Annotated in this window: 59 protein-coding genes (1 of these 59 only partly in view); 28 read left to right on the top strand and 31 right to left on the bottom strand. The window is 59.4% G+C overall.

Annotation, left to right across the window (positions count from 1 at the left end; translation table 11 throughout):
* The 4 genes in view from ACT3TP_RS02500 to ACT3TP_RS02485 are tightly spaced (at most 52 nt apart) and all read left to right on the top strand, a layout consistent with a single transcriptional unit that may run on beyond the window.
* A protein-coding gene (locus ACT3TP_RS02500) for a hypothetical protein (RefSeq protein ID WP_444619129.1) crosses the window boundary here: on the top strand, window positions 1-34 show its end. 437 nt of this gene lie to the left of the window's left edge; 34 of the gene's 471 nt are visible here — the last part of the coding sequence; the start codon falls outside the window, past its left edge; its stop codon occupies window positions 32-34.
* A 2-nt stretch (window positions 35-36) separates the two neighbouring features.
* Complete coding sequence (locus ACT3TP_RS02495; protein ID WP_444619127.1) at window positions 37-684, top strand: hypothetical protein; 648 nt, start codon at window positions 37-39, stop codon at window positions 682-684.
* A 52-nt stretch (window positions 685-736) separates the two neighbouring features.
* The gene (locus ACT3TP_RS02490; RefSeq protein WP_444619125.1) at window positions 737-1,513 is read left to right on the top strand and encodes a TM2 domain-containing protein; all 777 of its coding nucleotides are present in this window, start codon (window positions 737-739) and stop codon (window positions 1,511-1,513) included.
* Window positions 1,514-1,525: 12 nt separating this feature from the next.
* Window positions 1,526-1,804, top strand: coding sequence for a hypothetical protein (locus ACT3TP_RS02485; protein WP_096287545.1), 279 nt, complete (start codon window positions 1,526-1,528; stop codon window positions 1,802-1,804).
* 109 nt (window positions 1,805-1,913) lie between these two features.
* On the opposite strand, the gene ACT3TP_RS02480 is transcribed toward ACT3TP_RS02485, so the two are convergent.
* The 5 genes from ACT3TP_RS02480 to ACT3TP_RS02460 form a co-directional block, all read right to left on the bottom strand.
* Complete coding sequence (locus ACT3TP_RS02480) at window positions 1,914-3,686, bottom strand: acetyl/propionyl/methylcrotonyl-CoA carboxylase subunit alpha (RefSeq protein WP_105569877.1); 1,773 nt, start codon at window positions 3,684-3,686, stop codon at window positions 1,914-1,916.
* A 320-nt stretch (window positions 3,687-4,006) separates the two neighbouring features.
* Complete coding sequence (locus tag ACT3TP_RS02475) at window positions 4,007-4,645, bottom strand: Maf family protein (RefSeq protein ID WP_444619122.1); 639 nt, start codon at window positions 4,643-4,645, stop codon at window positions 4,007-4,009.
* Complete coding sequence (locus ACT3TP_RS02470) at window positions 4,642-8,082, bottom strand: MMPL family transporter (RefSeq protein WP_444619120.1); 3,441 nt, start codon at window positions 8,080-8,082, stop codon at window positions 4,642-4,644. The genes ACT3TP_RS02475 and ACT3TP_RS02470 overlap by 4 nt, the downstream gene beginning before the upstream one ends.
* 3 nt (window positions 8,083-8,085) lie before the next feature.
* Entirely contained in the window at window positions 8,086-8,757 is a 672-nt protein-coding gene (locus tag ACT3TP_RS02465; RefSeq protein ID WP_096287537.1) for a TetR family transcriptional regulator, read from the bottom strand.
* A gap of 139 nt (window positions 8,758-8,896) precedes the next feature.
* Window positions 8,897-10,279: a dicarboxylate/amino acid:cation symporter gene (locus ACT3TP_RS02460; protein WP_176484225.1), complete on the bottom strand. Its 1,383-nt coding sequence runs from the start codon at window positions 10,277-10,279 to the stop codon at window positions 8,897-8,899.
* A 596-nt stretch (window positions 10,280-10,875) separates the two neighbouring features.
* On the opposite strand from ACT3TP_RS02460, the gene ACT3TP_RS02455 reads away from it, so the two are divergent.
* Complete coding sequence (locus ACT3TP_RS02455) at window positions 10,876-11,187, top strand: VOC family protein (RefSeq protein WP_444619118.1); 312 nt, start codon at window positions 10,876-10,878, stop codon at window positions 11,185-11,187.
* Between the two features lie 61 nt (window positions 11,188-11,248).
* Here ACT3TP_RS02455 and ACT3TP_RS02450 read toward each other — a convergent pair whose 3' ends face one another.
* From ACT3TP_RS02450 to ACT3TP_RS02440, 3 genes are all read right to left on the bottom strand, one after another.
* Complete coding sequence (locus ACT3TP_RS02450; protein ID WP_444619116.1) at window positions 11,249-12,916, bottom strand: DUF885 domain-containing protein; 1,668 nt, start codon at window positions 12,914-12,916, stop codon at window positions 11,249-11,251.
* A 131-nt stretch (window positions 12,917-13,047) separates the two neighbouring features.
* Complete coding sequence (locus tag ACT3TP_RS02445; protein WP_096287529.1) at window positions 13,048-13,266, bottom strand: acyl-CoA carboxylase epsilon subunit; 219 nt, start codon at window positions 13,264-13,266, stop codon at window positions 13,048-13,050.
* A gap of 46 nt (window positions 13,267-13,312) precedes the next feature.
* A complete protein-coding gene (locus tag ACT3TP_RS02440; RefSeq protein WP_444619114.1) occupies window positions 13,313-14,923 on the bottom strand; it encodes an acyl-CoA carboxylase subunit beta in 1,611 nt (536 codons plus the stop codon).
* 195 nt (window positions 14,924-15,118) lie between these two features.
* On the opposite strand from ACT3TP_RS02440, the gene ACT3TP_RS02435 reads away from it, so the two are divergent.
* The 7 genes from ACT3TP_RS02435 (at window position 15,119) to ACT3TP_RS02405 (ending at window position 22,787) form a co-directional block, all read left to right on the top strand.
* The gene (locus ACT3TP_RS02435) at window positions 15,119-15,976 is read left to right on the top strand and encodes an SDR family oxidoreductase (RefSeq protein WP_444619112.1); all 858 of its coding nucleotides are present in this window, start codon (window positions 15,119-15,121) and stop codon (window positions 15,974-15,976) included.
* A gap of 39 nt (window positions 15,977-16,015) precedes the next feature.
* Window positions 16,016-16,882, top strand: a complete 867-nt coding sequence (locus ACT3TP_RS02430; protein WP_444619110.1) for a biotin--[acetyl-CoA-carboxylase] ligase — start codon at window positions 16,016-16,018, stop codon at window positions 16,880-16,882.
* Between the two features lie 86 nt (window positions 16,883-16,968).
* Window positions 16,969-17,520 carry a hypothetical protein gene (locus tag ACT3TP_RS02425; RefSeq protein ID WP_444619108.1) on the top strand — a complete coding sequence of 184 codons (552 nt, stop codon included), beginning with the start codon at window positions 16,969-16,971 and terminating at the stop codon, window positions 17,518-17,520.
* The gene (locus tag ACT3TP_RS02420; RefSeq protein ID WP_096287519.1) at window positions 17,517-18,728 is read left to right on the top strand and encodes an adenylate/guanylate cyclase domain-containing protein; all 1,212 of its coding nucleotides are present in this window, start codon (window positions 17,517-17,519) and stop codon (window positions 18,726-18,728) included. The genes ACT3TP_RS02425 and ACT3TP_RS02420 overlap by 4 nt, the downstream gene beginning before the upstream one ends.
* Window positions 18,729-19,658 carry a PP2C family protein-serine/threonine phosphatase gene (locus tag ACT3TP_RS02415; RefSeq protein WP_096287517.1) on the top strand — a complete coding sequence of 310 codons (930 nt, stop codon included), beginning with the start codon at window positions 18,729-18,731 and terminating at the stop codon, window positions 19,656-19,658.
* A gap of 87 nt (window positions 19,659-19,745) precedes the next feature.
* The gene (gene ligA / locus ACT3TP_RS02410; RefSeq protein WP_444619320.1) at window positions 19,746-21,989 is read left to right on the top strand and encodes an NAD-dependent DNA ligase LigA; all 2,244 of its coding nucleotides are present in this window, start codon (window positions 19,746-19,748) and stop codon (window positions 21,987-21,989) included.
* Window positions 21,990-22,787, top strand: a complete 798-nt coding sequence (locus tag ACT3TP_RS02405) for an inositol monophosphatase family protein (RefSeq protein ID WP_096287513.1) — start codon at window positions 21,990-21,992, stop codon at window positions 22,785-22,787.
* A 106-nt stretch (window positions 22,788-22,893) separates the two neighbouring features.
* Here the strand turns inward: ACT3TP_RS02405 and ACT3TP_RS02400 are convergent, their stop codons facing one another.
* The 4 genes from ACT3TP_RS02400 to ACT3TP_RS02385 form a co-directional block, all read right to left on the bottom strand.
* Window positions 22,894-23,283 (bottom strand): hypothetical protein, encoded by a 390-nt coding sequence (locus tag ACT3TP_RS02400; RefSeq protein WP_141393566.1) that lies wholly within the window; start codon window positions 23,281-23,283, stop codon window positions 22,894-22,896.
* A gap of 453 nt (window positions 23,284-23,736) precedes the next feature.
* Complete coding sequence (locus ACT3TP_RS02395; protein ID WP_444619105.1) at window positions 23,737-24,087, bottom strand: SRPBCC family protein; 351 nt, start codon at window positions 24,085-24,087, stop codon at window positions 23,737-23,739.
* 141 nt (window positions 24,088-24,228) lie between these two features.
* The gene (locus tag ACT3TP_RS02390; RefSeq protein WP_444619103.1) at window positions 24,229-25,044 is read right to left on the bottom strand and encodes a glucosamine-6-phosphate deaminase; all 816 of its coding nucleotides are present in this window, start codon (window positions 25,042-25,044) and stop codon (window positions 24,229-24,231) included.
* A gap of 11 nt (window positions 25,045-25,055) precedes the next feature.
* The gene (locus ACT3TP_RS02385; protein WP_444619101.1) at window positions 25,056-25,448 is read right to left on the bottom strand and encodes a hypothetical protein; all 393 of its coding nucleotides are present in this window, start codon (window positions 25,446-25,448) and stop codon (window positions 25,056-25,058) included.
* A gap of 114 nt (window positions 25,449-25,562) precedes the next feature.
* Between ACT3TP_RS02385 and ACT3TP_RS02380 the strand changes: the two genes are divergently transcribed.
* Complete coding sequence (locus tag ACT3TP_RS02380) at window positions 25,563-26,099, top strand: GNAT family N-acetyltransferase (protein WP_444619099.1); 537 nt, start codon at window positions 25,563-25,565, stop codon at window positions 26,097-26,099.
* Between the two features lie 72 nt (window positions 26,100-26,171).
* A complete protein-coding gene (locus ACT3TP_RS02375; protein WP_444619097.1) occupies window positions 26,172-28,085 on the top strand; it encodes a penicillin-binding transpeptidase domain-containing protein in 1,914 nt (637 codons plus the stop codon).
* Window positions 28,086-28,098: 13 nt separating this feature from the next.
* On the opposite strand, the gene ACT3TP_RS02370 is transcribed toward ACT3TP_RS02375, so the two are convergent.
* Entirely contained in the window at window positions 28,099-28,701 is a 603-nt protein-coding gene (locus tag ACT3TP_RS02370) for a GNAT family N-acetyltransferase (protein ID WP_444619095.1), read from the bottom strand.
* A gap of 129 nt (window positions 28,702-28,830) precedes the next feature.
* Between ACT3TP_RS02370 and ACT3TP_RS02365 the strand changes: the two genes are divergently transcribed.
* The 4 genes from ACT3TP_RS02365 (at window position 28,831) to gatB (ending at window position 32,826) form a co-directional block, all read left to right on the top strand.
* Window positions 28,831-29,382 carry a maltokinase N-terminal cap-like domain-containing protein gene (locus ACT3TP_RS02365; RefSeq protein ID WP_444619093.1) on the top strand — a complete coding sequence of 184 codons (552 nt, stop codon included), beginning with the start codon at window positions 28,831-28,833 and terminating at the stop codon, window positions 29,380-29,382.
* An 86-nt stretch (window positions 29,383-29,468) separates the two neighbouring features.
* On the top strand, window positions 29,469-29,765 hold the full coding sequence (gene gatC, locus ACT3TP_RS02360) for an Asp-tRNA(Asn)/Glu-tRNA(Gln) amidotransferase subunit GatC (RefSeq protein ID WP_096287501.1): 297 nt from the start codon (window positions 29,469-29,471) through the stop codon (window positions 29,763-29,765).
* Window positions 29,755-31,308 (top strand): Asp-tRNA(Asn)/Glu-tRNA(Gln) amidotransferase subunit GatA, encoded by a 1,554-nt coding sequence (gene gatA, locus ACT3TP_RS02355; RefSeq protein ID WP_444619091.1) that lies wholly within the window; start codon window positions 29,755-29,757, stop codon window positions 31,306-31,308. Before gatC ends, gatA begins: the two co-directional genes overlap by 11 nt.
* Before the next feature lie 9 nt (window positions 31,309-31,317).
* A complete protein-coding gene (gatB, locus tag ACT3TP_RS02350) occupies window positions 31,318-32,826 on the top strand; it encodes an Asp-tRNA(Asn)/Glu-tRNA(Gln) amidotransferase subunit GatB (protein ID WP_444619089.1) in 1,509 nt (502 codons plus the stop codon).
* A gap of 215 nt (window positions 32,827-33,041) precedes the next feature.
* Here gatB and ACT3TP_RS02345 read toward each other — a convergent pair whose 3' ends face one another.
* The 4 genes from ACT3TP_RS02345 to ACT3TP_RS02330 all read right to left on the bottom strand — a co-directional run bounded on the left by ACT3TP_RS02345 (window position 33,042) and on the right by ACT3TP_RS02330 (window position 35,423).
* Window positions 33,042-33,167, bottom strand: coding sequence for a hypothetical protein (locus tag ACT3TP_RS02345; RefSeq protein ID WP_444619087.1), 126 nt, complete (start codon window positions 33,165-33,167; stop codon window positions 33,042-33,044).
* Window positions 33,168-33,549: 382 nt separating this feature from the next.
* On the bottom strand, window positions 33,550-33,828 hold the full coding sequence (locus ACT3TP_RS02340; protein WP_444619085.1) for a hypothetical protein: 279 nt from the start codon (window positions 33,826-33,828) through the stop codon (window positions 33,550-33,552).
* A 208-nt stretch (window positions 33,829-34,036) separates the two neighbouring features.
* Window positions 34,037-34,375, bottom strand: a complete 339-nt coding sequence (locus tag ACT3TP_RS02335) for a hypothetical protein (RefSeq protein ID WP_444619083.1) — start codon at window positions 34,373-34,375, stop codon at window positions 34,037-34,039.
* A 97-nt stretch (window positions 34,376-34,472) separates the two neighbouring features.
* A complete protein-coding gene (locus tag ACT3TP_RS02330) occupies window positions 34,473-35,423 on the bottom strand; it encodes a GlxA family transcriptional regulator (protein ID WP_134780838.1) in 951 nt (316 codons plus the stop codon).
* 70 nt (window positions 35,424-35,493) lie between these two features.
* Between ACT3TP_RS02330 and ACT3TP_RS02325 the strand changes: the two genes are divergently transcribed.
* The 3 genes from ACT3TP_RS02325 to ACT3TP_RS02315 all read left to right on the top strand — a co-directional run bounded on the left by ACT3TP_RS02325 (window position 35,494) and on the right by ACT3TP_RS02315 (window position 38,345).
* Window positions 35,494-36,069 carry a cysteine hydrolase family protein gene (locus ACT3TP_RS02325; RefSeq protein ID WP_444619081.1) on the top strand — a complete coding sequence of 192 codons (576 nt, stop codon included), beginning with the start codon at window positions 35,494-35,496 and terminating at the stop codon, window positions 36,067-36,069.
* Between the two features lie 797 nt (window positions 36,070-36,866).
* Window positions 36,867-37,352, top strand: coding sequence for a GNAT family N-acetyltransferase (locus ACT3TP_RS02320; protein WP_444619079.1), 486 nt, complete (start codon window positions 36,867-36,869; stop codon window positions 37,350-37,352).
* A gap of 60 nt (window positions 37,353-37,412) precedes the next feature.
* Window positions 37,413-38,345 (top strand): aminoglycoside phosphotransferase family protein, encoded by a 933-nt coding sequence (locus ACT3TP_RS02315; protein WP_444619077.1) that lies wholly within the window; start codon window positions 37,413-37,415, stop codon window positions 38,343-38,345.
* A 137-nt stretch (window positions 38,346-38,482) separates the two neighbouring features.
* Here the strand turns inward: ACT3TP_RS02315 and ACT3TP_RS02310 are convergent, their stop codons facing one another.
* Entirely contained in the window at window positions 38,483-38,686 is a 204-nt protein-coding gene (locus tag ACT3TP_RS02310) for a hypothetical protein (protein WP_444619075.1), read from the bottom strand.
* A gap of 213 nt (window positions 38,687-38,899) precedes the next feature.
* Between ACT3TP_RS02310 and ACT3TP_RS02305 the strand changes: the two genes are divergently transcribed.
* Window positions 38,900-40,234 (top strand): DDE-type integrase/transposase/recombinase, encoded by a 1,335-nt coding sequence (locus ACT3TP_RS02305; protein WP_444619073.1) that lies wholly within the window; start codon window positions 38,900-38,902, stop codon window positions 40,232-40,234.
* Between the two features lie 121 nt (window positions 40,235-40,355).
* Here ACT3TP_RS02305 and ACT3TP_RS02300 read toward each other — a convergent pair whose 3' ends face one another.
* Window positions 40,356-40,700: an SdpI family protein gene (locus ACT3TP_RS02300; RefSeq protein ID WP_102598178.1), complete on the bottom strand. Its 345-nt coding sequence runs from the start codon at window positions 40,698-40,700 to the stop codon at window positions 40,356-40,358.
* 108 nt (window positions 40,701-40,808) lie between these two features.
* Between ACT3TP_RS02300 and ACT3TP_RS02295 the strand changes: the two genes are divergently transcribed.
* On the top strand, window positions 40,809-41,408 hold the full coding sequence (locus ACT3TP_RS02295) for a maleylpyruvate isomerase N-terminal domain-containing protein (RefSeq protein ID WP_444619070.1): 600 nt from the start codon (window positions 40,809-40,811) through the stop codon (window positions 41,406-41,408).
* On the opposite strand, the gene ACT3TP_RS02290 is transcribed toward ACT3TP_RS02295, so the two are convergent.
* Window positions 41,378-42,055 carry an HAD family hydrolase gene (locus ACT3TP_RS02290; RefSeq protein WP_226910937.1) on the bottom strand — a complete coding sequence of 226 codons (678 nt, stop codon included), beginning with the start codon at window positions 42,053-42,055 and terminating at the stop codon, window positions 41,378-41,380. The genes ACT3TP_RS02295 and ACT3TP_RS02290 overlap by 31 nt on opposite strands.
* 31 nt (window positions 42,056-42,086) lie before the next feature.
* On the bottom strand, window positions 42,087-42,533 hold the full coding sequence (locus ACT3TP_RS02285) for a MarR family winged helix-turn-helix transcriptional regulator (RefSeq protein WP_013348249.1): 447 nt from the start codon (window positions 42,531-42,533) through the stop codon (window positions 42,087-42,089).
* Window positions 42,534-42,648: 115 nt separating this feature from the next.
* Between ACT3TP_RS02285 and ACT3TP_RS02280 the strand changes: the two genes are divergently transcribed.
* Window positions 42,649-43,827, top strand: coding sequence for an MFS transporter (locus tag ACT3TP_RS02280; RefSeq protein ID WP_444619067.1), 1,179 nt, complete (start codon window positions 42,649-42,651; stop codon window positions 43,825-43,827).
* 44 nt (window positions 43,828-43,871) lie between these two features.
* On the top strand, window positions 43,872-44,702 hold the full coding sequence (locus ACT3TP_RS02275) for an aldo/keto reductase (RefSeq protein ID WP_444619065.1): 831 nt from the start codon (window positions 43,872-43,874) through the stop codon (window positions 44,700-44,702).
* 389 nt (window positions 44,703-45,091) lie between these two features.
* Here the strand turns inward: ACT3TP_RS02275 and ACT3TP_RS02270 are convergent, their stop codons facing one another.
* The 10 genes from ACT3TP_RS02270 to ACT3TP_RS02225 all read right to left on the bottom strand — a co-directional run bounded on the left by ACT3TP_RS02270 (window position 45,092) and on the right by ACT3TP_RS02225 (window position 52,713).
* On the bottom strand, window positions 45,092-45,394 hold the full coding sequence (locus ACT3TP_RS02270; protein ID WP_013348252.1) for a hypothetical protein: 303 nt from the start codon (window positions 45,392-45,394) through the stop codon (window positions 45,092-45,094).
* A 118-nt stretch (window positions 45,395-45,512) separates the two neighbouring features.
* Complete coding sequence (locus ACT3TP_RS02265) at window positions 45,513-46,259, bottom strand: formylglycine-generating enzyme family protein (protein WP_444619063.1); 747 nt, start codon at window positions 46,257-46,259, stop codon at window positions 45,513-45,515.
* 58 nt (window positions 46,260-46,317) lie between these two features.
* On the bottom strand, window positions 46,318-46,719 hold the full coding sequence (locus tag ACT3TP_RS02260) for a nuclear transport factor 2 family protein (protein ID WP_443439216.1): 402 nt from the start codon (window positions 46,717-46,719) through the stop codon (window positions 46,318-46,320).
* Window positions 46,720-46,969: 250 nt separating this feature from the next.
* Window positions 46,970-47,320 carry a GNAT family N-acetyltransferase gene (locus tag ACT3TP_RS02255; protein ID WP_444619060.1) on the bottom strand — a complete coding sequence of 117 codons (351 nt, stop codon included), beginning with the start codon at window positions 47,318-47,320 and terminating at the stop codon, window positions 46,970-46,972.
* Window positions 47,321-47,532: 212 nt separating this feature from the next.
* Window positions 47,533-48,075 carry a hypothetical protein gene (locus ACT3TP_RS02250; protein ID WP_444619058.1) on the bottom strand — a complete coding sequence of 181 codons (543 nt, stop codon included), beginning with the start codon at window positions 48,073-48,075 and terminating at the stop codon, window positions 47,533-47,535.
* 524 nt (window positions 48,076-48,599) lie between these two features.
* Window positions 48,600-49,175, bottom strand: coding sequence for a GNAT family N-acetyltransferase (locus ACT3TP_RS02245; RefSeq protein WP_217990326.1), 576 nt, complete (start codon window positions 49,173-49,175; stop codon window positions 48,600-48,602).
* 54 nt (window positions 49,176-49,229) lie between these two features.
* A complete protein-coding gene (locus ACT3TP_RS02240; protein ID WP_096283055.1) occupies window positions 49,230-49,640 on the bottom strand; it encodes a RidA family protein in 411 nt (136 codons plus the stop codon).
* A 287-nt stretch (window positions 49,641-49,927) separates the two neighbouring features.
* Window positions 49,928-50,617 (bottom strand): M24 family metallopeptidase, encoded by a 690-nt coding sequence (locus tag ACT3TP_RS02235; RefSeq protein WP_444619055.1) that lies wholly within the window; start codon window positions 50,615-50,617, stop codon window positions 49,928-49,930.
* Window positions 50,618-50,803: 186 nt separating this feature from the next.
* Window positions 50,804-51,985, bottom strand: coding sequence for an MFS transporter (locus tag ACT3TP_RS02230; RefSeq protein ID WP_444619053.1), 1,182 nt, complete (start codon window positions 51,983-51,985; stop codon window positions 50,804-50,806).
* A gap of 359 nt (window positions 51,986-52,344) precedes the next feature.
* Window positions 52,345-52,713: a MerR family transcriptional regulator gene (locus ACT3TP_RS02225; RefSeq protein WP_096179046.1), complete on the bottom strand. Its 369-nt coding sequence runs from the start codon at window positions 52,711-52,713 to the stop codon at window positions 52,345-52,347.
* Window positions 52,714-52,771: 58 nt separating this feature from the next.
* On the opposite strand from ACT3TP_RS02225, the gene ACT3TP_RS02220 reads away from it, so the two are divergent.
* The 3 genes from ACT3TP_RS02220 to ACT3TP_RS02210 are packed head-to-tail and all read left to right on the top strand — an operon-like array spanning window position 52,772 to window position 55,212.
* A complete protein-coding gene (locus ACT3TP_RS02220; RefSeq protein WP_443439221.1) occupies window positions 52,772-53,998 on the top strand; it encodes an MFS transporter in 1,227 nt (408 codons plus the stop codon).
* Complete coding sequence (locus ACT3TP_RS02215; protein WP_443439222.1) at window positions 53,995-54,588, top strand: DsbA family protein; 594 nt, start codon at window positions 53,995-53,997, stop codon at window positions 54,586-54,588. Before ACT3TP_RS02220 ends, ACT3TP_RS02215 begins: the two co-directional genes overlap by 4 nt.
* 33 nt (window positions 54,589-54,621) lie before the next feature.
* Window positions 54,622-55,212, top strand: a complete 591-nt coding sequence (locus ACT3TP_RS02210) for an NADPH-dependent FMN reductase (protein WP_096179050.1) — start codon at window positions 54,622-54,624, stop codon at window positions 55,210-55,212.
* Window positions 55,213-55,299: the final 87 nt, after the last annotated feature.

The raw sequence follows: 55,299 nt of genomic DNA, 5'->3' as shown, positions 1-55,299 counted from the left end.
CGGGGTGGACATTCTTCTAGAAAAGGAGCGGTAACCATGAATTCCACCGAGCAATCCTCCACAGCTGATTCTTCGCACGTCAACCGAAAGCGCCGCGGATGGTTCAAACCTTTGCTGGCGCTCGTGGTCCTGCTGGGAACGCTGGCCGTCGGTTTCCTTGTCGGAACCGACAGCATGGATCCGACCCAGAGCGAGGAATACGCCGCTCTGGGGGCCGAGAAGTCCGCCGTGGAAGGCGAACGGGATGCCTTCGAGGAGGCGCGCGACGAGGTGCGGCAAGAACTCGACGAGTACCGGGACGAAACCGAAACCCGGGAAGCCGAGCTGGCTGAGCGCAGCGACGAGCTGGATTCCAGATCCAAGGGGCTCGACGAGCGCAAGGAGGAGCTGGATGAAATCGACGTTGCGCTGGCCGAACGCGAGAAAGCCGTCGGCAAGGCCGAGGACGAGAAAGAAGCCAATACCGTCAGCAACGGCGTGTGGACCATTGGCGTGGATATCAAGGCCGGAACCTACAGGTCTGACGCGCCAGTCTCCAGCGACTGCTATTGGGCAGTGCTCAAAACAGGGACCAATGGGGACATCATCGACAATGACATCCCGGGCGGCGGACGTCCTTCGGTCACCGTGGGCAAAGGCCAAGACCTCGAGCTGAGCCGTTGCGGTACCTGGACCAAGCAATAACTGATCATCACTACCTATGACGCAGCTTCTAGCTGCGAGATTGAGGAATATCATGTCCAACCATATTCAGCAGGCTTATGGGGCTCCGGGTTATCCCGGTGACCAGGCGCCAGCAAAATCATTTGTCGCCACCTGGCTCTTGTCCTTGTTCTTCGGGTTCCTCGGAGTGGACCGGTTCTATCTCGGCAAGATCGGTACCGGAGTGCTGAAGCTCTTGACCTTCGGTGGTCTGGGAGTGTGGGTGCTGATCGACTGGATCATCATCCTGACCGGCTCGATGCGCGACAAGTCCGGCAGGTTGCTGGAGGGCTACGCTAAATACCGGCTCGTTGCGTGGATTGTCACCGCCGCGTTGCTGGTCGTGGGGATGGTGTCGGGCGGCAGCAGTGCCGCAATGCTTGCCAAGACGGCCGCAGACGTGCCGGCGGTGTCGCAGCAGGCAGATCCCAGCTCCGCGGCAGCAGCCCCGGCTGAAACAGAAGAAGAAGCCGAAGACCCGGTCGGCGAAGCCGTCGAAGAGGCTGCAACCTGGCAAGAAGTGGTCACGATGGAAGGCGGAACCGACAAATCCAGCTCCACCTTCGAGCTGACTGGCGCGGAAGCCCGCATGACGTACTCGTTCGCCGGCGGCGAGGATTTCGCCATCGGTGCCATCTACGTCTTGGAAGAAGGGATCGTGCTGCTCGAAGACGGAGGTCTTCCCGAGGTCATGCTTGATGGCCCTGCAGAGGATGAAACTGCCCTCCATAAGAGCGCGGGCACTTACTACCTGGACGTCAATGCGGCGAACTTCAGCGGGTGGACCGTCACCATCGAAGAGCTGCGGTAGGGCCGGGGGACAATGAAATATCTGCTGTCCAAAAAGGCGGAAGTCCTTGTATCTGCTATGTTCCTCACCGGTTGCCTGGCCATTGCCGCCTCCAACATTCTGGACAACATTGACGAAGCCACACGCGGGGCGGAGCCCAACTACCTGATCACCGGAGTCTGGGTACTGGTCGCATTAGTGCAGATAGTGCTCTTCTTCATGCACTTGAGCGCCTTGCGCACCTACAAGCGGTACGTTGCACAAACCGGAAAAGCGCAGGAAGCCAAAGCCGGACCGGAGAACCTGGAGTAGCCACCTCCAAGATTCCGGCAGGGAAGGGCCGGGGCAGAAAGCAAAAGCCGGGCTTGTTTGACCTAGGATTCCAAGGTCAAACAAGCCCGGCTTTGTGCTGCCTGTTAGACTAGTCGGCGTCGACGATCGAAGCGATCACGGCACCGGAGGACAATGATTCACCGGGGCTGACTTCCAAGCCCTCGATCTTGCCAGCGCGGTGCGCGGTGATTGGCTGCTCCATCTTCATCGCTTCGAGCACCACGATCAAGTCGCCTTCGGCTACGGTGTCACCGCTTTCAACGGCTACCTTCACGATGGTTCCCTGCATGGGCGAGCGCAGCTCGGCACTGTTTCCAGCGGCGGCCCCGGCCTTGCGGCCCGGCTTGCGCTTCTTCTTGGCAGCCTTGTCATTCGCGGCGGCAGATGCCGCGCCCAGCGAGGAGGGCAAGGTGACTTCCAAGCGCTTGCCGGCAACCTCAACGGTGACCGAGGTGCGTTCTGCAGCTTCTTCCGCCTCGACCTGTGGCATCGGGTGCGGCTCGATGACGGTGGCGAATTCGGTTTCGATCCACCGGGTATGCACCGTAAAAGGCCCGGATTCGGGCACGAAGGCCGCATCGCTCATCACCGCGCGGTGGAATGGCAGCACCGTGGCCATGCCTTCGAGCTGGAATTCTTCCAGCGCGCGGCGGGCGCGGGCCGCGGCGATCTCACGGGTGGAACCGGTGACGATCAGCTTCGAGATCATCGAGTCAAAGTTGCCCGAGACGCTCTCGCCAGCTTCGACGCCGGAATCCACGCGCACTCCGGGGCCGGTAGGCAGAGTCATCTTGGTGATGGTGCCAGGGGTGGGGACGAATCCACGTCCGGCGTCTTCGCCGTTGATGCGGAACTCGAAGGAGTGGCCGCGGACCTCGGGGTCCGTGTAGCCGAGCTCTTCTCCACGGGCGATGCGGAACTGCTCGCGGACCAGATCCAGCCCGGTGACCTCTTCGGAGACGGTGTGCTCCACCTGCAGGCGGGTGTTGACCTCGAGGAAGGAAATGACGCCATCCTGTCCCACGAGGAATTCGCAGGTGCCGGCACCGGTGTACTTCGCCTCGCGCAGGATCGCCTTGGAGGATTCGTAGAGCCGGGTGATCTGCGCTTCGCTCAGGAACGGCGCCGGGGCCTCCTCGACAAGCTTCTGATTGCGGCGCTGCAAGGAGCAGTCGCGAGTGGAGACCACCACGACGTTGCCCTGGATGTCGGCCAGGCACTGGGTTTCCACGTGGCGCGGGGCATCCAGGAAGCGCTCGACGAAGCATTCGCCGCGGCCGAAGGCCGCGATGGCTTCACGCACGGCGGACTCGTAGAGCTCGCCGATGTCTTCGCGGTTGCGTACCACCTTGATGCCGCGTCCGCCGCCGCCGTAGGCGGCCTTGATGGCCAGCGGCAAGCCGAACTCGTCGGCGAATGCGTAGACCTCTTCGGCCGAAGCGACCGGATCCTTGGTTCCCGGAACCAGGGGAGCGCCCACCTTCTCGGCGATATGGCGCGCCTTGACCTTGTCGCCCAGCTGGTCGATAGAATCCGGGCTGGGGCCAATCCAGGTCAGGCCAGCGTCGATAACGGCCTGGGCGAAATCGGCGTTCTCGGCCAGGAAGCCGTAGCCGGGGTGGATCGCGTCGGCGCCGGAACGCTGTGCGATATCCAGAATCTTCTCGATACGAAGGTAGGATTCGGCGGCGGTGGTGCCGCCCAGTGCGTAGGCTTCATCTGCCAGGCGCACGTGCAGCGCATCGCGGTCCGAGTCGGAGTAGATCGCAACCGATTCGATTCCTTCATCGCGTGCTGCACGGATAATTCGCACTGCAATCTCGCCGCGGTTGGCGATTAGCACCTTCGTCAATGGATTCATGGGTGAACCTTGTCTATAAAAAATTAGGGTTTCTCACCTAGGAGCCTATCGGCTTTGTGGGAAGTATATGTACTTATCCGGAAAATCTGGGGTGTTAGGCCGATATTTTTGGAGGGTTCCTACAAAATGTGCTGTCGTTTGGTCCAAAGACAAAACTCCTGATGTCCTGAGGCCTAACAGGCACCGTATTCCACGCTTCGTTTCATCCTCTTTCGCGGGGCAAACCGGTGAACCGGGGGCCAACGGATTCGAGGGGGGATAGTTAAACACCGCGTCCCTGTCCGAGAATAAATCTTGGACAGGGACGCGGCGGGAGATGGCTACTTCCAGAGGCTTACAATCGGGATTCCGGCTTCCGCCAGCAGCTCGCGCAGCACGAAGATATCCAGACCCACCACGTTTTGGAAGTTCCCTTCGATGGACTCGATGAAGGCCGAGGCCAAGCCATCGATGGTGAATGCGCCGGCACAGGGCAGCGGTTCACCGCTGGCCACGTAGGCTTCGATTTCCTCGTCGCTGACCTCGGCGAAGTGCACGGTGGTCGAGGAGACACGTCCCCTCGCGCCTTGCGGGGCGTCGGTGTCGACCAGCCAATGCCCGGAATGCAGGATGCCGGTGGCTCCACTGAGCTGCTGCCAGCGTTCGCGGGCCACCTCGGCGGTATAGGGCTTGCCATAGGCCACGCCATCGAGCTCGAAGACGGAGTCGCACCCCAGCACCACTGTGCCCTCGGGGTGCTCACCTGCGGCGACGTTCTCGGCCTTGGCCCGGGCCAGGAGCAGCGCGGTTGCTTCCGGGCTTTGCGGACCGCTGGCGCTCACGGCGGCTGCCAACACTGCATCCTCGTCAACGCGCGAGACTTGGGTTCCGAAGGCCAGCCCGGCATCGGACAATAACTTCTGCCGCCCCGCGGAGGCGGAGGCCAGCAGCAGCCGGGCGCTCTTTTTGCTAGCGGTCATACGGTTACCTCTTCCTTGGCCGAAGCTTCGCCGAGCGGCCGCTCGGCCTTGCGGTCCAGCATCTCATTGAGCTTTGCGCCCTCGACATCCACGTCTGGAAGGATCTTATCCAGCCATTTCGGCAGGTACCAAGCCTTGTCGCCCAGCAGGTGCATAATCGCTGGAATCAGCGTCATGCGTACCACGAAGGCATCAAAGAGCACCCCGGTGGCCAAGGCGAAGCCCAACGGCCGAATCATTGACAGGTGGGAGAAGATGAATCCGGCAAATACCGCGATCATGATCAACGCGGCCGCGGTCACCACCGGGGCGGCCATGGAGAAGCCCGAGCGCACCGCGTCCCTGGCCGACAATCCGTGGGCGTAGTGCTCACGCATCGCCGAGACCAGGAATACCTGATAGTCCATGGCCAAACCGAAGAGGATGCCGGTGAGCAGGATCGGCAGGAAGCTCAGCAGCGGGCCGGGGACATTGACGTCGAAGACCGAACCCATCCAGCCGAACTGGTACACCATGACGCTGGCCCCGAAGGCCGCAGCCAGCGAAAGCAGGAAGCCACCGGTTGCCAACAGCGGAACCACTACCGATCGGAAGACCAGCAGGAGGAGGATCAGCGAGAGCCCCACCACGATGGCCAGGTACGGAGGCAAGGCGGAGGTCACCTTCTCCGAGACATCGATCTGCGCTGCGACCTGGCCGGTCACCGCGATCTTGGCGCCCGTGGCGTCGTTGATCCTCTGGGCGTCGTCGCGCAGCTCGTGCACCAGCGCTTCGGTGGCGGCGGAGGCGGGGCCATCTGCCGGGATCACCTGGATCGCGGACAGCGACCTGTCTTCGGTCATGGTCACCGGGATGGCGGCGACCACGCCGTCGTATTCACGGAGCATGTCTGCGATATCCAATGACTTGGATTCGGCCTGCCGCTCGGATAGGTCTGCGGGAAGGTCCGCGAGGACCAGCAGCGGGCCGTTGTAGCCGGCGCCGAACTTGTCGCTGGTCTGCTGATAGGCCTGGAAGGCCTGTGAGTCGGCGGCTTCGGCGCTGCCATCGGGCAAGGCGGTACGCATCTGCGATACCGGGATCGAAATGGCGCCGAGCACCACGACCACCAGCAGCGACACGGGAATCGCGATCTTGGTGACCAGGCGGACCCAGCGCGCCGAGACAGGTTCCTTGGCCACCGGCTTGTCCGCCTTTTTCCGGGCACGCTTGGACACCAGCTTGGAGCCGGCCATGGCCAGCAGCGCGGGGAGCAGCGTGATGTTCAGCAACACCGAGCAGAGCACGGTAAAGGCCGCGGAGAGTCCGAGCACCGTCAAGAACGGCAGACCCGGAACCGCGAGGGCGGACAGCGCGATGATGACCGTCAGCCCGGCGAAGACTACGGCATTGCCGCTGGTACCCACCGCGCGGGCGATCGATTCACCGACCTCCATGCCGGAGAGCAACTGCGTGCGGTGGCGGTGAATGATGAACAGCGCGTAGTCGATTCCCACCGCGAGTCCCAGCATCAAAGCCAATGCGGGGGTAATCGAGGCCATGGTGAACATCGAGGAGAAGGCAAGCGTGGTGCCCACCCCGGCGCCAACACCCAGCAGGGCGAGCAAGAGCGGCAAGCCGGCGGCGATCAGGGTGCCGAGCATGACCAGCAGGACTACGGCGGCGATCACCACGCCGATGATTTCGGCGGTGCCGAAGACCTCCGAAATGTCCTGCAGGATTTCCTTGGAGAAGAGCACCTCGACACCGGTGGACTGCGGCCCGCTGGCGATTGCGGTGATGGCTTCACGATCCGACGCGGTCAATGCGTCGGTCGCGATGCGGAAACTGACTTGGGAGACGGCGGTGGAGCCATCTTCGGAGACGAAACGCATGTCCCCGCTGGCGCCTACCTGGCGGGAGGCGAACTCAAGTTCGGCTCGTCCACTCTCGAGGTCTTTTTCTCCCTTGGCGATGTCTTTTTCGCCCTCTTCGAGCTCTTTGGTCTTTTCCTTGATCGTCGTTTCGGACTCGCGCAGCTGTTTCTCTGCGTCCGCCAGCTGCGCTTTGCCGGCTACGAAGGCAGCCTTTTGCTTGTCGAATTCTGCCTGTCCGGCGTTGAGCTCGGCGCGGCCGGATTCAACTTCGGCACGCGCCTGCGCCAGCTTTGACTTGTTCGCATCGATTTCTTGCTTGCCCGAGGCAAGCTGTGCCTTGGCCTGGTCAAGCTGCTTTTTGGCGGAGGCCAGTTCGCCGCGGCTAGCCTCGAGCTCCTGGCGGCCTTCGGCGGCCTGGGTGGCCCCGGCATCCAATTCCTTGCGCGCGGCATCCAGCTGCTTCAGGCCCGCCTCGGCCTGGTCGATCTGCTTCAGCGCGGCGCTGGCCTGAGCTTTGCCCTCGGTGGCCTGCAGCTTGGCGGCGTTCAGTTCGGCGAGGCCGCCCTGCAGTGCCGTCAGCTTTTCGGTGTACTCGCGAATCAGGGCTTCGTCACCCTCGGCTTCGGCCTGTTTGAGCGCCTGTTCGACTCCGGGGATCTGGGATTCCAGTTCCGAGATTTGCGGTTCAATGGTCTTCAGGCCCTCTTCGGCCTTCGCCAGGCCCTCGGTGGCCTGCTCTTTGCCGGCAACTAGTTCCTTGTCAAATTGGCTGCGGGACTTGCCGTCCAGAAGCTTGTCCAGCCCCGCCCGGTATTCTTCCTCGCCTGCGTTCAGCTGCGCCTCTGCCTGATCGAGCTGCTTTTCTCCGGCCTCGAACTGGCTCCGCCCGGACTGGTACTTTTCGAATCCCGCATTGTATTCGGCGAGGCCCGCCTTGTATTTCTTTTCGCCGTCGTTCAGCTGCGCCTGCCCGCTGTTCAGCTGGGTTTCACCGGCGCGTAGCTCATTCCAACCGGCGGCCAGCTTCTTTTCGGCCGCGGCGATCTGCGGCTCGGCGTCCTCGATTTCCTTGGTGCCATCGAAAAGTTCGGACCAGCCCTCGGTGATCTTCTTTTGGCCGTCCGCGAGCTGTACCTTGCCGTTAGCTACCTGTTCCTTGGCATCGTCGAGTTCTTTCTGCCCGTCCACCAGTTCTTGTTGGGCGTTGTCCAGCTCGGGCTTGGCGTCATCAAGCTGTTTCTGCAGTTCGAAGGGGCTCATGGCCTCGACGACCTGCGGATGCAAGGCCAGCTGATCCAGGGAGTCCTGGATCGCCGATTTCTGGTCCGCGTTCAACTCGCGGTTTGAACCTTCACGGAAGACGATGGTGCCCTGTCCGCCGGCAAGATCGGGGAGTTCTTCCTTCATCCGGTCCATGGTGCGCTGGGTTTCGGTGCCCGGCAGGGTGAAGGTGTTCGACAGCTGCCCCATGAACAGGCTGGCACAGACGCCGATGGCGATAAACGCCGCAATCCACATGGAGAGCATGCGGAAACGGTGCCTGTGGGCCCACGAGGCGAGGCGGTAAAGGAACGTAGCCATGGCTTAGTCTTCCTTGAGCGAGTTTGGTGCGGTCAATGGCAGCGAGTTGAAACCCGCATCGAGTGTTTCCATGGCCCGGGTGATGAGCCGATGGAAGGAAGAGATGAGTTCGTCGGAAACGTGCAGCCCGGTCGCATCCGGCTCGGGCAGCTGGTCGATCCACGTATCGAAGGCCGCTTGCCCGGCCCCGAGGATGGCATGCGTGAACACGCGGATGGAGTAGGCATCGGTATGCGGGTACCGGGCGGCTATTTTGGCGATGACGTCGCCGGTGGCGCTTTGCCAGGCAATGAAATTCGGCGGGTAGCAGGTTCCGTTTTCCTGCCGGCGCAGATAGGCGCCGAATTGCGCGACCTGCCCCAAAAGCTCGGTGGCCCGCTCGGATTCCAAGGCGCGGACCACTGCTTGCATCAGTGGCAGCTGGTCGGTCAGGGGAGTTAATGTCTCGACCATGTGTTCGAGCACCGCGTGCAGGGGGTAGGACAAGATTGCATCTACGGAGGGGAAATAATTGAACAGGGTGCGCCGGGAAATGCCGGCAATTTCGGCGATTTGGGTGGCGGTGATCGCCGTGCCGTGCCCCTCGCGCAGCAGTCGAAGGGCGGCGTCGACGATCGCCTGATGCGTCGCCTGCCTATTGAGTTCGCGGCGCGTGCCGGTGCCATTGGAAGTCACGTAATTACACTACGTGCAAACTTGCACGCTGTGCAAAGTGGGGAGTTGTGTTCTGCCCCACGAAAAAGCGGTCGGCATCCTCCTGATGGGAGGATGCCGACCGCTGGGTGCTGCTCAGGCCGCTCGGACCTGAGGGGAACTAGGCATTTGCCGACGTTGCCGCCGACTGATCCTGGGTGGCCGCGATGCTGTCGTCGGCGAATGGATTGCCATTGCGTGGGGCGTTGTACAGCTCCGCATCCAAGATGCCTTCGCGCTTGGCGACAATCGTTGGGACCAAGGCCTGGCCGGCCACGTTGACCGCGGTGCGGCCCATGTCAACAATCGGATCAACCGCGAGCAGCAGGCCAACGCCGGCCAGCGGAAGTCCAAGGGTGGAGAGGGTCAATGTCAGCATCACTACCGCTCCGGTCGTGCCGGCAGTAGCAGCCGAGCCCAGAACCGAAACCAGGGCAATTAGCAGGTAGTCGGTCACGCCGAGGTCAATTCCGAAGAACTGCGCCACGAAGGTGGCGGCAATCGCCGGATAGATGGCTGCGCAACCATCCATCTTGGTGGTTGCACCCAAGGGGACGGCGAAGGATGCGTAGCCCGAGGGCACGCCGAGGTTGCGTTCGGTCACGCGCTGAGTCAGCGGCAGCGTGCCGATGGAGGAGCGGGAGACGAAACCGAGCTGCACCGCGGGCCACACCCCGGAGAAGTACTGCTTGATGGAAAGGCCGTGGGAGCGAACCAGGATGGGGTAGAGGGCGAAGAGCACCAGGGCCAGACCGATGTAGATGGCGAGGGTGAACTTGCCCAGCGCCCCAATGGTGTCCCAGCCGTAGCTTGCGACGGCGTTGCCGATCAGGCCAACGGTGCCGAGCGGGGCGATGCGAATAATCCACCACAGCACCTTTTGGATGATCGCGAGGATCGAGGCGGAGAAGGCCAGGAATGGTTCGGCCGCCTTGCCGACCTTCAGCGCGGCAATGCCCACGGCGATGGCGATCACCAGGATCTGCAGCACATTGAAGCTGATCGAGGTGGTGGCCGCATCCTCGGCGAGCTTGGTGCTTGCGCCCAGGCCCAGGAAGTTCGAAGGGATCAGCCCGGTCAGGAATCCGAGCCAGTCGCCGGTCTTGCCGTCGTACTCGGCCGGTGCGCTTTGGCCGGTATTGGCGCCGGGCTGCATCAGCACGCCCAGTCCCATGCCGATGGTCACGGAGATCAGCGCGGTGATGCCGAACCACAGCAGGGTCTGCCAGGCCAGGCGTGCAGCATTTGTCACCTGTGCCAGATTGGCAATGGAAGCAACCACTGCGAAGAAAATGAGCGGGATGACGGCCGTGCGCAGCAGGGCAACGTAGCTGGAGCCGATGATCTGCAGGGCTTCACCGAGCGCGTTGGGTTCCTCGGAAGTGCTGCCGGTGTACTTGGCGACCAGGCCGAGGATCAGACCGACGATCAACGCAGCGATAATCTGCGGACCGAAACTGGTCATCCAACGAGGCAGTCGGGATGAAGGTGCGGTGTTAGACATGACTAAAACGGTATGCCGGAAAACGCCAACCATCGCAGTTAAAGTTACGCAACATTACGATTCTGGATTATTCCGTTATTGACAGCTCAATTACTGTGCGACCGGTCACCGATCTGGGCTGAAATCCAGAGGTGTTTTGCGGATTACTCCGAGTGCCCCGGCATTCGGAGGGGCCCTGCGCGGCATGCCGGAAGTCTCCGCCAGCGGTGTTCGGATGGATTTTCGTAGGCAATTATGCTTCCAAGGATTTGGTTATTGCCGGTGAAATACAAGATGGCAGTACGAACGGTCGGCGCCAGACGAAAACGCGCAACGAACGGTCTCAGCAGTTCTTGGGCTCCGGGCTGCACGCAATGGAATGGCACCGCGTACTGGCCAACCGCACCGCCTGCGCAGGGGTCGGTCCGCCGGCTATTGACGATGACCAATTGGCTTTGAAAGTCGGTAGATTGGATGCCGCTAGGGGATTCGCCTTAGGCGTGCGACGACGAACATCGGAGAAATCATGCGGGTATATATCACTAGCGTCATGGTTGATGACCAGGCGAAGGCCGAAATTTCTACACCGAAATTTCTACACCGAAATTCTCGGATTTGTGAAGAAGCACGATGTGCCGGTGGGTGAATTCAAATGGCTGACACTTGTCTCGCCAGAAGATGAGGCAGGCGTCGAGGTCCTGCTGGAACCTGCCGAGCATCCGGCGGCGCGACCATTCCAGGCGGCTCTTTTCGCCGATGGCATTCCGCTGACCTCATTCGCGGTTGACGATGTCCAGTCCGAGTATGAGCGTTTGCGCGCCCTGGGCGTGCGGTTCACCCAGGAACCCACAGAGATGGGCCCGGTGACCACTGCCGTATTGGATGACACCTGCGGAAATCTGATCCAGCTGTCCAACTACCGCGGTTAATGACGCGGCAGGAGCCGTTGGCTGCCGGGAATCCCCGGCAGCCAACGGCTTGGCTAGCTGCCTAGCTCAGCAGGGCGCGGTTGAGCGTATCAAGTCCCACCGAGCCGAGTTTCAGCGCCTTGGTGTGGAAGTCCTTGAGCTCGAATTGCCCGCCATCGCGGGCGGCAACCTCGTCGCGGGCCTGCTCCCAGAGCCGCTGGCCGATTTTATAGCTGGGGGCCTGGCCCGGCCAACCGAGGTAGCGGTTGTATTCGAAGTCCAGCTGGCCCTCAGTGAGATCAAGATTCTTCTGCAAGAACTCATACCCGTTATCGGCGTCCCAGGTTCCGGTGCCCCACTGGGGAGGAACCGCCAGGCCCAGATGCACGCCAATGTCGAAGACCACGCGGGCCGCACGAATGCGTTGGGCATCAAGCATGCCCAGATAGTCGCCCGGATCATCGAGGTAACCCAGCTTGTGCATCAGCCTCTCGGAATACAGCGCCCACCCCTCGCCGTGTCCGGAAACCCAGCAGAGCAGCCGGCGCCAGCTATTGAGCGTGTTCGCCTGCATTTGCGCGGTACCTATCTGCAGGTGATGGCCCGGTACCCCTTCGTGGTACACGGTGGTCAGCTCCGACCAGGTGGAGAACTGGTCTTCGCCCGGCGGCACCGACCACCACATGCGTCCGGGGCGGGTGAAATCTTCCGAGGGCCCGGTGTAGTAGATTCCCCCGTCTTCTGTCGGGGCGATCAGGCACTCGATTCGATCCATCGGGGCTGGAATATCGAAGTGCCTGTCGCGCAGCTCGGCAATCGCCTTGTCGGCTTTGTCCTGCATCCAGCTCTTCAGGGCCTCGGTGCCGTCCAGCTTGCGCGCCGCATCAGCGTTGAGGATCGCCTTGGCTTCCTCGATGGAGGCGCCGGGCTTGATCAGTTCGGCCACGCGCTGCTGCTCCGCGATGATCGCATCTAGCTCGCCGACTCCCCAGGCGTAGGTCTCGTCCAAATCAACCGATGCACCCAGAAAGCGGCGGGACATCAACGCGTAGTATTCACGGCCTGCCGCATCCTCCTCGGGGGCCTGCGCCAGCAGTTCTTCCCGAAGCATTTGCGCAAGCTTCAGGTAGGCGTTCTTCGCCAGGGACGCTCCGGCGTTCAGCGACTCGGCGAGCTCGGGGTCTTGCTCGGCACCGGAGGTGGCTAGCCGATCGAAGAACCCACCGTCTTTTGCATAATCCCGGCACTGGCCGGCGACGATATTCACCTGACGCTTAGCCGACACCAACCCCTTGGAGGCCGAATCGCGCAATGAGGCGATGTAGCCGTCAATCGCCTGCGGGACGTTGGCAAGCCGGGCGGCCACAAATGCGAAGTCCGCTGCGCTCTGCTGCGGCATGAGGTCGAAGACCGAACGGATTTCCTGCGCCGCGCAGGCGATATTGTTCAGCTCGGTGCGTCCGGTCAGCTGGATTTCCAGATCCAGGCCGAGCCGCTCCTGCATCGCATCGAGGGTGACCGAGTCGATGTCATCTTGTGGCTTCGCCGCCTCAAGTTCCGCGAGAGTCTCCCGCAATAGCTCGATCTGCTGATCGGTGCCCCTGGGCGAGTAGTCGGAATAGGCCGACTCGTAACCGGGGAGTCCGAATGAAACGCCGTACTCCGGAACTAATTCGAGAGTCTTGGCAAAGAAATTTTCCGCAATGGCGTCGATGCCCGTCGGCACGCGCTGCGTAGCAGTGGATGTCATGGAGCTAACACTAATAGATATGAAAGATTTGTTGAAGAGTATTGGGTAATTGCCGGCACACTTGTTTGGAATGCGATAAACCCCGGAGCCCTGTCTTTCGACAGAACGCCGGGGTGCAATACCAGCTGCCTCTAACGTCGGCCTAAGCTCCAGCCGAGGCGGGGAGTCAGCGCGCGGCGCTTGCGAATGCGTGCCACGCGCTGTGGTTCGGCTGGGGTTTCGCTTGCTGCCGGTGCGGCGGTGCCCATCGCCGCGAGCAGCGCGGTGACCGCCGCGAGTTCCTCGGCGCTGGGCTTGCCCTTGGTCACGGTAATGAGGGCGGCCGCATTGGCGGTGCTTTGCTCGGGCACAGGCTACTCCTTGAGAAAATTAGTTGCTGGTCAATGAGTCCGCCGCTTACAGCGGGATATTGCCGTGCTTCTTTGGAGGCAGGGTCACATGCTTATCGCGCAGCGCGCGCAGCCCGCGCACTAGCTGCAGGCGGGTCTCGCTCGGGGCGATCACCGCATCGATGTAGCCAAGCTCGGCGGCCTGATACGGGTTGAGCAGTTCCGCTTCGTAGTCTTCGATAATTTGCTTGCGGCGCGCCTCGACGTCGCCGCCTTCGGCTTCTACCGCGGCCAGATCGCGGCGATAGAGAATATTCACCGCGCCCTGGGCACCCATCACGCCAATCTGCGCCGTGGGCCACGCCAGGTTGAGGTCTGCGCCAAGCTTCTTGGAGCCCATCACGATGTACGCTCCGCCGTAGGCCTTGCGGGTGATGACGGTCAGCTTCGGCACGGTGGCCTCGGCGTAGGCATAGAGCAGCTTCGCGCCGCGGCGGATGATGCCCTGGAATTCCTGGTCCTTGCCGGGCAGGAAGCCCGGGACGTCCACAAAGGTCAGGATCGGGATATTAAAGGCATCGCAATTGCGCACGAAGCGGGCTGCCTTCTCCGAGGCGGCGATATCCAAGGTGCCGGCAAACTGCATTGGCTGGTTGGCCACCACGCCTACGGTGCGCCCCTCGACGCGGGCGTAGCCGATCATGACGTTTGGCGCGTAGAGCGCCTGCATCTCGAAGAAGTGAGCGTCATCGACAACCGACTCGATCACCTTGCGCATGTCATATGGCTGGTTCGCGGAATCAGGAATTAATGTGTCCAGGGACAGATCATCGTCGTTGAGTTCCAGGTCCTCGTCGAATTCGGCGACAATCCCGTCGGCGAGGTTCGAGGAAGGCAGGAAGTCCAGCAGTTCCTTGCAGAACTCCACGGCGTCTTCCTCGTCGGTGGCCAAATAGGTGGAGGTGCCGGTGTTCGCGTTGTGCTGGCGTGCACCGCCAAGGGACTCCATATCGATCTCTTCGCCGGTGACGGTCTTGATGACGTCGGGGCCGGTGATGAACATGTGGCTGGTCTTGTCGACCATGATCACGTAGTCGGTCAGTGCGGGGGAGTAGGCCGCGCCGCCGGCGCTTGGGCCCATGATCAGGGAAATCTGCGGGACGACGCCGGAGGCGTGGACGTTGTTGCGGAAGATGTCCGCGAACATGGCCAGCGAGGCGACACCTTCCTGGATGCGTGCTCCGCCGCCGTCGAGGATGCCGACGACCGGGCAGCCGTTGCGCAGCGCGAATTCTTGGACCTTGACGATTTTCTCGCCATTGACCTTGGAGAGGGAGCCGCCGTAGACGGTGAAGTCCTGCGAGTACACGGCGACAAGGCGGCCATCTACGGTGCCGTAGCCGGAAACGAGCCCATCGCCCAGAGGTTTCTTCTTTTCCATGCCGAAGGCGGTGGAGCGGTGCACTGCAAGGGCATCAAATTCGACGAAGGAGTCTTCGTCCATCAGCAGCTCAATGCGTTCGCGTGCGGTGTGCTTGCCGCGAGCGTGCTGCTTTTCGATGGCGGCTTCACCCGAAGGCGCCTGTGCCAGATTCTGGCGGCGGCGGAATTCGGCAAGCTTGCCGGCGGTGGTGGACAGATCGATTGATTCTTCCGTCTCGGTACGGCCCTGCGTCATGCCTTCGACTCCCTCGGGTTTTGTCTTATGTGTAGGAATGGCACAAGAAAAATGCCAACTAAGTCAGTCTAACCGGGAAAATTTCGGTTTTTGTTGTAGGAAACTTACAAATTGGCCCCGAGGAGAACGTGGAGCACGCCAGAATAAGTTACTCATGAGTAGCTTAGTGTGCCAGGATCGCGTAATCTAGGTCACATGACTAATGAATCGCGAGACGACATCGCCCCTGACATTTCACAACTTAGCGGCCGAACCATCGTGATGAGCGGTGGAAGCCGCGGCATCGGATTGGCCATCGCCGAAGCTGCGGCAAAAGCCGGAGCAAATATTGTCTTGCTCTCCAAGACAGACACGCCACACCCCACCCTGGAAGGCACCATCCATTCTGCGGTAGCGAAGATCAACGCCGCCGGAGGCCAGGGGCTGGCGGTAGTCGGAGACGTGCGTGAAGATTCCGACGTCCAGCGCGTGGTTGATGCGGCGGTCGAAGCATTCGGCGGCATCGACATCGTCATTAACAACGCCTCCGCTATCAACCTGGCCAAAACGGATGACCTGGATATGAAGCGCTACGACCTGATGCAGGACATCAACGTGCGCGGGACCTTCCTGCTGTCCAAAACCGCACTTCCCTACCTGCGTCAATCGAAGCACGCGCATATTCTCACCTTGTCGCCGCCGCTGAACCTCGACCCGCATTGGGCGGGCCTGCACCTGGGCTACACGATGGCCAAATACGGCATGTCATTGACCACCCTCGGGCTGGCCGAAGAGCTCAAGGAAGATGGCGTCGGGGTGAATTCCCTGTGGCCGGCGACCCTCATCGATACCGCGGCCATCCGTAGCTTGCCAGGCGGAATGAAAATGATTCAGGCAGCCCGCACCACGGACATCGTAGCGGACGCGGCGCTGTGCATCTTGGCCAGCAATCCGTCCTCGGTGAGCGGGAATTTCTTCACCGACACCCAGGTGCTAGAGCTTTCCGGGGTAACCGACCTGGAAAAGTACTCGGTGAATCCCCAGGCCCAACTCATCGAGGACATTTTCCTTTAGAACCGAAGTTCGACGCCGCGCGTGTCATAGAGTTGAAGGATGAATCCTGAATCATCCCCGGCACGCGCGGCACTGGACCCGGTGCCGCTTCATGAATTGGCCGCGCAACTGCGGCTGGGATTTATCAAGGTCCTCGCTACCTCGGGTTCCACCAACACCGAGCTTGCCCAGCTGGCAAGCTCCGGCGCCGCCGGGCACCTGAGCGTCCTATTCAGTGAGCATCAGCAGCAGGGCAAAGGGCGGTTGGGCCGCGAATGGGTGACGCCGGCCGGGTCGGCTATCACGCTCAGCGTCCTTGCCTCACCGGGCAGCACGATGGAGCCAGAGTCCTTATCCTGGTACACCATGCTGGCGGCACTGGCCTGGTCGCAGGCCGTAGAGGAACTGGCGCCGGTGCAGGCGCGCATCAAATGGCCTAATGATCTGCTTGCCGGAGACCGGAAAATCTGTGGAATTCTGGCCCAGCTAGTGCAGACGCCGCAAGGATTCGCGGTAGTCGTTGGAACCGGGATCAATGTCGACCAAGAAGCCTCGGAGCTTCCCGTCGCCACGGCAACCTCGCTGCGTCTAGCCAGCGGCACCCGGGTAGACCGCGGCGAGCTGCTCGCCGAGTATCTGCGCCGCTTCACCGCACTGGATGCCGCTTTTCGCGCGGTGGGAGGGCAGAGCACAGCGTCGCTCGGAGAATATTCCGGCCGGTCCTTGCGCGACCTCGTCGCGGCTCGCCTAGCCACCCTGGAGCAGGATGTCCGGGTCGAATTCCCTGATGGCTCGCAGCTGCTCGGACGTGCGGTGCAGCTGGCCGCGGATGGAGCGCTAGTGGTGGAAAATGCTTCGGGGCAAAGCCAGCGAATCTTGGCAGGCGACGTGCACCACGTGCGGCGCGCCGACGGCAAATACGCGTAACAGGCGAAGCACAGAATACGCGGACTAGTATTAGAGGAGAAGACTGTACAGAAGAACCTACGGTAGGAGGGGCGAGGAACTAGACGATGAAGGTGCCGTTACATGACAGGGAGCGCGTGGTCGTCAAGACCCGAGAACATTCCCGAGTGCTACGCCAACCTTTTGCCGTCTTTTTATTCCTCACCGCCGGGTGCGCGTTCCTGCTGGGCTACCTTTCACGCAATGACCTCTCGGACTGGCTTGCGAGCGAATCCGATCTATGGATGGTTCTCACCTTGGTGCTCTGGTTCATTCTGGTACTGATTTGGTGCGTGACGCCGTGGGTGCGTTGGCTTCGCAGCTGCATCATTTTAACCACCGAACGAATCTTGTTCCGGACCTCTTTTGGGCGTGCGGACCTTGAATCTGTTGGACTTTATTCCGTGCGTGACGTAATTGCGCACACCAAACAACAAGCTGCGATCACGAAACCCGGGGCCTTGGACGTTGTCTTAAGCCATGGACATGTGCGTATTATGCATGTGCCCGCAGTATCTTATTTCCGCACGTTGGCTATCGAAATGATGAGCAACTTGCATAATCAGCAGTCATCGAACTCCCAGGTAGATGCATCGAACAGTGAGGGCATTGGACAATGAGCACCGACAACTCCAATCCATCACGCCCAGATACCCCATTGGCGGCCTCCGAAGCCGTACGCGAGGCTCGGGGACATACGGCAAACCATGAGATCCCGGCGGAGCTGGATCCTATTGCGGAACTTGCGCAGGCGATGGAGAGCCCCCTGCAGGTCCCGGACCATGCTTCGGACGCGGTCAAGAACCACATGGCCGAATTGGAAAAACGGCTCATCGGTGGACAACGCGAATTCAAGCGACGAGAAGTCGCCGCCGACGCGGGGGTCTCGCTGCTTTCGGCGCGCAAACTTTGGCGCGCCATGGGCTTCCCCGAACTCGGCGACGATGAGGTCTTCTTCAGCGGCCGAGACACCGAAGCGCTGAAGACCATGGTCGACCTGGTCCGCGAAGGCAAGCTCACCGACGAAACCGCGATCTCGCTGATGCGCTCGGTCGGCCAGATGACCGACCGGATGGTCGTCTGGCAGGTCGAGGCGATCGTCGAGGATATGGTCGCCAACCAGAATATGAGCGACCGGCAAGCTCGCCGTCAACTGCTCGAGAGCCTGCCCGAACTCATCGGCCCGCTGGAAGAACTGCTGGTTTATTCATGGCGCCGACAGCTCAATGCCGGCATCCACCGGCTGGCCCTGCGCGCCGAGGCCGGGGTGGCAGCCTACAACCAGGACTCCAGCGACAGCGATGGCACCCCGTTGCCGCTTGCCCGCGCGGTAGGTTTTGCCGATTTGGTTTCCTACACCTCGCTCTCTCGCCGGATGAATGAGCGCACCTTGGCGCAAATGGTGCAGCGCTTCGAGTCCAAGAGCGCCGAAATCATTTCGGTCGGCGGCGGTCGCTTGGTTAAAACCATTGGCGACGAAGTCCTATACGTTGCCGAAACCCCGCAGGCCGGTGCCCAGATCTCCTTGGCCCTGTCGCGCGAGTTCGAAGCGGATGAGCTCTTGCCACGCACTCGCGTGGCCGTGGTGTGGGGACGATTGCTTTCCCGCCTGGGAGATATCTACGGTCCAACGGTGAACCTCGCCGCTCGGCTGACTTCCCTTGCCGAGCCCGGCATGGTGCTGACCGATGCGGTGACCGCCAATACCCTGAAACAAGATGCCCGATTCATCCTGACCGCGCAAGAAGTTACCTCGGTGCGTGGTTTTGGCGATATTCAACCCTATGAACTCTCCGCTGGCGAGGGTGGCAGGCTGGTGCTGGACTAAATGGAAACCGAACAGCACGCAGAAAGCTTCCGCCTCGCGGTGAGCGGGCAGACCCACGTGGGCCTGAAACGACAGGACAATCAGGACCGTATCCTGATCACCGACGTGATCCAGGCGGTAGCCGACGGCATGGGCGGACACGAGGCCGGCGAGGTCGCGAGCCAGCTGGCGGTGGAGACCCTCGAAGAGCTCAATACCTTCAGCTTCAAGACCGTCGTGCCGCGTCTTCCCACCGTGGAACAGATCCAACGCCAGATCCAACTGATCGATGACCGCATTCGAGATGCCCTGGAGTCCCGCGGCGGCACGACCCTCTGCGCCTTGGCGCTGGTGCGCAGCTCCGGCCCGGGGCAAGACCAGATCAGCCAGCCAATGGTGGTTCCCCCATGGACCGGCAGCTTCAAAATGAGCCAGAACACCGACGTGCTCAGCAAGATCACCCCCGAGATGCTGGCCGAACACCGCGCCCGGACCGAGAAGGTCAGCGCGGAAACCCAGAGCACTGGCGAATACACGAGCCTGCTATTGGTGAATGTCGGGGACTCGCGAGGGTATCGCCTGCGTGGGCAGGAATTGCGACAGCTCACCCGGGATCATTCGGCCGTACAGGAAATGGTTGATGCCGGGCAGATCACCGAAGCCGAGGCACGCAGCCATCCGCACCGGAACCTCATCACCCGGGCGCTGGGGGCCGGTGCCGATAGCCAGCCCGATCTCACGGTGCTCCAGCCACGCATCGGCGACCGCTACCTGCTGTGCAGCGATGGGCTGAGCGGGGAGCTGACGGAGATGAACATCCAAGAACTCCTGATCAACCACCCCGACCGCCAAGAGGCTACCCAGGTTCTGACCCAAGCGGCATTGGAAGCCGGAGGCCGTGACAACATCGCGGTGGTAGTCATCGATGTGTTGCCTGACACCGGTTCCTGAATACCGGGCGCGCTAGAGGCCAAAGCGTAGGACCGGTGGGGCACAATTGGATACGTGAGTGAAAATCCAGTAACACCAGCAGACTCAATGAGGACCCCACCGGATAGCGTTCGAGAACGCTATGAGACGCTGGTGGAACAGATCCGCGCACATCGCGAGGCTTACTACCAGCAGGACGCTCCGCTGGTTCCCGACGCGGACTACGACGCGCTATTCCACGAACTCCAGCTGGTGGAGAGCCAATACCCAATACTCATGGGGCAGGATTCACCCACACTCGAGGTGGGCGGCGAAGTCAGCAGCGCCTTTGCGCCGGTCAAGCACGCAAGCCGCATGTACTCACTGGAAGATGTTTTCACGCTTGAAGAGCTCGATGTCTGGCTCGAACGAGCCCAAGCGAATGCCACGAAGCTACGTCCCGAATTTCCGGTTAGCTGGCTGTGCGAAGTCAAAATCGATGGATTGGCGCTGAACCTGACCTATCGGGACGGGAAACTGGTGCGCGCGGTGACCCGCGGAGATGGAACCACCGGTGAAGACGTCACGCACAACGCGCTGACCATCTCCGATATCCCGCAAGAACTCACCGGGTCCGGCTACCCGCAAGAATTCGAGGTGCGCGGTGAGGTTTACATTGCCACCAAGGACTTCAACGCCTACAACGAGATGCTGATCGCCGAAGGCAAAGCACCGTTGGCGAACCCACGCAATGCCGCCGCGGGCTCGCTTCGGCAAAAAGACCCGCAGCAGACCGCCAAGCGCCCGTTGCGGATGTTCGTGCATGGGCTCGGACGCAGCCGGGACTTCGCAATGACCCACCAGTCCGAGGCCTATGAACTGATGCGCGATTGGGGCCTTCCGGTCTCGCCCTATGGCCGCGTCGTCAGCTCGCGTGCCGAGGTTACGGACTATATTGCCGAGAATGGCGAAAAGCGCCATGAACTGATCCATGATATTGACGGTATTGTCATCAAGGTCGATGACCTGGCTACTCAGGAACAGCTCGGTTATACCTCCCGCGTCCCACGCTGGGCTGTGGCCTATAAATACCCGCCCGAAGAGGTCCACACCAAACTGCTCGACATCCAGGTGCAGGTCGGACGCACCGGACGGGTGACCCCCTTCGGGGTCATGGAACCGGTACTCGTGGCCGGATCCACGGTTGCCCGGGCAACCTTGCACAACCAGGAAGTGGTCAAGGCAAAAAATGTGCAGATCGGTGACACGGTCATCTTGCGCAAAGCCGGAGACGTGATCCCGGAAATCGTCGGCCCGGTCCTCGCCTTGCGTGAAGGCAATGAGGGCCTGCGGGACTTCGTGATGCCCACCGAATGCCCATCCTGTGGCCAGCCGCTGGCTCCGGCCAAGGAGGGTGACGTCGATATCCGTTGCCTCAACGCCGAATCTTGCCCGGCTCAGCTCACCGAACGCGTGGCCTATCTAGGCGGGCGCAGCGCCCTGGACATCGAGGCTCTGGGCTACGAGGCAGCCGCGGCCTTGACCAGCGGCCCCGGAGAAGACCCAGCCACCCAGGGCGGTGTCATCCTCCCGGCGGGCCCCGGCCCGCTGCGCAATGAAGCCGAGCTTTTTGACCTGAAGGACAAGCTGGAACAGCTTGCCGAGGTCAAGGTGTGGCGGGAGAAGCGCGCCAAGGGAGAGGGCACCGGGGAATTTGAACTGGTGCCGTACTTCTTCACCAAGCCCACCGCCAAAAAGCCCTCGGTTGCCACCAAAGGCACCGAGAAGCTCTTTGACGAACTGGAAAAAGCCAAGAGCAACCCGCTCTGGCGCGTGCTGGTCGCTTTGTCGATCCGTCATGTGGGTCCCAACGCTTCGCGTGCGATCGCTACCCGCTACGGATCCATGGACGCGGTGCTAGAGGCCCTCGAATCCGCTAACGCGGTGGAGGAACTGAGCCAGATCGATTCGGTGGGTTCGATTATCGCCGAAGCGCTGGTGGACTGGTTCAAGGTTGACTGGCACCGTGACATCGTCGCCAGTTGGCAGGCCGCCGGGGTGAAGATGCACGACGAACAAGATGAAAACGTCATCAAGCACCTTGAAGGACTGGCCATTGTGGTCACCGGTACTCTGGAGAATTTCTCCCGGGACACCGCTAAGGAAGGCATTATCATCCGCGGCGGCAAGGCCACCGGAAGCGTGTCGAAAAAGACCGATTTCCTCGTAGCGGGGGAAGCCGCCGGGTCAAAGCTGGATAAGGCGCAGTCGCTCGGGGTGCCGGTATTGGACGAATCAGGCTTTGTCGTTCTGCTCGAGCAGGGTCCCGACGCGGCACGCGAAGTTGCACTGACAGCAAATCAAGGAGTCTAAGTGGAAAACAACAAGGCCGCGCACGACCCGCTGGTGCTCGTAGCACGCCGCGCAGCGGCGGCCGGCGCCGAGGTGCTCTCCAAGCGTGATGTGGAAAAGTTCAACGTTGATGAGAAATCTGCGGCGGGGGACTGGGTCACCGACTTTGACCGGGCCGCCGAAGAAGCCATTCGCGCCACGATCACCACCACGCGCCCCAACGACGAACTGACCGGCGAGGAGTATCCGAGCCAGAAGCCGAGCAATCCCAGCGGCTTCCGCTGGAGCATCGACCCGCTCGACGGCACCACGAACTTTGTTCGCAACATCGCCTACTACTGCTCATCGGTGGGTGTGTGCCAGAAGCAAGAGGATGGAACTGATTTGTGGTTAGCGGCGGCCATTGTCGCTCCGGCCTTGCAAGTCGAATACTTCGCCGGCCGTGGACTGGGAGCTTGGAAGCATGATTTGCGCACCAAGAAGATCACCAAGCTCGCCGGACCGGTCGAGTCCGACGCCAAGTTGTTGGGCACCGGTTTCGGCTATGACGCGGAACGCCGCGGCTTCCAACTCGGGGTCTTGCAGGAATTGCTGCCTGATTTTGTGAATATCCGTCGAATCGGTTCGGCGGCACTGGATCTCTGTTTGGTCGCCGAGGGCTCTCTAGACGCGTACGCAGAATTTGGCACCCAGGAATACGATTGGGCGGCCGGTGCTTTGATTGCCGAAGAAACGGGGACCCCGGTGGGTCGCCCCGTGGGATATCCGGGATGGCAGTACGCCGGACTTGTAGATACCGAGAAGCTGGTCAATCCCTAGCGCACCGCCTCGCGGCGTATTGCTCTCGATCCAACAAGCTCAAACTGGCTCGGTCTGCCGCTCACATAATGGGCGGCGGACCGAGCCGGAAGTGCTTTGCGGACGATTATCCGAGCAGAGCTAGCTGGCTACTGACATAGTTGATCAATACGCCGACCATGACTCCGCCGCACACCTGTGAGGCGGTGTGCTGGCTGCTTCGGATGCGCGACCACGATAGCAAGGCAATGAACATTATTGCCGGGGCAAGGAAGGCATCACCTGCGGAGATGTGAAGTACCACGTAGCAGCCCACGGCTAAATGCACCGAGACTTTCCACCAGAGGTTGATCAAAGCAACCGTGAGCAGCCCCGCCATGATGGACAGCACCTCGATGAACATTGTGGCGCTTGCCCCTAGCCAGCCGAGCAAGGCCAGCCCACAGAGGATCGACGCTGCGGTCAGAGCAAAGATCTTATGGCGTTGACTGCGTTGGGTGACGTGCAGATCGCTCACGCTGCCGCGGAACTTCGCTAGCAACAAAAATAGCCAAGGAATAATTATGGTGAACGTCGTGGCGGCTACCGCCTCCTCCCAAGAGATCCCGTTGTACCGCAAGGGCGTACCGATCAACAGCAAGCCGACTAGCAGGGCAGGCGAGAGGACATGGGAAACCCCGAGCGCAATTTTTCCCGCCAGCGATTGTCTGGTCGCTGAGGGTTGAGTTTGTGTGGTGATGGGGAAGATCCTTGATCAGTGTGTCAGGCGAAACGGCTGCAGTTGGTTAGTCTCTGCGACCCCTCAAGCCTAGCGAGCCGAGGAGGGAAAATCTGCTCGGACCGGCTATGACTCGATTCCCAACGTACTAGTGGATAAGTCCATCCAGATTCGGCACTGCGATCCATCGCTGAAACCTGCAATGGCGGCTGCGCATTAATCAACTGTTGAAGAACGGCATCACTTGCAGAACTATCCGTGCAGTAGATAATCATTGCGCTGCCGGATGAGCCGGGGCATGTACCAACCCAGGACCAACCTTTCGGCCAACCATCCCAAGGGACCGAAGGGTGCGGCGAAACGAATCCGGTCAACCATCAGTGTCTCTCCGTCGAGTTCATAGAACTCGTGGACGTGATGGAAAGACCTAAACGGTCCGCGGAGCTGTTCATCGACGAATATTTCTGCGGATTTCATTTCGGTGATTTTCGTCGTGAGGCGAAACGGCAACCCGAAATGACGAGCCCTCCAGGTAACCTGCTCACCGAGCGAGATGAGTCCACTCGTCACACCGGCTATTGCTTTTTCTTGGGTGTTGGCCATCGAACCGCGGTGCATATCGATGCTCCGTGCGCGGTCAAAAAGTTCGATTCGATCCATTGGAGTGCGAGTGACGCATTCGAAGTAGACAGCCATATGCCCCAACATTTCGGTTAGATTTTCGTGGAGCCGTGTTGAACCGGCTTAGTGCACTCGGAGATTTTCCAAGCTGATTCCTTCGGCAGCATCATCATAGTAGGCACGCTTCTTCAAGCCCGCCGCCGCTGCCTCGTCGAGGACCACCACTGCATCCTGATGCAGCTGCAGTACGGACCCGGGGCACGAAGCCGACAACGGGCCTTCCACCGCCAACGCGATCGCCTCTGCTTTCGACTCACCGGTAGCCAGCAGCACCAGCCGGCCGGCCTCCAGCACCGTGCCAAGACCCTGGGTGACGCAGTGGGTTGGGACATGCTCGATTCCGTCGAAGAACCGTGCATTGTCGATTCGAGTTTGTGCAGCCAAGCGCTTGATCCGGGTACGGCTGCGCAAGGCGCTGCCCGGTTCGTTGAAGCCGATATGGCCGTTGCTGCCGATTCCCAGGATCTGAACCTGGATGCCGCCGGAATCCTTGATCGACTGGTCATAGGCTCGTGCATTGGCTTCGATTTCCTCTAAGGAATCGGCCATACCCTGGGGCGTGTGCAGCCCGCTGACCGGCATTCCAAAGGTATTGCAAACCTCGGCGATGAGTGTCTGGCGGTAGGACAGCTCATGCGTGTTCGGGATGCCGATGTATTCGTCCAGCGCGAAGCCCCGGGCCTTGGAAAAATCTGCGCGTCCTTCGGCTACCGCCGCACTGAGCTCGCGATACAAGCCAAGCGGCGAAGAGCCGGTGGCAACACCGAGCACGGGGTCTTTCCCTTTTCCGTGGTGAGCCAGTCCAGCGAGGACATTATCTGCGGCGATACGGGCAACATGCTCCGCGGAAGAACCAATGAGAACGCGCAAGTCGTTCACTCTCCGATCTGTTAGTGGAAAATACTCTTAGTTGGGCAGGCCGTGAACCGTAACCCTAATCCTTGGATGTGAACCAGCGCGTTGCCCTTTGCAACATAAATATCAACGGGTGTGTGGCCGAGTCCTTGAGCAGCGTCCAATATCCCGGCCGGGGCCGCAAAATCATCCTGAAAACAATTGATTTGGTGCTGAAAGGATTGCACGGCCGAGTCCTCGGGCTGGGCGTTCACAACGGTGTGACAAGCGAGGATTGCTGCTCGAACTGCGGCAATGCTAGTCAGTTTACTGGGTTCCGGCCACAGATGGCATCTGAAATATTCATTGTTGCTTTGGAAATCTGCTTGATTCCCATGCCGGCTTGGGCGAATTGCCTTGTCGACTTCACCCGGCTTATGGTTCGTCATCTACGCTCGGAAGCGGCCGGTACGGCGCGACGCTGCAGGGAGGATTTTTCACGATTCGTCTTTTGCCCCGCCGCTGCGCCGCGAGCCGGAAATCGATGGCAAACTAGAAGCACCATGTCTGAAGTTGATGATTGCATAGCAGCCAAGGGCCAGTTGCTCATCGAATTGGCGTCCGCAGCCGATTACGAGCGTATCGGCGACCTCACCGTTGAGGCGTACCTGCAGGCCGGGCATTTTGACGATCCGCAGCATGAGTACCTGCACTTTGTTCGCCAGGTCGCTCAGCGCGGTGCCCACTGCGATATTTTCGTGGCACGCAAAGACGGCCAGATCATTGCTTCGATGACCCTGATCCAAGCGGGCAATGAATACGCTGACGTCGCCCTCGAAGGTGAACTCGAAATTCGTATGCTCAGCGTGGATCCAACCGTGCAACGCGCCGGCGCAGGACGAGCAATGGTGCTGGCAGCGATCGAGCATGCCCGCCAACTACCGGAGGTGCACGCGGTGTCGCTGACCACCGGCGGCCACTGGAGTGCGGCTCGTCGGCTGTATGAATCTCTAGGTTTCACCCACCGCCCGGAACGAGACTGGGTGGTTCCGGATACCGACATTCGCCTCGTGGTGTACGCGCTGGTCCTGGAAAGCTAAAGAATGTGCCTAATGCGGACTTGTGGCGAGCCATTCTGGCTTGGCGCTCTCGCATTTGCATAGACTGGCGCCATGCGTCGTTTCCCCCGAAGTGCAGTCGCCCTGTCCGTTGCAGCCCTCGTTGCGGGCTCGCTTACCGCATGCAGCGCGGCAATACCCGATCCGAAGCCTGCGGCCGAGGCGCTTGCCGCCGCGCTTGGCTCCGGCGACTTCTCTGCGGTGCCGCTGGCCGGAAGCGACCCCAGCGCGGCGGCGAAGAGCCTGGAAACCGCGTATGGCCCGATGGGGGACATCAAACGCAGCCACACGGTGCTCGGTGCCGCCGAAGACGAAGAGTCCCAAGATGGGGTGCAGACCGCTACCGCGACGCTGCAAACCACCTGGGACATTGACTCCAGCGATACCGATCTGACCTATGACACCCAAGCAGTCATGGAATTTGATGATGAGGCCGAGCAGTGGAAGCTGCGCTTTGATCCGAAAATTCTCGCACCTGATCTGGAAGCCGGCGAGTACCTCGATGCGCGATTCAGCGAAGCCGCACGCGGGCAGATCCTTGGCGGCAACGGCAACGCGCTGGTGAAGAACCGTCCGGTGGTGCGCGTGGGGATCGATAAGACCCGCGCAGAATCAGACGAGTGGGAAGCCTCCTCCCGCAAACTGGCAAAGCTCGTGGGCATTGACGAAGATTCCTTCGCGAACCGGGTGGAAAAAACCGGTGCCAAGGCCTGGGTCCAGGCGATCGTATTGCGCGATGATGCGGACCGCGAAGTGACCGACGAACAGATTGCAGAGATTCCCGGAGCCCTCGGGCAAGCCGATGAGATGCCCTTGGCGCCCACCCGAGCCTTCGCCCGCCCGATCCTTGGAAGCGTCGGCCAGGCGACCGCCGAAATTATTGAGAAGTCCGAAGGGAAGATCCAGGCAGGTGACCAAGTTGGTCTCTCCGGACTGCAAGCCACCTATAACGAGACATTGGCGGGCACCGCCGGGGTAGCGGTTTCGCGGTATAACGCAGAGCACGAACCGGTTGCCGAACTGATGGGCACCGAACCGGTAGCTGGTGAAGACCTCCAGCTTTCCTTGAATGAAAAGCTGCAGACCGTCGCAGAGTCCTTGGTTTCCGAATCCGATTCCGCCTCATCCATCGTGGCAATCCGGCCGTCCGATGGCCAGGTGCTGGCGGCAGCTTCCGGGCCGGAGTCCAATGGGCTGAATACCGCGCTGAAGGGCCGGTACGCTCCGGGATCAGTCTTCAAAGTCATCAGCGCCTTGGCGATGCTCCGCGAGGGCCAAACCCCGCAGAGCCAGGTGCAATGCCCGGCGAGCACAGAGGTGGATGGCAAGAGCTTCAAGAACTATGACGGCTACCCCGCGGGTGCCGTGGGCACGATTCCGCTCGCTGAGGCCATTGCCGAATCCTGCAATACGGTCTTCGTCAATGCCGGCAGCGAACTGGGTGCTGAATCCGTAGCCTCGGCCGCCAGCTCGCTGGGGCTTGTCGCCGAGGACGGCACCGGAGCCGAAGCATTCATCGGCTCAGTTCCGGATGCCTCGGAAGGAACCGAACTGGCTGCCAACATGATCGGACAGGGCGTGGTCGAAGCTTCACCGCTGGGCATGGCCACCGTCATGGCCTCGATCGCCCACGGCAGCACCGTGCAGCCACAGCTGGTGCTGGAGCCCGAACCTGAGGAACCTGCGCAGGCGAAGACCGAGCTGACCGAATCCGAAGCCGGACAGCTGCAGGAGATGATGGCTGGGGTAGTGGACCATGGCACGCTGAGCGACCTGAAGTCGGTGCCGGGAGCCAAGATCATTGGCAAGAGCGGCACCGCGGAATACGATGCGGAACGCAACGCGCACGCCTGGGTGATCGCCGCCCAGGGCGACCTCGCGGTGGCGGCCTTCGTCGAAGACGGCGACGGGGGAGCGCAGACTGCAGGCCCGCTGGTGGCCGACTTCCTCACCGACGCCGGCAAATAAGCCTTCCCGGGGTTCAGGGCCGCACGGTGGCGAAGTAATCGCGGGCGAGGAGGCTCAAGCTGAGCTGGTCGTGAAACTTGCCTTGGTGGAAATACACCTCTCGCTCGCGGCCTTCGAGGCTGAAACCGGCTTTTTCATAGGACCGCAGGGCACGCGTGTTGAACGCCGCGACCTTCAGCCCGATGCGGTTCAGACCCATCTCGTTGAAGCCGTACCCGGTCATCAAGCGGACCGCGCGGGTGCCGTAGCCGCGGTCCACATGCTCCCCGCCGAGCATGATGGCAAATTCCGCCGCACGGTGCGGCAGCGCGCCACCGGCGAGCGTGGCATGCCCAATGAGGTTGCCCTGATTCCTTTCGAAGATGCTGAATCCGGCGTCCCCGCTGTTCGGCTTGTTCTCGCTCCACGCGGCCAACATATCCATAATCCGCTGCGATGGCCTGGGCTTGGCAATCCTTTGCTGGAGCACCGCCCACTGCGGGTCATTCCACCACGCCGCCAGCTGGGCCAGGTCTTCTGGCTCCACCTCGCGCAGGCACACCTGTTCATCCTGCAACAGGGCTTCGCCATAGCTTTGGGCTTGGCCGGCTTGGTGCCACTGAGAATCGGTTGTCATGGATCCCATGCTATCGACTTCCATTGGTGCTACGGGCCCCGCAGGAAAATCAACATTCGCATTCAGAGCCGCAGGCAACACGAGGCTCAGGCTCTTGTGCGCACTGCGCTGACTTGGCAGACTGAGCCCATGGGCATCGTCTACAACACCTCAATGTCGCCAACCAAAAATGAGTTGGTGTCCGCTTGGCTGATCAAGCAGGACTTCTATTCTGGTCAGGGCGTCCCGAAACTTGAACATATCGGCGGATTCCGGCTCGAAGACCCCAAGGGGAAGGTCGGGGTGGAGCTGCGCATCTATGCGGATCATGCCGACACCTCCGAGGTGATTTACCATGTGCCCTTGAGCTATCGGGAAGCACCCTTCGAAGGCGGCGAGCCGTACCTGATAGGCATCAGTGAGCACGCTATCCTGGGGCCGCGCTATGTCTATGACGCGGCCGGAGATCCGGTCTTCGAGAATCAGGCGCGCGAACTGCTCGCGGGCAAGGCCATCGCACAGCACCACACCGAATCGTTCGCCGATGATGCACGGATCACGCTCACCGGCGAGACCAGCGGGAAGAAAGCCGTCATTATCCGCAAGCCGGTTGCCGGCAAAGCCAACGCCGCCGGAGTCATCGGCTTCTGGGAGAATGCGCTGGGCCAGGAGCTGAGCGGTTTGGTATTGCGCACAGCATAACGTCCGAAGGACTTTTGCGACCTAGTTGCCGGCGGGCAAGGGATAGACTTGTCTGTGAAACCCATCCGCCCACTTTAGGGAGATATATGTCTGCCATCAGCCGTGAGGACCTCGTGCACTTGTCACGATTGGCCCACATCGAGATGAGCGGCGCAGAGCTGGACAAGATGACCGGTGAGCTCGGCGTGATCGTCGATGCCATCGCATCCGTCAGCGAAGTCGCCTCCTCCGATATCCCAGCCACCAGCCACCCAATCCCGTTGACCAACGTATTGCGTGAAGACGTGGTGGGACAGACGCTGAGCATCGATGAAGTACTGCTCAACGCACCTGACTCGGACTCGAACCGCTTCAAGGTCCCGGCAATTCTGGATGGTGAATAACTCAGTGTCAGATCTGATTCGTCTTTCCGCCACCGAGCTTGCAGCAAAGCTGCGCGCTGGCGAAGTAACCTCCGTAGCAGCGGTCCAGGCTCACCTGGATCGCATCGCCGAAGTTGATGGTGCTTTGAACGCCTTCCTGCATGTGAACGCCGAGGAAGCGCTCGCCGTGGCCGCCGAGGTGGACGCGATCCGCGCCGCCGGCGGCGCCGAAGCCGAAGCGCTGCACCCGCTGGCCGGCGTGCCTATCGCCATCAAGGACCTGATCGTCACCAAGGGCCAGCCGACCACCGCGGCATCGAAGATGCTCGAAGGCTGGATGAGCCCCTATGACGCCACCGTCATCGAGAAGATCCGCGCCGCGAAGCTTCCGATGCTGGGCAAGACCAACCTGGACGAGTTCGCCATGGGCTCCTCCACCGAGCACTCCGCCTACGGGGTGACGCGCAACCCGTGGAACCTGGATCGCATTCCCGGCGGTTCCGGCGGCGGCTCGGCCGCGGCCGTGGCCTCCTTCGAGGCGCCGCTGGCGCTGGGCACCGACACCGGCGGTTCGATCCGCCAGCCCGGTGCCGTTACCGGCACCGTGGGCGTGAAGCCGACCTACGGCGGGGTCTCGCGCTACGGCGCGATCGCCATGGCCTCCTCGCTGGACCAGATCGGCCCGGTCTCCCGTACCGTGCTCGACTCGGCGCACCTGCAGGAACTGATCGGCGGGCACGATCCGAAGGATTCCACCTCCCTGCCTAAAACCCTCGAGGGCCTGGTGGCCGCCGCGGAATCCGGCGCCACCGGGGACCTGAAGGGCCTGCGCATCGGTGTGATCACCGAGCTGCAGGGCGAGGGCTACCAAGCCGGCGTGCAGGCACGCTTCGAGGAGTCCCTCGAGCTGCTCAAGGGTGCGGGCGCAGAAATCGTCGAGGTTTCCTGCCCCAACCTGAAGTACGCACTGGGTGCCTACTACCTGATCATGCCTTCGGAAGTTTCTTCCAACCTGGCGAAGTTCGACGGGGTCCGCTTCGGCAACCGGGTGCTTCCAGAAGATGGCGCGCTGACCATCGAACGCGTGATGGGGGCCACCCGTGCCGCCGGTTTCGGCGACGAAGTCAAGCGCCGCATCATCCTGGGCACCTACGCGTTGAGCGCCGGCTACTACGACGCCTACTACGGCTCGGCGCAGAAGGTCCGCACGCTGATCCAGCGCGACTTCGACGCCGCGTTCGCGCAGGCCGACGTGCTGGTTTCGCCAACCGCGCCGACCGTCGCCTTCGAGCTGGGCGCCAACGACAACGACCCGCTGGCCATGTACCTCAACGACGTGGCCACCATCCCGGCAAACCTCGCCGGCATCCCGGGCATCACCGTGCCCGGCGGGCTGTCCGAGGATCTGCCGGTGGGCATCCAGTTCCTGGCTCCTGCCTTCGAGGACGCTCGCGTCTACCGTGCAGGCGCTGCATTGGAAGCACTGCTGGAAAAGAGCTGGGGTCACACCCTGATCTCGCAGGCACCTGCCATTGATTCCGCGTCGATCGCGCCAAAGGCCTAAGGGGAGCACATGTCTAACTACACCGATGAACTCGTCGACTTTGATGTGGCACTGGAGAAGTATGATCCGGTGCTCGGCTTCGAGGTCCACGTAGAGCTGAACACCAAGACCAAGATGTTCTCGGACGCCCCGAATGCCTTCGGCGACGACCCGAACACCAACGTCACCCCGGTTGACCTGGGCCTGCCTGGCGTACTGCCGGTAGTCAACAAGACCGCCGTGGAATACTCCATCCTGATCGGCCTGGCCCTGAACTGCCAGATCGCCGAGCGTTGCGGCTTCGCGCGGAAGAACTACTTCTACCCGGACACCCCGAAGAACTTCCAGACCTCGCAGTACGATGACCCGATCGCCTTTGACGGCTGGCTGGATGTCGAACTGGAGGACGGGGAGATCTTCCGCGTGGAGATCGAACGCGCCCACATGGAGGAAGACGCCGGAAAGCTGACCCACATGGGTGGTGCCTCCGGGCGCATCCAGGGTGCGGACTACTCGCTGGTGGACTACAACCGTGCCGGTGTGCCATTGGTTGAAATCGTCACCAAGACCATCGAGGGCGCCGGAAAGCGCGCTCCCGAGCTGGCGAAGGCCTATGTGGCTGCGGTGCGTGAAATCGTGAAGAACCTCGGGGTTTCGGATGCGAAGATGGAGCGCGGCAACGTGCGCTGCGACGCGAACGTCTCGCTGATGCTCAAGGGTGCGGACAAGTTCGGTACCCGTACCGAAACCAAGAACGTAAACTCGTTGCGTGCCGTGGAGCACGCGGTGCACTTCGAAATTGAACGCCACGCAGCGGTGCTCGATTCCGGAGCGAAGATCGTTCAGGAAACCCGTCACTGGCACGAAGACACTCGCAGCACCACCTCGGGCCGTCCGAAGTCGGATGCCGATGACTACCGTTACTTCCCGGAGCCGGACCTGGTGCCAATCGTCACCACTGCCGAATGGGTTGAGGAACTGCGTTCGCGTCTGCCCGAGCCGCCGGCAGATCGCCGCAAGCGACTGAAGGCCGACTGGGGTTATGCGGACAAGGAATTCCGCGACGTGGTCAACGTCGGAGTGCTGGACGAGATCGAGCAGACCGTTGCCGCCGGTGCCACCGCTGCGGCAGCCCGCAAGTGGTGGATGGGCGAGATCGCCCGCCTGGCCAAGGCGGCGGATAAGGACATCGCCGATCTGGGCGTAACTCCTGCGACCATCGTTGAACTGAACTCGCTGATCGAAGCGAAGAAGATCAATGACAAGATCGCACGCCAGGTCCTGGAATTCGTCATCGCTGGCGAAGGCACCCCGAGCGAAATCGTCGAGAAGCGCAGCTTGGCTGTTGTGAACGACGATGGCGCCCTGGGCAAGGCCGTGGATGATGCCATGGCTGCCATGCCTGATGTGGTCGAGAAGATCAAGGGCGGCAAGATGCAGGCCATCGGTGCGCTGATGGGCCCTGTCATGAAGGCTACCCGCGGACAGGCCGACGCCGGCCGCGTGCGCGAAATCGTGATGGAGAAGCTGGGCCTCTAAGCCACAAACTCCAAAGCTTTGACGCCAGCCCCCCGGGCCTTCCCAACAGAGGAAGTCCGGGGGCTGTCGCATTTCGAACCTTGGTTCCACTACTGGACCAAGGAAGCGGCCTCGAAGACCGCTAAGAAATAGAAATACGTATCTCTTTGTAGATGCGTACGTCCGATGATGACTTTCGAAAAACGGTCCTCGTAAAAACGGAACTTCAGGCCGGTCTAGATGTACAGCCCGATAATGCCGCCCACACAGCTGAATGCGCCGGCAGTGCCGATCCTGCGAATCACGAATTTGACCGCGTTCGCCGGGGTCGCGAGATAACGGACCAGGGCTTCGAATCCCATGCCGCCAGCGCCGCCAAAACCGAGGCAAGCACCAATGATTTTCGCGACTTGAGGGTGAAGCCATCCCGCAGGCTGAGCGACATTCAGCCCAGTTCACGGTCGAACGGTGATGGCGTTGGCCGTGCCCAGAGCGCGAACGGATTCTCCCGCAGCGTTCAGGGCGTGAATTCCAAACTGGTGATACATCAGGCATTTGAGGCTACCTGCATGTCATCAAACTGTTTTCGCAATTCTCCTAGCGATCTACAATTTAGCGGGGTTTACCATTGGCATCAATAAACTGTATGTGAGATTTATGTATTATTAACTTTTCGCCGGAAGGTGAATAAAAAAACCCGACAGATGGCTGTCGGGAATTTTTCTACGAAGTTAGCGTAAATTGTCAGTCTCCCTCATTGCTCTTCTCTTCTGGGGTTACTCTGGTGAGCGACCGCTCAGCAATTAGGGTGCTGATAAGTAGAGTGCCAGCGCTGATCAGGAGCGCAAGATAGGTGGGAGCGCTGGAAGTGCCTGCAAGGAGCCAATTCGTGATCAGAAAAGCGACAAAGGCAATGCCCATGCAGACGAGCAGAGAGCCCCATTTCGTTTTCTCGTCGACACCGTGCCAAAGCGGCAATGACTCATTGTTCTGCCTGTTTCCGAGTCCAAGCCAAGTTAGCATGCGTCCCACTGCTCCTTCATTGTGATTCGGTCAGTCCGCCACGAGGTTGCAATTTATCGGTAAGCCTCAAGACAATATCGATGCTACATAGTTGGTCGAATGATGACTATGATCCATTCGGATGATCCTACTGACTAAAGTTTATTTAACCCTTTTCCGTAACTGGTAGATACTGCTACGGGATTCCTGAGCTTCTTCTCGCAAAGCTTCACGGTGCGGGGTCGATCAGCCATTGGTTAGAAACTTCGAACTCGTCGAGGCTGGAGGAATCGCAATGATCGAAATCAAACGGGTTGATGCACTGGGCCGCTTTGAGCCATCGGGCATTGCCTCGGTTCTCTTTGGCAGCATTGCATAGGACTCCGCCTACTTCACGAAAGATCAGGGAACTTTGGCGCGGACGTTTGCTCACATGATCATCCCGGAACGTTTCTACGTGGCGTTGTTGGACGGAGTTCAAGCCGCCATTGCAAGTCTCACCGAAGCTGTTCAGAAGGGCTTCGCACCAGGTCGAGTCGAATTCAAGAGCTATTTCGGAACGTGGCACGGGCTGGTTTAGACGATCGCATACGCTGATTCGAATCTAGACTGGGACAAGTGCGTTGAGGGGGGAAGATTAGCCTGTGGTTTTGGCAAAATCCGTACTATCGGAGACGTTGCTGGCGAAAGGCAGCCGCATGGCCTGTTGGGGTGATCCCCAAGCGCGATGTGAAATGCTTTCGCAAAAGATCATCTGAAGTGAACCCTGCCTCGCGAGCAACGGAACCGATTGAAAGATCGGTTTGTTCCAGAAGCCGTTGTGCTTCCCGTACCCGCAGATCGTTGAGCCATGTCAGTGGGGTTGTTCCGAGATTGGCGGAGAACCAACGGTGAAAAGTGCGCGGTGACATCGCACAGACCGTCGCCAGTTCCTTGATGTTCCACTGTCGTTGAAGATCCTTGCTGACTGTCAGATGCAGTCGTTCAATTGAGGGTGATGAATTTTTAGGAATACTTGTATCCGCGAATTGGGCTTGAGTTCCCGGTCTGAAAACAGGTGTGACCATGGCCTTTGCGACAGTTTCCGCGGCGCTGGCACCCCAGTCCAGACGGACCAAATGGAGCAAGAGATCAACGCCCGCGGTGACGCCAGCCGAGGTCCACACTCTGCCCTCGCCACAATACAGATCTCTGGACTGCACGTGGATGTGTGGATAGCGTCGGGCTAGTTCATCGGCAAAACGCCAGTGGGTCGTCGCGTTGCGCCCATCGAGCAGTCCTGCGGCTGCTAGGGTGAATGCCCCGGTGCACAATGAAACGACCAAAATTCCCGCAGATGCTGCTCGCGCAACAGCTGCAACTTCCTGAGAATGACATTCCGCGAGTGGCTCCTCGCTCCCCGGAACTATGAGGATGTCGAGCTCCGCTACCGTTGACAGATCATGGGTGCGCCGTATGGAGCGAAGTGGATCAAGATCCGTGATTTTCTTGGCTGCAAGGATTCGCACCGTTGGCCGGGGGAGACCCCGATCTGAACGGTCGTCGTACACCTCACGCGCAACCTCGATATCAAACGCGCGGCGTCCAGGACCAACGAGAATTCCTACGGTAGTCATGACGTAATCTTATCGAACCATGGCATTCATGCCACTGGTTGTACTCATCTATTCCTGATGTAGTAGAGGGATGATGACGAATGACAAGACAGCCTTGGTAGTGGTCGACATGCAGCAAGGATTTTACGACACCTCATGGGGGCCGACGACTAACTTCCCTGAATGCGAGAACAACGTTGATCGCCTTCTAGTAGCCTGGTCCGCAAGGAGCATGCCGATAGTGGTCGTCAGGCACGACAGCCAGAATCCGAACTCGCCATTATTCGTCCAAGGACCCGGCAACGCTCTTCATGAATCCGTGCAATCGGTGGCCCCTGATCTGGTGGTGACTAAAACAGTGAATTCATCATTCTACGGTTCGCCAGATTTGGGCAGGTGGCTTAGATCGAGGCAGATCAGTCAGATCGTGGTTTGCGGAATCCAAACCAATTTGTGTGTAGAAACAACCGCCCGCATGGGAGGCAACCTTGGATTCGACGTCATTGTCCCTCTCGACGCCACACGAACTTTCGATCTGGCGGGGCCCGATGGCACAGTCATTCCGGCAGCTACTCTGATGCAGGTGACAGCTACAAATCTTCACGGTGATGGCTTCGCGCAGGTGATTTCGACGCAAGACGTTTTGGAGTCATTGAAGGAAACCTGAAAGGTCAGCAGGTAGATGGCCGGGTACGGTCGCAATGGGATTCATATCGATGCTGACTAAGTCCGATTTATATTCCATAGGCTTGCCCCCCGAACATCTCGTTCAGGTAGATGCGCCTGGAAGGCAGCAGTGCAATTCTCGCGTTTTACCCAGCGCCGGCTTGCAGTTCCCGAATCGCCGGGGCTATGTCCGGGCACTTTCATGCTGTGGTAAATAAGTGCCAAGGTCTTAGTGGCAGCCTGTAGATTATGCGCTTCGATTGGCAAACCAGGGAAGGCAACATTGCGATGCGCAAGACCCTTCTCCGAGCTGGATTCATCATGGAGACACATTGTCGGATGGGATGGCCTTCAGGGGGCAGGCGGTATCTCTCATTGGTTGCCCATGCAATACTGCGCCAGGACTGGGCATCTGGAACCACAACCCGGTTCGACTGGGAAGACGTAAGATTCTAACCCCAATAATACCCACGCAGGTGGACGAATTTATTCCGCTGTCTCTATGAAAGAATTTTCTCCGATACTATCCTGAGCAGACTTGCGTAGATGGTTACGCGGGAATCTGACAGTTGGAGTTGCGCTATGAAGTCATGGCCTAAAGTTGCGGCACTAGCCTTGTTGCTGGCAGCAATGCTCGCGCTGCTAATTTTCCAGTGGGTACCGGCCATAGGTTTCCTTCCTGCTGCTGGGGCTTTGCTCATGTGGGAGCGTAACTCGACGATGAATCCTGCGACAGCTAAGGGCGGCATGAAGCCGCCGCCCACAAATTGGCCCAAGTAATTCACCAAGGAGTTTTGCGTGGCAATTTCCGTACGCCGAGCAGATGAAGCAGATATCCCTGCTATCCAGGGAATCGGATTACTGACGTGGCCGGCAACTTATCTCCCTTTTACTTCGCCGGGATTTGTCCTAGCTGATCTGAATTCCTGGTGGACGGAAGAAGCGGTACGGCAGACCGTTGAAGAAGACCTGACCTTCGTGGCATGCGTCGGCGAAAAGGTATTGGGTACTTTGACTTTGGGGGAGTTTGAAGGCGAAGCAGTGATTTGGAAGATCTACGTTCTTCCTGAAGCGCAAGGCAAGCGAATTGGTCTTGCACTCATGAACACCGCGTTGCAACATGTCGGCGATCGTCACGATGTACGTCTTGAATTCGTCAAGGGCAACGAACATGCACAGGGATTCTATGAATCCGCGGGCTTCACTTTTGACTTGGAAGAATACCCCGGGGACGGGAGCACGACAGTTTGGATGCGCAGGAAGGCTCCAGCCCCAGTCTCCTAAATCTCTCAGATACCAGCTCGGCGGATGGTCGAGCAATCAATACGGGATTAGGATTAAACGATGAGCAGGACATCCGCCAACAAGCCGGCAATGCCTGAAGCTGAAATCGCTATCGGCAGCGATCTGGTCCGCGACCTCATCAGCACCCAGGCCCCACAATGGGCTAGTGAAGAAATCACTTACCTGGCCACGGGCTGGGATAACGAAGTGTTCAGGCTTGGTTCGGAACTGATCATCCGGCTGCCTCGTCGAGTGCTGGGCGAAATCATTGGAGCGAAAGAACGCAAATGGCTCCCAGAACTCGCCTCGGCATCCGGACTTGAGATTGGAGTCCCGCTCTTTGAGGGCAAGCCGACTTCGGACTACCCATTCACGTTTTCTATTTGTCCTTTTGCGCACGGGAGTAGCGCCGCAGAAATGAAGCGTCGCCAAAGGGACGCGTACGCCAAAGAATTTTCCGGGCTTCTCAAAATGCTTCACCAACCAGCTCAGCCGGATGCTCCTGCCAGCGAATTCCGAGGCTGCCCGCTGGACACGGTCGATGCCCGAACACGCCTGCAAATCACACAGCTGGCAACAGAGTTGCAAGCACCGGCATCCAAGCTTTGGGACGAAGCTCTGGCAGCAGAAGTATATGCGGGGCAACCGGTCTGGCTGCATGGTGACCCACATCCGCACAACACGATCGTTGATGACTCGGGAAGTCAAGATTCCACGGTGACACTGGTTGATTTCGGAGATCTCTGCATTGGAGATCCGGCCAGCGATCTTGGCATGTTCTGGATGCACTTCAGCCCTGCCGGAATTTCGGAGGCATTCGACCAGTACGGAGCAGAACCATACAGCCCGATCTGGCGTCGTTCTCGCGGTTGGGGACTGCGATATGCAATGCTGACCGCCGGCCTCGGCCCTAATGACCTTTTGGGCATCGTTGGCCGAGAAACATTGGGAATCCTGCTAGCCGACTCCGATTCGCCTACGATTACCAGATAGGGTCGCTATTCCGTTCCTGTCCCTCGACCAGTTCAGGTCCGGAGCACTAAGAAGCATACGACTGGATCATCGCGGGAATCGCAGTTAAAGTCGCGAACAGCCCAAGTAACCCAATTCCGTACCCCACTATCAGGGCGCTAATAGCTACCAACGGCCCCTCTGACCTGAGTGCGCATCCGGTTCAATGCAACATGACCAGCGCCCACCGCAAAGACTGCCAACCCTGAAGATGTAAAAAACCAAAGACCTGCCACAGCCATCACGGCGAATACGAGGGACATGACCGACAGCCTGTTCAGGGTGGTCGCTTCTGAATCAAGCACGTTCTCATGGGCAGGCATGGTGTTCCTCCGTGTTTCCGTGCAAAGTTCGTATTCTTTTAATTGAGCCTTGTTTTGTATCGGGACATCGGTAACAGTTCTGCATCAACACATCGGTGACACTTCCACGTTTAAAGCGGTAACACTTCCACCCGAAAATTAACTCCTTGGGACAACAACAGCCCGCCAGCACAACCCTTACGGGTCAGCTGACGGGCTGCTGAACTGGAAAGTGTGAAAAATAATGATCCAGTCGATTCGACGATACGCCTAGCCATCACCCAATGGCCAGATGACGCACCCAGAGGATCAGTGACCGCCTTCTGCACTGAGCACGGAATCAGCCGCAAAACGTTCTACCAAATCCTCAAACGAGCCCGCACCGAAGGCCAAGCCGCGGCGTTGGAACCGCGTTCACGCCGTCCAAGGCGCTCTCCGAAAAGCACCAACGAGGCGCTCAAAGACCAAGCCATCACGGTCCGCAAAGCACTGGAAGAGGCCGGGTGGGACCACGGGCCCATCAGCGTGCACGACAAAATGCTCAGCCTCGGCATGAAGGCCCCATCCATCGCGGCGCTGGCCAGGATCTTCAGGGAACGCGGGGTCATCACCCCGTCACCACGCAAACGGCCCAGATCTTCTTACCGGTCCTTCCGCTACCCCATGCCCAACGCCTGCTGGCAGTTGGACGCCACCGAATACCTGCTCGAAGGCGGACGTAAATGCGTGATCTTCCAGCTGCTCGATGACCATTCCCGACTGGCAGTTGCCTCGCTGGTCGCAAGAACAGAGAACAGCAAAGCAGCGGTGGAAGTCTTCCGCCGAGGCGTTGCTGCACGTGGAGTTCCGCAACGGCTCTTGAGCGATAACGGGGACGCTTTGAACCCTATCCGCCGCGGCATGGTCAGCGAATTAGTCGCTTACGCCAATAGTCTGGGGGTCGCGACGATCACGGGCAAACCGTATAAGCCAACAACCCAGGGAAAGAATGAGCGGTTGCATTCGACGCTGTTCAAGTGGTTGAAGAAGCAGCCCTACGTCAAAGATTTGCCGGCGTTGCAACGGCAGGTCGATGTCTTTGACCATGCCTACAACAATGAACGGGGCCATCAGTCCTTGGAAGACCGGATGACACCTCAACAGGCATGGGAGGCGACCCCGGTGGCTGCTTCTCCAGAGCCTGGATACGCGCTGAAATACAGCACCAAGCCACCAGGCAAAGCGATTTCTGAACCGGTTGCTGACTTTGCCGGATCTGTCGCTGAGCAGGTCGGTGCTCCTGCCAAGCTCATGGCAACGTTACGGTCCGAAGATATGGGCAGCATCGGTGAGCAGCTGATGCGTGCGAACAAGAACCGGTGCATCCGAATCGCTGGGGTGGAGATTTATCTGGGCAAGCTTCTACGCAGCACACCCCTGAAGGCTCACTGGGATCAGCAGGAATTGATGCTGGTGACGATGCATGGCGAACTCATTGCCAGATACGATTTCCCGTTTCCGGAAGGAACGAAATATCGGAGCCTGAAGCATGCGACAGCCCTGTTCCAAAATCCTCGGGAAGATCAGTGAGTGTTACCGATGTCTTGATGCAGCAAGTGTTACTGATGTCTTGATGCAGTTTTGTCACCGATCTCCTGATACATGACACTTTTAATTGAGCCTAGCCTTGACCTTCAGCTCAAAATTGTGGCTATTGGTTTGCCAAGATCTTTCGTGCGGCTTTGGTTCCTTTGGCTGTTCCATAGAGGATGCCGGCTAACAGCAGTAAGCAACCGAGGATAATAGCCAATGATTGCGATTCTAGATTCGGTAGGAAAACTGCAACAATGGTGAGCACGATGGCTCCAATGGTACCGGCCAGAGACGGATTTCTGGCTGCTTTATGGCCAGCTAGCCAGGTCTGTTCGTCGGTCATGATCGTCGGCGTTCTGATTCCCGCTATGCTGTTGATGCCGATGCGTCCATCCGCGCAACGTACGATGACGAAGACGAGGAAAACGTAGCTGGCAACAAGTAGCAGTACGGCAAATATCATCTTTCCAGTCTAGATTGAGGATTGCCTGAGTAGGGAATTCGGCATTAGCTTGGCTCTTGGCTTGTCCGGCCATCCTTGGATTCTTCCGTGAGTTAGGCGGACGAGAGCATGCAACACGACAGCAAATTGACTGGTTGGTCCGTAGGCCATGTGCTGACGCATCTTGCGAGAAATGCTGATGCACATGCACGGCGTCTGGAAGGAGCCTTGAAGGGCGAGGACGTTCCCAAATACGTGAATGGTGCAGAACAGCGTCGCCAAGAAATTGAGCACGGTGCGCGGAATGCAGTATCTGAAATCTTGGCGGATCTTGAATCGAGCGTTCGTCGTTTAGACGGTTTTCTTGAGCAAAGCGAACAGGCACACTGGCCTAACGTCGGTTTCATGGGCGGCGGGCACTACGGAGTTGATGGTTGTCCAGCTCATCGCCTGCGCGAAGTCCAGATGCATCTTGTAGATCTTGGGCTGGGATACTCGCCAAGCCAGTGGCCCGAAGAATACGCAACGTGGGATCTGGACAACCTGCTGGCCACGGTTCCCGAACGCTTGGCGAGCTCGGACGCGCGCACCGAGCTGGTTGCGTGGTTGGCCGGGCGAGGTCCGCGAGGCGAGGAATTCACCTTGGGCCCTGAGGCTGAACTGCATTGCTTGTGGCATCCAAATGGCCCTGGCCTCAGCTATTTTTGCGTGAGAAGCCCGGGTAGCTGATCCATGTTGGTAAATACTTCAGCAGCGCCCGCAGCCAAGAGCTTTTCCTCGGTGCTGCTGATGGGTCCACCCGGGCAGTAGCCGAAGACCGTAGCTCCTGCCGCAACGCCGGCGGTCACTCCGGTGACTGTATCTTCGACAACTGCTGCTTGGCTCGGATCAATATGCAGGCCAGAAGCAGCTGCCAGATAGACATCGGGCGCAGGCTTGCTCTGGGCATACTCCATGCCGCTATAGACCCGGTTGCCGAAAAAGGGCGCCATCCGAGTTATCGATAGCTGCATCTCGACCTTGGCCCGGTCGGCTCCCGTGGCGCAGGCGATCTTTTCGCAGTAGGCGGCAGATATCTGCTTGACGGCTTCCAAGGCGCCGGGCACGGCTTGCAAGTTTTCGCGCAAGGCCACATCGCGGCGTTGCCTGAACCCGGTAATCCACTGCTCATCAATCCGCACACCGGTATGCGCAAGGATGGGCTCCCACTGGTCCTTGAGGGCCTTGCCGATGAAGATACTGATGCACTCTTCCTGGCTGATGTCCCATCCCAATTCAATGAGCATCTCTCGGAGCACTGCGTTTGTGATGGACTCGGAATCCACCAGTACGCCATCGCAATCAAAGAGCACAGCGGAGAATTTTGGACGTGGCAAGTTTGATCCTTCCTGCGGAATCATCGATTGGCTAAGCGGCAGAGAACTCGTGGAGAATGCGGGCCAGCGGCGCCAGCTCGGGCTGCTCCTCGGCCTGCTTCAACACGCGTTCCAGCGTGGCATCGTGGATGGGCTTGGCCTTTTGATACAGCTCGTGCCCAGCGGCGGTGAGTTCGGTGTAAATGCCGCGGCGGTCATCAGCGCACAGCACGCGCGAGAGCAGATTGCGATCTTCGAGCCGAGTGACCAGGCGCGTCGTTGCGCTGGGGCTCAGGGCTGTGGCGCGGGCCAGCTGCGCCATGCGCATATGCCAGCCATCCTGCCGGTTCAAGGCGTCCAATAATGTGTACTCGACCACAGAAAGTCCAGCCTGGGAGGTTAGGTCTTTTTCAAGTGCGGCATCGATTAATCCGTGTAATGACGCCAAAGTACGCCATCCGCGGGCACGGATTTCGACAGCATCGTCTGCGATTCCCATGGGTTCCTCCAAAAAATACTTGCTTGCGCTGGTTAGTTGCGCATGCAACGATAGTATTCTTCGCGCAATAACAAGCGTGTGCAACTAATTTATCTAGTCTATCAGGAGTAACGCTATGCCGCTCGGTCTTATTGCGTTAGCCATCGGTGCCTTTGGCATCGGGCTTACTGAATTTGTCATCATGGGACTCTTGCCGGACGTCGCAGCAGACTTTGCTGTCAGCGAGGCCGCAGCTGGCTGGCTCATTTCCGGATATGCTCTCAGCGTCGTGGTTGGTGCACTAGGCCTGACCGCAGCCACCGTCCGCTTGCCGCGCAAGCCGGTGCTCGTGGGCTTGCTGGTGCTCTTCATTCTCGGCAACTCGCTTACCGCGATGGCCTCGACCTACGAAGTGGCCATGATCGGCCGCGTCATTGCCGCCCTGTGCCACGGTGCGTTCTTCGGCATCGGCGCGGTCGTGGCAGCTGACCTGGTCCCAGCCAACAAGAAGGCCGGCGCCATCGCGATCATGTTCACGGGCCTGACCGCCGCCAACGTGCTGGGTGTTCCCTTCGGAACCCTGCTGGGGCAGCACTCCGGCTGGCGCTCGACCTTCTGGGCCATCTCCGGCATCGGCGTAATTGCCCTGATTGGCATCCTCGTCCTGGTGCCAGCCATCAAGCACGCTGCTGAAGGCATCTCGCTTCGCAAAGAACTTGGCGCCTTCACCTCACTGCAGGTTTGGCTCTCCTTGGCGATCACCGTCCTGGGCTACGGCGGAATGTTCGGCGCTTTCACCTACATCGCCTACACCTTGACCGAGGTCACCGAATTCAATGAGACCAGCGTTCCCTGGCTGCTGATGCTCTTCGGCATTGGCCTGTTTGCCGGCAACTGGATCGGTGGCCGCATGGCTGACAAGAGCATCGACCGCACCTTGCTGTTCTTCATTGCCGCCTTGCTCGCGGTACTGATCGCCTTCGCTGCATTGGCAAGCAACCCGGTGGCCACCATGGTGGCCCTGTTCCTGATGGGCGGCTTCGGCTTCGGCACCGTTCCAGGACTGCAGAGCCGCATCATGCAGTTCGCCGGATCGGCTCCGACCTTGGCCTCCGGTGCCAATATTGGTGCCTTCAACCTCGGCAACGCACTCGGCGCGTGGGCTGGAGGCCTAGGCATCGCCGCAGGACTGGGCTACACCTCGCCGATCTGGATTGGTGCCGCAATTACGGTCGCCGCACTGCTCGTGGTTTTGGTCGCCATGTCACTGGCCAAGAAGTCTGCAAAGACGCCCGAGTTGGTTCCCGCCTGCTAGGCCCAAAGATTTTCCACACCGTCAACAATTTCAAGGAGTTAAATATGACTACCGCCATCCCCACCATCACCCTGAACAATGGCGTTGAAATGCCGCAGGTAGGTTTCGGAGTATTCCAGGTTCCCAACGAAGAAACCACCGCAGCGGTTAGCGCCGCGTTGAAGGCCGGGTATCGCAGTATCGACACCGCATCCATCTACGGCAACGAAGAAGGCGTGGGTGCAGCACTGGCTCAGTCCGGCATTGCCCGCGAAGACCTGTTCATCACTTCCAAGGTCTGGATCTCGGACATGGGCTACGAGCAGACCTTGGAAGCCTTCGAGGCCAGCTTGCAGCGATTGGGTCTGGACTACCTGGACCTGTTCCTGATTCACTGGCCAGCACCGGAGAAGGATCTTTATGTTGAGACCTGGAAGGCGATGGAGAAGCTGTACGCCGATAAGAAGATCCGAGCCATCGGGGTTTCAAACTTCCAGCCAGCGCACCTGGACAAGGTGATCGCCGAGGGAAGCGTTATTCCGGCCGTGAACCAGGTGGAACTCCACCCTGCCTTGCAGAACCGCGAAGTCGTTGCAGCTAACGCGCAGCACGGCATCGTCACCGAAGCATGGAGCCCGCTGGCTCAGGGCGCAATGCTCACCGATGAAACCATCGTGGGCATCGCTCAGGCGCATGAGGTGTCCGCGGCTCAGGTCATCCTGCGCTGGCATCTGCAGCAGGGCCGGGTGATCATCCCGAAGTCTGTCACTGAATCACGCATCATCGCCAACTTGGACCTATTCGGCTTCGAATTGACCAGCGACGAACTGGCAAGCATTGATGCCCTTGATCGCGATGGACGCACCGGCCCAAACCCGGACACCTTCAACGGCTGATTTGATGACAACAACCTAGATGCTGCCCGTGCCCTCAACCGGCCACGGGCAGCAACTCTGGCTTGGATGGTCCGGGGCGTTGCGAACGCCGCGTTCTAGGCATCATCCCCATGTGGATCGGAATGACCGTCTAGTCGGCATCGGCACGAGCGGCCGGGTATGCCAGAACCTGGTTCGCCAAGTCGCCCCAGCCGATGGCCAGCATCGAACGCATTAGCGGCGACTACCTCATTGGCGAGGGCGATCATCAAATAAGGAGACCATCGACAGGGCCTGAGTAACAAAGTTGTTGCCTAGACCAATTTGCCCGGACTAGGCAACAACTGTAGCGGTCCTCCTATGGGACTCTGAACGTGTCATGTCCTACATGTCAGTCAGCCGCTGCGTGACTACTGCCTGAAGTAGGGGTCATTGGCAGAAGACGATCCTGCCTCTGTTGGTATCCAGCCGTGGAGTCGAGTCATGCCGATCCCGCCTTCATAGGTGTATTCGACCCAGATCACGGCGTAGCGGTCGTGGCGATTCGCTTCTGTCCACGCGAGGACGTCAACAATGCTTTCTGCGTCTTCAATTCGGTTCTCGTAGCAGACACGGTCCTCGTCCCAGAAGTCCACCCGATACACGGGATTCGGGTTTTCCTGACTGACGTATCGAGGATCAACGAGAGTTGCCCTGATCTTTTCTGCACTCATGCACACAATCTATCGCGCTCGAGCGTAATCAAGCGGGCGTTCTAGAGCCGTCCCAAAAAGGGAATCTCCTGTGGGACACTCGCCACAATGTATATGGGCTGTCCTGCATTGGTCAGTCTCAATATCGCCGGGGCGTCCACCCCGATGGCAGCATGCCAGTGATCTTTCCCCGTTCAGAATCAACCTCGGCTGACCAGCCTTGCGCTGCCTGTTCCTCATCGAAAGCGCCCCGTGCAATGCGCAGACCAACGTCTGGGTGGCTCACCCCAGGCGCACCACCGCGGCGCGTCGAAGCCCGCACGCTCCACGACTTATCAGCAAAACCGCCCCCGCGGAAGACTCGGTAATCGTCGTAGCGGGCCGGATCGAGTAGATCCCAGCACCATTCCCATACGTTTCCAAGGGTGTCGTGGAGTCCGAAGGCATTGGGTAGTTTTTGACCAACTTCCTTCGGGTTCTCTAGCTTGTCATCCGCTGTCCACCCGATGGCATCGAGGGAGCCATAATGTGGCCCCACGGTGCCAGCGCGGCACGCGTATTCCCATTCGGCTTCGGTAGGCAGGCGGTACCCGGAGGCGTTGGTCTGCCAACTTACCTCGCCTGCCTCGAAGATGTATGCAGGGGCAAGCCCTTCATTGATTGACGCTGCATTGCAAAACTTGATGGCTTCCAACCAATTGATATCTACCAGAGGTGCTTGGGAACCTGTTTCGCTAGTACCCATCAGTTGCCCGTACTGGGCCGTGGTGACGGAGATAGCCCCAATTTCGAAAGGTTCTAGATCGACGGTCCAGCGGCGTTTCCGCCGAGCGTCGTGCAATTCTACTTGTCCGGCCGTTAACGGACGGAGGTCAAAGGTAGGCATTCCATAATGTTCCCATACCGTCCCATAAGCCGAACCTCCAACGGGACAGAGTGTGGCGTCAGGCGCTAAATGGATGCTCGGGTCGCAAGTGGTGCCCTTCTTTGACGTGTGAGTAGTCTCGCGCCGTTGTTACTAAGCCTGAATCGTCGAATGAAAGCACTGTGCATCCTGAAACGGTCATTGGTTGGCCCTCGATGAACATGACGACCCAGTACTCGACCGAAGCAGAACTTCCATTGACGATTGGTTCGCTGAACCATGTTTCTGCCGGTTTGGTTTCCGCCGCGAAGCATTCCTCCAGATAAGCGCGCAGACCGCTACGCCCACGCAATGGTCTGAACATTGAGGCCCAGTGTTCGCCGTCATCAGCTTGCAGCCCAACAATTGCATCCACGTTCTTGAATGGCCAAGCGTTGGCCCATGTTGTCGCCCAGCGTTGCGCGGCTTCGATGGTTTGCATGTTGAATTCCTTTTGACGTAGATGATTGGTGACTGCCGGTTGCTCGGGCTGCGCGAGCAACCGGTTTCCATAAGACTTGCAATTGCTTGCAACACTACTATCGGCCGAGCAGATTCACGTTTTAGGTTCGTTCAGTGTTGCTCCGTACTGACTTTTCAAACCGTCCCGCAAGCGGGTCCCCGAGAGGAACGACCGTAAGAGGAGCCTTGACTGGGACACCGGGCCTGACTGAGGGCAGTCGGACCAACTATCAAATTTGCTTGAGCAGGCGTCGTTCGATTTGGTCGGAAAATTCGTCGAGTTTCACCTGTTTCGTATCCGCAAATCCTGCCCTCTCGTAGACACCGAGGGCACGGTCGTTGTCATTGATGACCCAGAGTTCGAGAGCGGCCCGACCTAGGCTCCGGGCATGCTCTTCCGCGCCGACGAGCAAGGCGCTTGCCACGCCGCTGCCCCACGAATCTGGGCCCACTGCCAGGTAAAAGATTTCCAGATTTTCTGCCTGTGGTGCGAATAGCGTGAAACCCACGTACGTGTCGACTTGCCTTGCAAGGAGTAACCGGGATCCTTCCAAACTCAGGCGCCTTTGGATCCCTGGCATTTTTCCTCGCCAGTTGCCGGCTCTGGAAGCCCGTCACGCAGTGCCGTGGCGCGAGCCCAAATCAATGCGGCACTCCTGACCGCATGTGGCTCAAGACTCACGGCCAGCTGTAATTCATCATTCAATTCCATCACCCCAACATCCTGCCACAACGCCCGCTTCCCAGTCAGGAACCTACTGCGGTACAGCCACAGTTAAGGTGCGCCTGCTGCTCAGTTAAGAATCTTGCGAATGTAGAAACAGTCGGGGAACCGGGTCGAAGCCGCTTCCCATCCGTCACTTGCAGCAGGCAGGGGGCGCAATGAGAAGATCGAGACTCGCGTGACTTCCCAGGTGTCGTCATCGAGTTCGAGTGCGTGTTCGCCGTGTAGCGAACAGATTAGCTTCCAGCCTTGTCTTCCGGCCGCATTGATCTGCTCCACTTCTTCATTGCGCGAAACAGGACCCACGATCCGCATGGTCTCCGTGGCTTGGATTGCCTCGGTTCGGCGGGTGTCGAAACGCTGCTGGGCAGCCTGGCGGGAAATCCCAAGCGCTTTGCCGATTTTTGCCCAACTCAATCCAGAAGCTTGAGCAGTCGCAACCGCCTGCGATTGAAGCTGTGTGGATACACGGGCTATGTCGCCAAAAGCGGCTACGGATCGAAGGACGGCCTCTGGTGATTGCATGGAGTCCTCGTCCGAGGGGCTTGGCCCCAGGTCGGCCGCGAGTTTCGATAGTCGTACGGAAAGGGAGACGTCGGCTTCGTTGCTCATAGCTCTTCCTTGTCCGCTGGACGCCAAGGGTTTGCACGTGAAGCCGCGGTGGATTTCTGAACGAAAACCACTGCGAAGCCGATCAAGCTGGCTATCAGGGCAATCCACCCAGTCACGCTGATGATGAAACCCGGGAGTCCTAAGCCTATAAATGCCGCGAACACTACCATGCAGATGCCGAGCACTAGGGCGACCAGAAAGACTTTTCTTGCAGTGCGAATTCTTGTTGATGTAGTCATGTGTCAAGGATAGGTTGACGCACCGATGATGTCAATGAGTTGTTGACACTCTCGAGTCTCGCCCACTTGGCGACGAAAGGGAACCCTTGCACTCAGGTACAGGTTGCCATAAGCAGGCTGTCCCGTAAGCCGGTCCCCGAGAGGAACGCCCGTAAGAGGAACCCTCTGCGGGACGCCTGATTGAGCGCGTATGAATTTAGCCTGGGCTTAGACGTTTGAATTTCATCGACATCATTATTCGCTTTTGTGAAATCCTAAACGGGGATGGTGAATATTCAGGTGAAGTCAGATTACGGCGATCCGATCTGATGCTAGACGCGCGTGACAATGCATATCGTGCCAACCATCAGCATGTAGCACCTGTTGACGCTTGATACCTTCCGTTAGATATCCGCTCTTGTGCGCAACTATGCATGAGGCAGGGTTGTTGACGGAATGTGCAAGTTCAAGCCTGTGGAAGTGCGCCATATCGAACGCCCAAGTAGACAGCTCGCGTAGCCCCCTAGGCGCCACATTTGCTCCGCGTCCCTGAGGGAGAACCCAGTAGGAAAGTTCGCCTGCACCATTAGCCAGATCGATGCGCCGTAGACTGATCTGTCCGATCGTTTCCCCGTCGCGAGATATTGACCAGCCCGCACCGGACTCATCTTGCCAGCGGGAAGGCCAGTGGAGCACCCATTTTTTAGCATCGTCGGTGGTCATGGTTTTTCCATGCCACTGTATGATCGCCGGGTCTTGGTAAGCCTCCACCACCACGGGAACGTCTGCGAGTTCCCAAGGCCGCATTACCAAATCATCGACTTCCAGAATCGGCTGTTTCAGCCGCGCAAATTCACCTAGCGGTATTACTGGCTCCTGCAAATTTAGGATCCTCCGATTTGATCGCTACAGCATCCTGACGGAGCGTTAGGATGCTTAGTCAATGACAGCTGCGACTGCTTCAATTTCTACAAGCTGGTTCGTATAGCCGAGAACAGTAACACCCATCAATGTGCTGGGAACGTCGTGGTCACCGAAGGCCGCACGAATTACTTCCCATGCGGCAACAAGATCTGCCTGGTCTGAGGATGCCACAAGGACACGTGTGCTGATGACGTTTTCTACGCCCGCACCTGCCGTTTCCAAGGCGATACACATGTTCTCGAAAGCCTTAGCGGCTTGTACGCGGTAGTCGCCGACCCCAGCGGTCGATCCGTCCTGGTTCAACGGGCAGGATCCCGCCAAGAAGATAAGACGCGCATCGCTGGGAGCAGTCGCCGCGTAAGCGTACTCAGCGACATCGGAAAGGGCTTCAGATCGAATAAGCGTGACCGTAGGTTGTTGCATGCTTGTCCTCTAAGTGTCTCGGCTTCTGATAGATTCCCAGCCTATCTGAGGGAACGATTGCCGCCGCGGAAAGTCAGTTCCGTGCCGACCGAACGATTTCATGTAGCCGCTAAAATTTCACGGATCAAAAACGGAGAATCTGTCACTAATCTTTGACTGCCAATCTGAACCTGTGTCCGAAAGATATTGCCTGTGTATGGTCCGCCGAAGTCTCCTGGGAACGCGCCCGCTTGAGGAAGGGCTAGCGGGACGCCAGTGCGTCAACCCACGAAAAATAGAGTCAGTATCTAGATCGCAGCCAACGTAGAGCCCTGAAACTGGTAGATATTTTCGTGCTTATAACCGTACTCGCCGTCAGGTCGCTTAATATGCGGTTCGAAAGTGAAAAGTTCAGTTTCACCGAGTCGTCGTGTGTTCCCAGGCTCGATGTATACCCTGTCGGCACTATTCCGTTCAATTGAATGCCCGAGATTACCCAAGAAATCAATGTTCTCAAATCCAAGTTCAACGACATAGGCGTTCATCCGTGCATGTAGCTCCTCGAAAGTCATTTCTGGTCTGGCCACGCTGACGATGATTGTGTGCAGTTGTTCTTCGGCAAGGATCCCTTCGCGCCACTCCGCGTTCTGGGTTGACTTCGAATTTTGTAGCGGTTGGCCGCCCTCAATGATGATGGTGCGAGCAAAATCTCCCCATATGCCGTCTTTCTGTGGACTGAGATCGATGGTGATAATGTCGTCCGACGCGATGGTTCGGTCTGCAGTTTCGTAGTTCTTACCCGGTACAGAAAGGGTCGTATCTTTTCCGCAGAAGACAAAGGCGCCTATTCCCCAATACCAAAATGAATCAGCACCCAGGGACAACATCGTCTCTTCGCAGAGGTCGCGAACTGCAGTTAGATGCTGCCCCGGATAAATGCTTTGCTGGGCAACGTTCATTGTTTCCCGAGCGATTGCTTGAACTTTTCGATGAGACACGCTGATCCTGCTCTTTCCGCGACAATTGCACATACAGAATGGTTGTGTCGATCCTATCCGTCATGCCTGCGACGGCTTGGGAAGGCACTACATTAATCCCTCCGTAAGAGGAACCTTCACCGCAACAGAAACCGTGGGAAGGCCGAGACATCCCTTTGCAACGGGGTAGAGGGACACGGCTTTGGGTCATGAGACTGCGGGGTTGGCGTTCTCCCATGTCCGCAGGCTCGGCCATGCGATGAGAGCGCAGAGGGCGAACACGAGTGCCCCCGCCAGGAACGGGGTTGCAAGACCACTGGCCGTCGCAAACAGGCCCCCGAGCCCAGCTCCGATGGTGAGACCGGCGAGGCCGAACAATTTGGAGACGGCATTGACCCGTCCACGCAGCTCGTCCGGGACCAGTCGCTGGCGCAGGGAACTGAGACAAATGCTGAAAAGCACGGCATGCAAGATATATGCGGCCAAGAACAATGCCGCCACCCAGGGAACATCGGTCACGTAGATAGCAAACAAGCTGAGCGATCCAAGGACCAAGCTGCCCGCGGTGGTCGCGGCGTAGCCAATCTTGCGCCGCAGCGGCGCGACCACGGCTGACCCGATGAGTCCGCCGAGGGCCGAGACCGAAAGCAAAATCCCATAGCCAGGCGCCCCCAAGCTCAAGACGTCCTCGGCAAAAAGGACGAGGATCGAAAACGGCATCATGTACGCGACACTGGCCAGCCCGCTGATGATCGCCAGTGAGCGCAACAGCCGGTGACGTACCAACCAGGCGGCACCCTCAACCACCTCGCGGCGCAACGAAGGAGGTTGGGCGTTGAGCCCCTTGGGACGGAAATTGCCGACCATCCCTAGGAAGAACAGGGCTGCTGCCGCGTAGGCTCCGCCCGTGATGGCGATAGGCAAGGAGATGGCGGCGGCAAACATCAGTCCGCCGAGTGGTGGACCGATGAATTCATCCGCGACAAGTTGGGTCGCTGTGATCTGGCTGTTGGCCTTGTCCAGGTCCTTGGTGCGCACGAGGGACGGCAGGATGGATAGTGCCGAGTTGTCGGCCGCCGTTTCCAGGAGCCCTATCAAGGTAAAGACCACGTAGAGTGCGACGAATGACCCGGTGCCGGTGGCGACCAACACTGCCAGTGCGATCAACAGGATGCTTCTGCTCAGATTGGCGACCCACAGAATGGTTTTGCGGTCCAGTCTGTCAACGAAAGCACCGATTGGGAGAACGACCAGGAACTTGGCGGCGGAATAGACCATCGACAGGCCCGCGATCAGCAAGGGGTTGGATGTTAGGGCCGTAGCCAGAAGTGGAATGGCTACGAAACTCATGCCGTCGCCGAAGTTGGAGGCCGCGTTCCCGGCCCACATCTTCCTATACTCTCGTCCCAGCGACATGCTTTCAGAGCCTACCGGCAATTCCATGGCCTGTTGCAATCTGACAAGTGCCGTTCGGATTAAGTGCCTCGTCGGGAAGGCCGAGGACTCCGATCTTTGGGTTGTTCGTCTCGCAAGGGGGCTGCTTTGAACAGCGTTCCGTTAGGGGGACCTCTACAGGAGCGCCCGTAAGCCGAACGCTCACTGGGAAAGGATTTCTCATCCTGCCGTCAAATCGTGGTGGCCAGGGAACTTTCGTGAACGCTTCCCCGGTATTCCACCCGTGGACCATCAGGAGCTATTGGTCATGGGTGCCAGTTGGAACGGCCTGAAGGGTTAGCCAACTGCCTGGGTCATGACACCGCGCTGCTGACCTCGCACAACTGCACCGGCCCCGTCAGATCGTCGAGTGCATGGTTGAGCTCATCGATCCGTTCCTGTGCGGCGGCTCGAAGCCTGGTGCCGACGACCGCCCAGTCCGTTGGGGACGGCTCCTGTGGCAAGCCGGTCAAGAGCTCCGAAATTTCCACCACCGACATCCCCACCCGTTGGGCCACTCGAATCACCTTGATCCGGCAGGCATCTTCTTCGCCAAAGCGGCGCTGGTTCCCTGAGGTTCGCTCACCGGTGATCAAGCCATGCTTGTCGTAAAACCGCACGGCCGAGGCATTGACCTTGCTGGCGTGGGCCAGGTCCGAAACCGTCATTGATTTTGTGGACATTGCGCCGTGAAACCTCCCGAATTGACTTCAACCTTTGTTCAAGTCTTAGCATTGCAGCATGACCGAACGCAACCAGGTTGAGACCAGCCACGAGCCCCGGAGCCCCCTAATTGGTGGGTCGGTGGCACTCATTGCAGCAAGCATGCTCACCGTCATGGCGGGCGCAACGATCTCCCCGGCGCTGCCCAAAATGGCCGAACACTTCTCAGGGGTCGAGAATGCAGGCTTCCTGGTCAAACTCGTCGTCACCATCACCGCCCTGTCGATAGCAATCTCCGCCCCGGTGCTGGGCTGGCTCAACGACAGGTTCAGCAGGGCCCTCGTGCTCAAGCTCTCCGTCATCCTCTACGCGATCGCCGGATCGGCGGGACTGTGGATTGATGACCTGGCGGTACTCATGGTGTCTCGCTCGATCCTCGGTGTCGCCGTGGCAGGTGCCATGACGGCCTCCACCGCATTGATTTCCGAATGGTTCACCGGTGAGCGGCGATCCAGGATGTTCGGCCTGCAGGCCGCAGCAAGTGGGCTCGGTGGAGCCGTGTTCCTGTCCCTAGGCGGTGCGCTGGCGGACATCAGCTGGAACGCGGCCTTCGCGGTCTACCTCTTATCGCTGCCGGTCGCCGTCCTCGTCGCCTGGAAAGTCACCGACCCGCCTTCCTTACCAACAAGCAAAACCGCCCACCAATCGCTACCGAGCCCCAAGGCCACGGGGCTCATTGCGGGAATTGTGGTCCTCGCGTTCGTGATCCAGATTGTCTTCTACGTCGTACCGACCCAACTGCCCTTCCTCCTCGGGACAATGGATGTCGATGCCTCGACTACGGGGTTGGTGATCGGCTGGATGGTCCTGGTTCAGGCCCTCGCCAGCCTGGGCTACCGCTGGGTGTCCCGGCTGGGATTCCGCAATGTCGCGTTGCTCAGCATGGTGCTGATGTCGGCCGGCATGGCAACGGTTGGCACCTCCGAATCCATCGCCCAGGTGGTGGCAGGCCTGAGCATTTCGGCGCTCGGCGTCGGGCTCGTCATGCCCAACCTCAATTCGTGGATCTCGGTCAGCACCTCGTCCGCGAATCGGGCCCAAGCGATTGGGGCGTTGATCTCTGCCATGTTCCTGGGGCAATTCGCTTCACCCCTCATCGCCGAGATGATCATTCGCGGCGGCGGCACCGCCCAGGCGTTCCTCGCCGCGGCGGTCCTCGCACTGGTGACGGCAGGTGCGGTCTTCGCCATTTCTACCTCCAAAATCCGGCAATCCACCTCACGAAAGAAGGCCAAGGACTCATGACGCCCAAGGTCTCCCTCATCATTGATATCGCCTGCGCCTGGTCCTACATCGCATTCGAGCGCGTGGCCAGCGTGATCACCGACCAGGGCGGGGACCTGGACACCTACCCGCTCGGCTTCTTGCCGCACCAGCTCGACCCCTCCGCGACAACGACCGGTGAGCCGCTGCTGCGCGTGCTCCGTGAACGGTTTGGTCCGGGCGTGGATCAGGAGAACGAGCGTGTGAGGGCCATCGCGGCCATGGATGGGATCACCCTCGACTATGCCAGCGGTATCCACTCCAACACCTTCGACGCCCATCGGGCCATCTACGATGCAAGCCAAGCCGGGCGCGGTGCATCTATGGTCCGGGCACTCTTCCGGGCGCATTTTTCCGAGGGAAAGAACATTGCCGACCCTATATTCCTTGAAGCCACGGCACAAGGACTTGGCGTCGAGCTGACCCGAGACGAGAGCACGCGGCATGTCCGTGAATCGCTCGACTTCGTCCGCGAAAAGAAGATCTCCGCGGTTCCCGTCCTGCTCTGGGAATCCGGGGCAACACTGACGGGCATGCACAGCAAAGGCGACCTGGCAGACCTACTCCACTGACAACCACCACACTTCAACAGCAAGGAAATCCCCATGAAAATTGGAATCATCGTAGGTAGCACCCGCCCGGGACGTCGATCCATCGTGGTCGCCGAATGGATAAAAAACATTGCAGACCAACGCGAGGGCCACGAGTTCATCCTGCTGGATCTGCTTGACTACAACCTCCCCCACCTGGACGAAACAATTCCCGCAGCCATGGGAAAACCGTACGGACACGAGCACACTCGCGCGTGGTCCGAATCGGTCGCCTCCTGTGATGGGTTCATCATCGTCACCCCCGAATACAACCACTCGATTCCGGGGGTCCTGAAGGATGCTTTGGACTACCTGTTTGGCGAGTGGCACAACAAGGCCATTGGCTTCGTCGGCTACGGCCTGTTGGGTGGTGCCAGGGCGGTTGAGCACCTGCGGACCATCTCCGCAGAGTTGATGCTCGCCGATGTGCGGGCGCAAGTCGCATTGTCCCTCTTCGCCGACTTCGTGGACATGGAGATCCTGGATCCCGGCGATCACCATGTGGGCACCGCGAATCAGATGCTGGATCAGCTGTTGGGGTGGAGTGGGGCCTTGGCCCGGCTCCGGGAATCAACGGCGGATGCGTCGTCGTTCATCGAAGCCTAAAGGAGGCGGGGGAAGCCGACGTTGGGGAGGCAGGCGAAAAATCAGAGGCGTCATGTGGCAGATTCCGTATGAGGAACGCTCTACGGA

This window comes from Glutamicibacter sp. AOP38-B1-38 (genome assembly GCF_052377485.1).
Lineage (GTDB): Bacteria > Actinomycetota > Actinomycetes > Actinomycetales > Micrococcaceae > Glutamicibacter.
This window is presented reverse-complemented; position numbering and strand designations above follow the sequence as displayed.

Coding starts and splice junctions, on each gene's coding strand:
- ACT3TP_RS02470 (WP_444619120.1), bottom strand. CDS start 8,082: ATGGCTACGTTCCTTTACCGCCTCGCCTCGTGGGCCCACAGGCACCGT.
- ACT3TP_RS02310 (WP_444619075.1), bottom strand. CDS start 38,686: ATGCCTGCCCATGAGAACGTGCTTGATTCAGAAGCGACCACCCTGAAC.
- ACT3TP_RS02265 (WP_444619063.1), bottom strand. CDS start 46,259: ATGCCTACCTTTGACCTCCGTCCGTTAACGGCCGGACAAGTAGAATTG.
- ACT3TP_RS02490 (WP_444619125.1), top strand. CDS start 737: ATGTCCAACCATATTCAGCAGGCTTATGGGGCTCCGGGTTATCCCGGT.
- ACT3TP_RS02280 (WP_444619067.1), top strand. CDS start 42,649: ATGCCGCTCGGTCTTATTGCGTTAGCCATCGGTGCCTTTGGCATCGGG.
- ACT3TP_RS02275 (WP_444619065.1), top strand. CDS start 43,872: ATGACTACCGCCATCCCCACCATCACCCTGAACAATGGCGTTGAAATG.
- ACT3TP_RS02255 (WP_444619060.1), bottom strand. CDS start 47,320: ATGCCAGGGATCCAAAGGCGCCTGAGTTTGGAAGGATCCCGGTTACTC.
- ACT3TP_RS02415 (WP_096287517.1), top strand. CDS start 18,729: ATGGAAACCGAACAGCACGCAGAAAGCTTCCGCCTCGCGGTGAGCGGG.
- ACT3TP_RS02370 (WP_444619095.1), bottom strand. CDS start 28,701: ATGACAACCGATTCTCAGTGGCACCAAGCCGGCCAAGCCCAAAGCTAT.
- ACT3TP_RS02375 (WP_444619097.1), top strand. CDS start 26,172: ATGCGTCGTTTCCCCCGAAGTGCAGTCGCCCTGTCCGTTGCAGCCCTC.
- ACT3TP_RS02220 (WP_443439221.1), top strand. CDS start 52,772: ATGACCGAACGCAACCAGGTTGAGACCAGCCACGAGCCCCGGAGCCCC.
- ACT3TP_RS02300 (WP_102598178.1), bottom strand. CDS start 40,700: ATGATATTTGCCGTACTGCTACTTGTTGCCAGCTACGTTTTCCTCGTC.
- ACT3TP_RS02365 (WP_444619093.1), top strand. CDS start 28,831: ATGGGCATCGTCTACAACACCTCAATGTCGCCAACCAAAAATGAGTTG.
- ACT3TP_RS02385 (WP_444619101.1), bottom strand. CDS start 25,448: ATGACGAACCATAAGCCGGGTGAAGTCGACAAGGCAATTCGCCCAAGC.
- ACT3TP_RS02435 (WP_444619112.1), top strand. CDS start 15,119: ATGACTAATGAATCGCGAGACGACATCGCCCCTGACATTTCACAACTT.
- ACT3TP_RS02225 (WP_096179046.1), bottom strand. CDS start 52,713: ATGTCCACAAAATCAATGACGGTTTCGGACCTGGCCCACGCCAGCAAG.
- ACT3TP_RS02475 (WP_444619122.1), bottom strand. CDS start 4,645: ATGACCGCTAGCAAAAAGAGCGCCCGGCTGCTGCTGGCCTCCGCCTCC.
- ACT3TP_RS02340 (WP_444619085.1), bottom strand. CDS start 33,828: ATGCTAACTTGGCTTGGACTCGGAAACAGGCAGAACAATGAGTCATTG.
- ACT3TP_RS02270 (WP_013348252.1), bottom strand. CDS start 45,394: ATGAGTGCAGAAAAGATCAGGGCAACTCTCGTTGATCCTCGATACGTC.
- gatC (WP_096287501.1), top strand. CDS start 29,469: ATGTCTGCCATCAGCCGTGAGGACCTCGTGCACTTGTCACGATTGGCC.
- ACT3TP_RS02210 (WP_096179050.1), top strand. CDS start 54,622: ATGAAAATTGGAATCATCGTAGGTAGCACCCGCCCGGGACGTCGATCC.
- ACT3TP_RS02230 (WP_444619053.1), bottom strand. CDS start 51,985: ATGTGGGCCGGGAACGCGGCCTCCAACTTCGGCGACGGCATGAGTTTC.
- ACT3TP_RS02425 (WP_444619108.1), top strand. CDS start 16,969: ATGAAGGTGCCGTTACATGACAGGGAGCGCGTGGTCGTCAAGACCCGA.
- ACT3TP_RS02440 (WP_444619114.1), bottom strand. CDS start 14,923: ATGACGCAGGGCCGTACCGAGACGGAAGAATCAATCGATCTGTCCACC.
- ACT3TP_RS02330 (WP_134780838.1), bottom strand. CDS start 35,423: ATGACTACCGTAGGAATTCTCGTTGGTCCTGGACGCCGCGCGTTTGAT.
- gatB (WP_444619089.1), top strand. CDS start 31,318: ATGTCTAACTACACCGATGAACTCGTCGACTTTGATGTGGCACTGGAG.
- ACT3TP_RS02295 (WP_444619070.1), top strand. CDS start 40,809: ATGCAACACGACAGCAAATTGACTGGTTGGTCCGTAGGCCATGTGCTG.
- ACT3TP_RS02485 (WP_096287545.1), top strand. CDS start 1,526: ATGAAATATCTGCTGTCCAAAAAGGCGGAAGTCCTTGTATCTGCTATG.
- ACT3TP_RS02480 (WP_105569877.1), bottom strand. CDS start 3,686: ATGAATCCATTGACGAAGGTGCTAATCGCCAACCGCGGCGAGATTGCA.
- ACT3TP_RS02450 (WP_444619116.1), bottom strand. CDS start 12,916: ATGACATCCACTGCTACGCAGCGCGTGCCGACGGGCATCGACGCCATT.
- ACT3TP_RS02260 (WP_443439216.1), bottom strand. CDS start 46,719: ATGCAAACCATCGAAGCCGCGCAACGCTGGGCGACAACATGGGCCAAC.
- ACT3TP_RS02240 (WP_096283055.1), bottom strand. CDS start 49,640: ATGCAACAACCTACGGTCACGCTTATTCGATCTGAAGCCCTTTCCGAT.
- ACT3TP_RS02325 (WP_444619081.1), top strand. CDS start 35,494: ATGATGACGAATGACAAGACAGCCTTGGTAGTGGTCGACATGCAGCAA.
- ACT3TP_RS02430 (WP_444619110.1), top strand. CDS start 16,016: ATGAATCCTGAATCATCCCCGGCACGCGCGGCACTGGACCCGGTGCCG.
- ACT3TP_RS02395 (WP_444619105.1), bottom strand. CDS start 24,087: ATGGCCAACACCCAAGAAAAAGCAATAGCCGGTGTGACGAGTGGACTC.
- ACT3TP_RS02495 (WP_444619127.1), top strand. CDS start 37: ATGAATTCCACCGAGCAATCCTCCACAGCTGATTCTTCGCACGTCAAC.
- ligA (WP_444619320.1), top strand. CDS start 19,746: ATGAGGACCCCACCGGATAGCGTTCGAGAACGCTATGAGACGCTGGTG.
- ACT3TP_RS02460 (WP_176484225.1), bottom strand. CDS start 10,279: ATGTCTAACACCGCACCTTCATCCCGACTGCCTCGTTGGATGACCAGT.
- ACT3TP_RS02285 (WP_013348249.1), bottom strand. CDS start 42,533: ATGGGAATCGCAGACGATGCTGTCGAAATCCGTGCCCGCGGATGGCGT.
- ACT3TP_RS02315 (WP_444619077.1), top strand. CDS start 37,413: ATGAGCAGGACATCCGCCAACAAGCCGGCAATGCCTGAAGCTGAAATC.
- ACT3TP_RS02420 (WP_096287519.1), top strand. CDS start 17,517: ATGAGCACCGACAACTCCAATCCATCACGCCCAGATACCCCATTGGCG.
- gatA (WP_444619091.1), top strand. CDS start 29,755: ATGGTGAATAACTCAGTGTCAGATCTGATTCGTCTTTCCGCCACCGAG.
- ACT3TP_RS02380 (WP_444619099.1), top strand. CDS start 25,563: ATGTCTGAAGTTGATGATTGCATAGCAGCCAAGGGCCAGTTGCTCATC.
- ACT3TP_RS02345 (WP_444619087.1), bottom strand. CDS start 33,167: ATGGGATTCGAAGCCCTGGTCCGTTATCTCGCGACCCCGGCGAACGCG.
- ACT3TP_RS02215 (WP_443439222.1), top strand. CDS start 53,995: ATGACGCCCAAGGTCTCCCTCATCATTGATATCGCCTGCGCCTGGTCC.
- ACT3TP_RS02250 (WP_444619058.1), bottom strand. CDS start 48,075: ATGAGCAACGAAGCCGACGTCTCCCTTTCCGTACGACTATCGAAACTC.